56 protein-coding genes (2 of these 56 cut by a window edge) are annotated in these 55,916 nt (G+C 61.1%); 20 read left to right on the top strand and 36 right to left on the bottom strand.

What is annotated here, in order from left to right:
* The 5 genes in view from HMPREF2896_RS11950 to HMPREF2896_RS11930 are tightly spaced (at most 32 nt apart) and all read right to left on the bottom strand, a layout consistent with a single transcriptional unit that may run on beyond the window.
* On the bottom strand, positions 1-1,831 hold the 5' portion of the coding sequence (locus HMPREF2896_RS11950; RefSeq protein WP_070719627.1) for an ATP-dependent helicase. 1,382 nt of this gene lie to the left of the window's left edge; only the first 1,831 of its 3,213 coding nucleotides appear in the window; it begins with the start codon at positions 1,829-1,831; the stop codon falls past the left edge of the window.
* On the bottom strand, positions 1,824-5,000 hold the full coding sequence (locus HMPREF2896_RS11945; RefSeq protein ID WP_371325893.1) for a PD-(D/E)XK nuclease family protein: 3,177 nt from the start codon (positions 4,998-5,000) through the stop codon (positions 1,824-1,826). The genes HMPREF2896_RS11950 and HMPREF2896_RS11945 overlap by 8 nt, the downstream gene beginning before the upstream one ends.
* A gap of 3 nt (positions 5,001-5,003) precedes the next feature.
* Positions 5,004-5,777: a hypothetical protein gene (locus HMPREF2896_RS11940; protein ID WP_070719625.1), complete on the bottom strand. Its 774-nt coding sequence runs from the start codon at positions 5,775-5,777 to the stop codon at positions 5,004-5,006.
* Positions 5,778-5,806: 29 nt separating this feature from the next.
* Positions 5,807-6,748 carry a DUF3152 domain-containing protein gene (locus HMPREF2896_RS11935; RefSeq protein ID WP_070719624.1) on the bottom strand — a complete coding sequence of 314 codons (942 nt, stop codon included), beginning with the start codon at positions 6,746-6,748 and terminating at the stop codon, positions 5,807-5,809.
* A 32-nt stretch (positions 6,749-6,780) separates the two neighbouring features.
* Complete coding sequence (locus HMPREF2896_RS11930) at positions 6,781-7,002, bottom strand: DUF3107 domain-containing protein (protein ID WP_012714903.1); 222 nt, start codon at positions 7,000-7,002, stop codon at positions 6,781-6,783.
* Positions 7,003-7,104: 102 nt separating this feature from the next.
* Here HMPREF2896_RS11930 and HMPREF2896_RS11925 point away from each other — a divergent pair, with 102 nt between their 5' ends.
* Both HMPREF2896_RS11925 and HMPREF2896_RS11920 read left to right on the top strand, forming a co-directional pair.
* On the top strand, positions 7,105-8,493 hold the full coding sequence (locus tag HMPREF2896_RS11925) for a DEAD/DEAH box helicase (RefSeq protein WP_070719623.1): 1,389 nt from the start codon (positions 7,105-7,107) through the stop codon (positions 8,491-8,493).
* Positions 8,490-9,776, top strand: a complete 1,287-nt coding sequence (locus tag HMPREF2896_RS11920) for an Rv3212 family protein (RefSeq protein ID WP_070719622.1) — start codon at positions 8,490-8,492, stop codon at positions 9,774-9,776. The genes HMPREF2896_RS11925 and HMPREF2896_RS11920 overlap by 4 nt, the downstream gene beginning before the upstream one ends.
* Positions 9,777-9,804: 28 nt before the next feature.
* Here the strand turns inward: HMPREF2896_RS11920 and HMPREF2896_RS11915 are convergent, their stop codons facing one another.
* Positions 9,805-10,263, bottom strand: coding sequence for a hypothetical protein (locus tag HMPREF2896_RS11915; protein ID WP_070446134.1), 459 nt, complete (start codon positions 10,261-10,263; stop codon positions 9,805-9,807).
* A 573-nt stretch (positions 10,264-10,836) separates the two neighbouring features.
* Here HMPREF2896_RS11915 and HMPREF2896_RS11910 point away from each other — a divergent pair.
* Both HMPREF2896_RS11910 and HMPREF2896_RS13215 read left to right on the top strand, forming a co-directional pair.
* Positions 10,837-11,094 carry a WhiB family transcriptional regulator gene (locus HMPREF2896_RS11910; protein ID WP_042529827.1) on the top strand — a complete coding sequence of 86 codons (258 nt, stop codon included), beginning with the start codon at positions 10,837-10,839 and terminating at the stop codon, positions 11,092-11,094.
* Positions 11,095-11,189: 95 nt separating this feature from the next.
* Positions 11,190-11,264 carry a 50S ribosomal protein bL37 gene (locus HMPREF2896_RS13215; protein ID WP_371325741.1) on the top strand — a complete coding sequence of 25 codons (75 nt, stop codon included), beginning with the start codon at positions 11,190-11,192 and terminating at the stop codon, positions 11,262-11,264.
* Positions 11,265-11,359: 95 nt separating this feature from the next.
* On the opposite strand, the gene rsrA is transcribed toward HMPREF2896_RS13215, so the two are convergent.
* Both rsrA and HMPREF2896_RS11900 read right to left on the bottom strand, forming a co-directional pair.
* Positions 11,360-11,632, bottom strand: a complete 273-nt coding sequence (gene rsrA, locus HMPREF2896_RS11905; protein ID WP_070711157.1) for a mycothiol system anti-sigma-R factor — start codon at positions 11,630-11,632, stop codon at positions 11,360-11,362.
* Positions 11,632-12,237 carry a sigma-70 family RNA polymerase sigma factor gene (locus HMPREF2896_RS11900; protein ID WP_070446138.1) on the bottom strand — a complete coding sequence of 202 codons (606 nt, stop codon included), beginning with the start codon at positions 12,235-12,237 and terminating at the stop codon, positions 11,632-11,634. The genes rsrA and HMPREF2896_RS11900 overlap by 1 nt, the downstream gene beginning before the upstream one ends.
* A 37-nt stretch (positions 12,238-12,274) precedes the next feature.
* On the opposite strand from HMPREF2896_RS11900, the gene ybaK reads away from it, so the two are divergent.
* On the top strand, positions 12,275-12,778 hold the full coding sequence (gene ybaK, locus HMPREF2896_RS11895; RefSeq protein ID WP_070719621.1) for a Cys-tRNA(Pro) deacylase: 504 nt from the start codon (positions 12,275-12,277) through the stop codon (positions 12,776-12,778).
* A gap of 10 nt (positions 12,779-12,788) precedes the next feature.
* Here ybaK and HMPREF2896_RS11890 read toward each other — a convergent pair whose 3' ends face one another.
* A complete protein-coding gene (locus tag HMPREF2896_RS11890; protein ID WP_070719620.1) occupies positions 12,789-13,451 on the bottom strand; it encodes an SOS response-associated peptidase in 663 nt (220 codons plus the stop codon).
* Between HMPREF2896_RS11890 and aroA the strand changes: the two genes are divergently transcribed.
* A complete protein-coding gene (gene aroA, locus HMPREF2896_RS11885) occupies positions 13,450-14,754 on the top strand; it encodes a 3-phosphoshikimate 1-carboxyvinyltransferase (protein ID WP_070719619.1) in 1,305 nt (434 codons plus the stop codon). The genes HMPREF2896_RS11890 and aroA overlap by 2 nt on opposite strands.
* Positions 14,747-15,769, top strand: coding sequence for a ribosome small subunit-dependent GTPase A (gene rsgA, locus HMPREF2896_RS11880; RefSeq protein ID WP_070719618.1), 1,023 nt, complete (start codon positions 14,747-14,749; stop codon positions 15,767-15,769). The genes aroA and rsgA overlap by 8 nt, the downstream gene beginning before the upstream one ends.
* A gap of 60 nt (positions 15,770-15,829) precedes the next feature.
* Here rsgA and HMPREF2896_RS11875 read toward each other — a convergent pair whose 3' ends face one another.
* The 4 genes from HMPREF2896_RS11875 to HMPREF2896_RS11860 all read right to left on the bottom strand — a co-directional run bounded on the left by HMPREF2896_RS11875 (position 15,830) and on the right by HMPREF2896_RS11860 (position 17,816).
* A complete protein-coding gene (locus HMPREF2896_RS11875; protein ID WP_070719617.1) occupies positions 15,830-16,435 on the bottom strand; it encodes a hypothetical protein in 606 nt (201 codons plus the stop codon).
* 54 nt (positions 16,436-16,489) lie between these two features.
* Positions 16,490-16,801 carry a hypothetical protein gene (locus HMPREF2896_RS11870; RefSeq protein ID WP_070446152.1) on the bottom strand — a complete coding sequence of 104 codons (312 nt, stop codon included), beginning with the start codon at positions 16,799-16,801 and terminating at the stop codon, positions 16,490-16,492.
* 85 nt (positions 16,802-16,886) lie between these two features.
* Entirely contained in the window at positions 16,887-17,393 is a 507-nt protein-coding gene (locus HMPREF2896_RS11865; protein WP_201829629.1) for a DUF6912 family protein, read from the bottom strand.
* Between the two features lie 12 nt (positions 17,394-17,405).
* The gene (locus HMPREF2896_RS11860) at positions 17,406-17,816 is read right to left on the bottom strand and encodes an HAD-IA family hydrolase (protein ID WP_010189184.1); all 411 of its coding nucleotides are present in this window, start codon (positions 17,814-17,816) and stop codon (positions 17,406-17,408) included.
* 220 nt (positions 17,817-18,036) lie between these two features.
* Here HMPREF2896_RS11860 and HMPREF2896_RS12555 point away from each other — a divergent pair, with 220 nt between their 5' ends.
* Entirely contained in the window at positions 18,037-18,441 is a 405-nt protein-coding gene (locus HMPREF2896_RS12555; RefSeq protein WP_083276453.1) for a hypothetical protein, read from the top strand.
* A gap of 81 nt (positions 18,442-18,522) precedes the next feature.
* Here the strand turns inward: HMPREF2896_RS12555 and HMPREF2896_RS11855 are convergent, their stop codons facing one another.
* The 9 genes from HMPREF2896_RS11855 to HMPREF2896_RS11815 form a co-directional block, all read right to left on the bottom strand.
* Positions 18,523-18,882 carry a hypothetical protein gene (locus HMPREF2896_RS11855; protein ID WP_070446156.1) on the bottom strand — a complete coding sequence of 120 codons (360 nt, stop codon included), beginning with the start codon at positions 18,880-18,882 and terminating at the stop codon, positions 18,523-18,525.
* A 133-nt stretch (positions 18,883-19,015) separates the two neighbouring features.
* A complete protein-coding gene (gene secA, locus HMPREF2896_RS11850) occupies positions 19,016-21,568 on the bottom strand; it encodes a preprotein translocase subunit SecA (protein ID WP_070719616.1) in 2,553 nt (850 codons plus the stop codon).
* A 272-nt stretch (positions 21,569-21,840) separates the two neighbouring features.
* The gene (gene hpf, locus HMPREF2896_RS11845) at positions 21,841-22,485 is read right to left on the bottom strand and encodes a ribosome hibernation-promoting factor, HPF/YfiA family (RefSeq protein WP_010189188.1); all 645 of its coding nucleotides are present in this window, start codon (positions 22,483-22,485) and stop codon (positions 21,841-21,843) included.
* A gap of 170 nt (positions 22,486-22,655) precedes the next feature.
* On the bottom strand, positions 22,656-23,336 hold the full coding sequence (locus tag HMPREF2896_RS11840; protein ID WP_070719615.1) for a ComF family protein: 681 nt from the start codon (positions 23,334-23,336) through the stop codon (positions 22,656-22,658).
* Between the two features lie 21 nt (positions 23,337-23,357).
* A complete protein-coding gene (gene lpqB / locus HMPREF2896_RS11835; protein WP_070719614.1) occupies positions 23,358-25,067 on the bottom strand; it encodes an MtrAB system accessory lipoprotein LpqB in 1,710 nt (569 codons plus the stop codon).
* Complete coding sequence (mtrB, locus tag HMPREF2896_RS11830) at positions 25,064-26,737, bottom strand: MtrAB system histidine kinase MtrB (protein WP_284762979.1); 1,674 nt, start codon at positions 26,735-26,737, stop codon at positions 25,064-25,066. Before mtrB ends, lpqB begins: the two co-directional genes overlap by 4 nt.
* A gap of 69 nt (positions 26,738-26,806) precedes the next feature.
* Positions 26,807-27,493 carry an MtrAB system response regulator MtrA gene (mtrA, locus tag HMPREF2896_RS11825; protein WP_070446165.1) on the bottom strand — a complete coding sequence of 229 codons (687 nt, stop codon included), beginning with the start codon at positions 27,491-27,493 and terminating at the stop codon, positions 26,807-26,809.
* A gap of 1 nt (position 27,494) precedes the next feature.
* Positions 27,495-28,115, bottom strand: a complete 621-nt coding sequence (locus HMPREF2896_RS11820; protein WP_070644122.1) for a dTMP kinase — start codon at positions 28,113-28,115, stop codon at positions 27,495-27,497.
* 44 nt (positions 28,116-28,159) lie between these two features.
* Positions 28,160-28,513, bottom strand: coding sequence for a DUF4259 domain-containing protein (locus HMPREF2896_RS11815; protein ID WP_070446169.1), 354 nt, complete (start codon positions 28,511-28,513; stop codon positions 28,160-28,162).
* 372 nt (positions 28,514-28,885) lie between these two features.
* Between HMPREF2896_RS11815 and HMPREF2896_RS11805 the strand changes: the two genes are divergently transcribed.
* A complete protein-coding gene (locus HMPREF2896_RS11805; RefSeq protein WP_070719613.1) occupies positions 28,886-29,800 on the top strand; it encodes a DNA-directed RNA polymerase II in 915 nt (304 codons plus the stop codon).
* A 92-nt stretch (positions 29,801-29,892) separates the two neighbouring features.
* On the opposite strand, the gene manA is transcribed toward HMPREF2896_RS11805, so the two are convergent.
* Both manA and HMPREF2896_RS11795 read right to left on the bottom strand, forming a co-directional pair.
* On the bottom strand, positions 29,893-31,122 hold the full coding sequence (manA, locus tag HMPREF2896_RS11800; protein WP_070719612.1) for a mannose-6-phosphate isomerase, class I: 1,230 nt from the start codon (positions 31,120-31,122) through the stop codon (positions 29,893-29,895).
* A gap of 9 nt (positions 31,123-31,131) precedes the next feature.
* Entirely contained in the window at positions 31,132-32,085 is a 954-nt protein-coding gene (locus HMPREF2896_RS11795; protein WP_236659312.1) for an exopolyphosphatase, read from the bottom strand.
* A 29-nt stretch (positions 32,086-32,114) separates the two neighbouring features.
* Between HMPREF2896_RS11795 and cobA the strand changes: the two genes are divergently transcribed.
* Positions 32,115-32,843, top strand: coding sequence for a uroporphyrinogen-III C-methyltransferase (cobA, locus tag HMPREF2896_RS11790; RefSeq protein ID WP_070719610.1), 729 nt, complete (start codon positions 32,115-32,117; stop codon positions 32,841-32,843).
* 9 nt (positions 32,844-32,852) lie between these two features.
* On the opposite strand, the gene HMPREF2896_RS11785 is transcribed toward cobA, so the two are convergent.
* From HMPREF2896_RS11785 to HMPREF2896_RS11770, 4 genes are read right to left on the bottom strand one after another with little or no spacing between them, the layout of a single operon-like run.
* Complete coding sequence (locus tag HMPREF2896_RS11785) at positions 32,853-33,848, bottom strand: sulfite exporter TauE/SafE family protein (protein ID WP_070719609.1); 996 nt, start codon at positions 33,846-33,848, stop codon at positions 32,853-32,855.
* Entirely contained in the window at positions 33,841-34,533 is a 693-nt protein-coding gene (locus HMPREF2896_RS11780; RefSeq protein WP_070719608.1) for a sirohydrochlorin chelatase, read from the bottom strand. The genes HMPREF2896_RS11785 and HMPREF2896_RS11780 overlap by 8 nt, the downstream gene beginning before the upstream one ends.
* A gap of 11 nt (positions 34,534-34,544) precedes the next feature.
* Positions 34,545-34,799, bottom strand: a complete 255-nt coding sequence (locus tag HMPREF2896_RS11775) for a hypothetical protein (RefSeq protein ID WP_070644136.1) — start codon at positions 34,797-34,799, stop codon at positions 34,545-34,547.
* On the bottom strand, positions 34,796-36,466 hold the full coding sequence (locus HMPREF2896_RS11770) for a nitrite/sulfite reductase (RefSeq protein WP_070719607.1): 1,671 nt from the start codon (positions 36,464-36,466) through the stop codon (positions 34,796-34,798). Before HMPREF2896_RS11770 ends, HMPREF2896_RS11775 begins: the two co-directional genes overlap by 4 nt.
* A gap of 229 nt (positions 36,467-36,695) precedes the next feature.
* Here HMPREF2896_RS11770 and HMPREF2896_RS11765 point away from each other — a divergent pair, with 229 nt between their 5' ends.
* The gene (locus HMPREF2896_RS11765; protein WP_070644138.1) at positions 36,696-38,048 is read left to right on the top strand and encodes an FAD-dependent oxidoreductase; all 1,353 of its coding nucleotides are present in this window, start codon (positions 36,696-36,698) and stop codon (positions 38,046-38,048) included.
* 139 nt (positions 38,049-38,187) lie between these two features.
* Here HMPREF2896_RS11765 and HMPREF2896_RS11760 read toward each other — a convergent pair whose 3' ends face one another.
* Both HMPREF2896_RS11760 and HMPREF2896_RS11755 read right to left on the bottom strand, forming a co-directional pair.
* Positions 38,188-39,555: a phosphomannomutase/phosphoglucomutase gene (locus HMPREF2896_RS11760; protein ID WP_070644141.1), complete on the bottom strand. Its 1,368-nt coding sequence runs from the start codon at positions 39,553-39,555 to the stop codon at positions 38,188-38,190.
* A 67-nt stretch (positions 39,556-39,622) separates the two neighbouring features.
* Complete coding sequence (locus HMPREF2896_RS11755) at positions 39,623-40,066, bottom strand: DUF3499 domain-containing protein (RefSeq protein WP_012714896.1); 444 nt, start codon at positions 40,064-40,066, stop codon at positions 39,623-39,625.
* A 93-nt stretch (positions 40,067-40,159) separates the two neighbouring features.
* Here HMPREF2896_RS11755 and HMPREF2896_RS11750 point away from each other — a divergent pair, with 93 nt between their 5' ends.
* Positions 40,160-40,630, top strand: a complete 471-nt coding sequence (locus HMPREF2896_RS11750; protein WP_070644146.1) for a metallopeptidase family protein — start codon at positions 40,160-40,162, stop codon at positions 40,628-40,630.
* An 83-nt stretch (positions 40,631-40,713) separates the two neighbouring features.
* Here the strand turns inward: HMPREF2896_RS11750 and HMPREF2896_RS11745 are convergent, their stop codons facing one another.
* From HMPREF2896_RS11745 to HMPREF2896_RS11735, 3 genes are all read right to left on the bottom strand, one after another.
* Positions 40,714-40,962, bottom strand: a complete 249-nt coding sequence (locus HMPREF2896_RS11745) for a WhiB family transcriptional regulator (RefSeq protein ID WP_005528147.1) — start codon at positions 40,960-40,962, stop codon at positions 40,714-40,716.
* Between the two features lie 534 nt (positions 40,963-41,496).
* Positions 41,497-42,591: a mannose-1-phosphate guanylyltransferase gene (locus HMPREF2896_RS11740; RefSeq protein ID WP_070446197.1), complete on the bottom strand. Its 1,095-nt coding sequence runs from the start codon at positions 42,589-42,591 to the stop codon at positions 41,497-41,499.
* Between the two features lie 56 nt (positions 42,592-42,647).
* Positions 42,648-43,523 carry a glycosyltransferase family 2 protein gene (locus tag HMPREF2896_RS11735; protein ID WP_070446586.1) on the bottom strand — a complete coding sequence of 292 codons (876 nt, stop codon included), beginning with the start codon at positions 43,521-43,523 and terminating at the stop codon, positions 42,648-42,650.
* Positions 43,524-43,612: 89 nt separating this feature from the next.
* On the opposite strand from HMPREF2896_RS11735, the gene HMPREF2896_RS11730 reads away from it, so the two are divergent.
* The 3 genes from HMPREF2896_RS11730 to HMPREF2896_RS11720 all read left to right on the top strand — a co-directional run bounded on the left by HMPREF2896_RS11730 (position 43,613) and on the right by HMPREF2896_RS11720 (position 46,808).
* A complete protein-coding gene (locus tag HMPREF2896_RS11730; RefSeq protein WP_210385991.1) occupies positions 43,613-45,265 on the top strand; it encodes an LCP family protein in 1,653 nt (550 codons plus the stop codon).
* Between the two features lie 91 nt (positions 45,266-45,356).
* The gene (locus tag HMPREF2896_RS11725; RefSeq protein WP_070446201.1) at positions 45,357-46,061 is read left to right on the top strand and encodes a TIGR03089 family protein; all 705 of its coding nucleotides are present in this window, start codon (positions 45,357-45,359) and stop codon (positions 46,059-46,061) included.
* A gap of 24 nt (positions 46,062-46,085) precedes the next feature.
* Positions 46,086-46,808, top strand: coding sequence for a sulfite exporter TauE/SafE family protein (locus tag HMPREF2896_RS11720; protein WP_070711172.1), 723 nt, complete (start codon positions 46,086-46,088; stop codon positions 46,806-46,808).
* A 101-nt stretch (positions 46,809-46,909) separates the two neighbouring features.
* On the opposite strand, the gene HMPREF2896_RS11715 is transcribed toward HMPREF2896_RS11720, so the two are convergent.
* Both HMPREF2896_RS11715 and HMPREF2896_RS11710 read right to left on the bottom strand, forming a co-directional pair.
* Positions 46,910-47,860: a type IV toxin-antitoxin system AbiEi family antitoxin domain-containing protein gene (locus HMPREF2896_RS11715; RefSeq protein ID WP_070644155.1), complete on the bottom strand. Its 951-nt coding sequence runs from the start codon at positions 47,858-47,860 to the stop codon at positions 46,910-46,912.
* A 181-nt stretch (positions 47,861-48,041) separates the two neighbouring features.
* Positions 48,042-48,923 (bottom strand): LysR family transcriptional regulator, encoded by an 882-nt coding sequence (locus HMPREF2896_RS11710; protein WP_246824029.1) that lies wholly within the window; start codon positions 48,921-48,923, stop codon positions 48,042-48,044.
* Between the two features lie 129 nt (positions 48,924-49,052).
* Between HMPREF2896_RS11710 and HMPREF2896_RS11705 the strand changes: the two genes are divergently transcribed.
* The 5 genes from HMPREF2896_RS11705 (at position 49,053) to HMPREF2896_RS11685 (ending at position 55,411) form a co-directional block, all read left to right on the top strand.
* Complete coding sequence (locus HMPREF2896_RS11705; protein ID WP_070719605.1) at positions 49,053-50,699, top strand: thiamine pyrophosphate-dependent enzyme; 1,647 nt, start codon at positions 49,053-49,055, stop codon at positions 50,697-50,699.
* Positions 50,700-50,711: 12 nt separating this feature from the next.
* A complete protein-coding gene (locus HMPREF2896_RS11700; RefSeq protein WP_070719604.1) occupies positions 50,712-52,049 on the top strand; it encodes an aromatic amino acid transport family protein in 1,338 nt (445 codons plus the stop codon).
* A gap of 13 nt (positions 52,050-52,062) precedes the next feature.
* On the top strand, positions 52,063-53,103 hold the full coding sequence (locus tag HMPREF2896_RS11695) for a histidinol-phosphate transaminase (RefSeq protein ID WP_070719603.1): 1,041 nt from the start codon (positions 52,063-52,065) through the stop codon (positions 53,101-53,103).
* 148 nt (positions 53,104-53,251) lie between these two features.
* On the top strand, positions 53,252-54,628 hold the full coding sequence (locus tag HMPREF2896_RS11690; RefSeq protein WP_070719602.1) for an NAD-dependent succinate-semialdehyde dehydrogenase: 1,377 nt from the start codon (positions 53,252-53,254) through the stop codon (positions 54,626-54,628).
* A 9-nt stretch (positions 54,629-54,637) separates the two neighbouring features.
* Positions 54,638-55,411 carry a nuclear transport factor 2 family protein gene (locus HMPREF2896_RS11685; protein WP_070719601.1) on the top strand — a complete coding sequence of 258 codons (774 nt, stop codon included), beginning with the start codon at positions 54,638-54,640 and terminating at the stop codon, positions 55,409-55,411.
* Positions 55,412-55,605: 194 nt separating this feature from the next.
* On the opposite strand, the gene HMPREF2896_RS11680 is transcribed toward HMPREF2896_RS11685, so the two are convergent.
* A protein-coding gene (locus HMPREF2896_RS11680) for an aromatic amino acid transport family protein (protein WP_070719600.1) crosses the window boundary here: on the bottom strand, positions 55,606-55,916 show its final stretch. The gene runs 919 nt beyond the window's last position; the window shows 311 of its 1,230 coding nt (coding positions 920-1,230); its start codon lies off the right edge, out of view; its stop codon occupies positions 55,606-55,608.

Here is a 55,916-nt window from a genome sequence, read left to right as displayed (position 1 = left end):
CGAGGACTTCGGTGCGCAAGCCGAAGAGAAGCTCAATATCGGCCACGATGTCGTTGAGAGTCTTGCCCAAAGAATAGGTACGGAGGTAGCGCAGCTTAGAGGAGACCTCCTCCATGCGCTCCAAGCCTTCGGTGCTGTAGCGATCGCGTTCGCCGAGGTCTGCGAGGGCGTCGGCAAGCCCCAGCACCTGGTCCGGCCCCTCCGCGGTAATCTCCTCAACCTGGGCGGCTAGGTGCGCCAGGGGATCACCGCCTTCCCACCGCGTGCGGCCTTCGGTGGCGCCGGCGAGATTACGCTGACGCGAATGCAGCACCTGGATATCGGCGATGCCCAGACCGCACATCGGTCCGGTCAGCACACGCAGCGCCGCGGCGGTGTCTTGTGGACGCACCAAAAGCGTGGCTACCGCCACAAGATCTTGGATCTCCGGCTGCCAGAGAAGTCCACCGAGGCCGAAGATCTCGTTGGGCACACCGACCTCATCCAAGGCAGCGGCGATCAACGGCGATTGCTTATTGGTGCGCACGAGTACGGCGGCATTGAAATCCTCGCCTTCCGGCGTGGACTCATAAAGCTGGCGGAGATGCTCAGCGATGAAAGCGCGCTCCTCGTCCTCAGAAGCGAAATAGCCCAGCTCTACCTTGCCGGCCGGCGCGGTGGGCTTGGGCGACAGCTCATCTACTGGGCGCTCGCCGGGGCTTGAGGAGAAGAGCTTCGACGCCACGTCATTAGCCAAGCTGAGTACCGTCGAGGGATTACGCCAGGAGGTGGTGAGTTGATCCTTCGGGGCCGGGGTGCCGTCCGGCTGCGGAAAGTCCGTGACAAAAGCTTCCAGGTTTTCCGCCGTCGCGCCACGCCAGCCATAGATGGACTGCATGGGGTCACCCACCGCAGTAACTGATAGACCCTCACGCTCGCCACCGAAGAGCGAGCGCAGCAAGATGCGCTGCGCATGGGAGGTGTCTTGGTACTCATCCAGCATGATGACGCGGTAGCGCGCGCTTTGTTGCTCGCCTAAGAGCGGGAAGTTCTTGGCCAGCGTGGCGGCGATGGACATCTGCTCACCGAAAGTGATGACCCCGCGCTCCGCTTGTTCCTTCTTGAGAGCTTCCACCAAGGGCAGGTACTCCAGGCGCAGGCGTTGGGTATCCAGGTATTTCTGCAAGTCCTTGCCGAACTCGCCTTTGGTCCTCTTGCTCTTTTCTAGGTCCTCAGCGGTCTTGCGGAAGATGTCCTCGTGCTCATAGAGATCCTGCGGATTCTTAAGCTCTCCGTCCATCGTTTCCGCGAGCTTGAGCAAGATAGCGGTGACCGTGGCCACCGCATTATCTGTGCTGAGCGAACCCGAGTAATTGCTGACCACCTCGTGGGCGATGGCATAGCGTTCCGCCTCGGTGATGATGCGGGCATTCGGCTCGACCGGCATGAGCAGGCCGTACTCGCGGACAAGATCGCCCGCATAAGAGTCATAGGTGGACACGTTTGGCGCGATATTTTCCACTGCTTCTGCCGCTGGGCTGCCCGGGGCAAGGATTCCAGAGGAACGCAGGGTTAGCAGCTGGCGGCGGATGCGCTGCTCTAGTTGCTGGGCTGCCTTGCGGGTAAAGGTTAGGCCAAGGACTTGCTCAGGCCGCACGAGCCCATTGGCCACGAGCGATACAACACGCGAGGCCATCGTCTCCGTCTTACCAGCGCCTGCGCCGGCCACGACGAGCTTCGGTCCAAGCGGGCCATCAATAACGGCGGCCTGTTCCGGGGTGGGCGGAAAGGGCTTGCCCAGCGCGGCAGCCAGCTCCTCAGGGCTGAAGTGTTGAGCGGGATTCTTAGGCATCGGTCACCAGACCTCCTTCATTCATCACAGGGCAGATAGAGCGGATCGGGCAGCGATCACAATCAGCGTTTTCACGTGCGGTCAGGTCCGGACCACGCAGCTCAGCCACGAGTGCGGGCAGCGACTGCGCAAATTCTTCGAGCTCTTCAGGAGGCTTGGTGGCTTGCTCCCGGGTGGACACGGCGGCAGTACTGGAGCGCGGATACACCAGAACACCTCCGCCACGCGGCAGGCCATCACCGGTCCGGATAGACACAGCCTGCGACTCGCCGCCAGGTTCCGCGGGTGCTGTAACAAGCGCGCCGTGTGCTAGCGCCAACTGATATGTCATGAGCTGGGTATTGTCTTGGGCGCGGGCCGCCGACGGGACTTTTGTCCCCGTCTTGAGATCCACCACGACATAGTCTTCCCCGGCCTTCGCCAACCGGTCAATGAACCCGCGAATGGTGACATCGGAGCCGATGTCCACGCTGACGGGAACCTCAACACCAACGGGTTCAAGTGATGTCGCGCTCGAGAGCACCCAACTATGAGTGCGGTCGATAAGGCGCTCGAAGTCCGCATGCTCAGCCTCGCGATGCCACGCTGGCCCCTCCACAAGCGCATCGAAGGCATCGAGCACAAGCCGCTTCGCAGGCTCGGCGGCAGCACCGCGCCCCAGCGCTTCCAAAAAAGCATGCGCCAAATTACCACGTAGCAGGTTGATGTTCGCAGAATCATCCTCCACGAGCTGCCCGAGCACCGCGTTGAGCGGACACGTGAGCAAGGCATCGACCCGGGATGGCGACACCGTGCTCGAACCACGCAGCGGCAATTCCGAAGCCACGCCGCGCGCGGCCCACCACTGATCCGGATGCGCCCCAGGGACCCCAGCCTCCGCCAAACGGGCCAACTGCCGGACCGCCTGGGAACGTTCCGCCTCATTGGTCTCCGGATCAGTTGCACAACGGCGCAGTTGCGCCACAAACGCGGGCACCGAGAGTACGGAGACATCGAGAGGATCGAGCTCTTCCTCCCCACTAGCAGCACTGGGCAGCGTCACCGGATTCGGCTCCGGCACCTCGAGGCCCAACTCACGTGGCCAGGCCTGGCGTGCGAGGCGCTTGCCCGCCTCCCGGCGCGCTTGTGCGCCGGGAACATCAACGCCGCGAGCGGAAAGGAACTCGTCGATGAAACGCGAGGGTTCTTCCACGACATCGCTCTCCGGTGAGTCCACCGCCACGATGAGCAGCCGTTGCCGGTGACGGGTAGTGGCCACGTGGAAGAGACGGCGCTCCTCCGCCAAGCGCCCCGACACGTGGCTGACTGGGGTGCCGGGAGTGATGCCGCGATCCAGCACATCGATGAGATCTTCTTGCCCAAAAAGAGAGCCGGTCTCCCCTACCGAGGGCCATGTTCCTTCCTGAACGCCCGCCACGATGACGGTGTCCCACTCGCGCCCCACTGCGCCGTGCGCGGTGAGGATTTCTACTGCATTGGGCAAGGCCGAGCGGCGATCCCGCACGCCGGTGGGCAGTTCTTGCTCCGTGATGTGCAGAATGAAGGACTCCAACGACGCCGCCGGACGACGCTCGGCGTAATCGCCGGCGGCGTCGAACAAGGCCATCATCGCGTCCAAGTCACGGTCCGCCTGCGAACCCGCGGCACCGCCGCGCAGGGCTGCTGCCTGCAGGCGCGTATCCAAACCGGTGGCTTGCCACACTTCCCACAGGACTTCCTCAACGGCAGCGCCTTGCTGCAAGGCCACGCGCCCGGCAGACAGCACCCCGCGAATACGCGCCAAAATCGCTTCCTCGCGCTCGGTGAGGAGGTTATTGAAGTCCGGCAACTCACCGTCCAGCAACTCCCGCAGTGTATTCATTCCGCGCTGCTCCGGCTTCCAACGGCGCAGGCCGCGGATGAGCCTCCGCAGAGTCACCGGATCAGCGCCGCCCACGGGACCTGTAATCAGGTCCTCGAGCTCCACGGGCTCAAGCTCATTTTCCAGAGCACGCAAAGCCAGAAGTACTGCTTTGACCAAGCGCTGCTCAGCGAGCACCACGTCCGTGGGGTTGATGTGCACCGGCACGCCAGCAGAAAGCAGCGTGCGACGGGCAGATCCAATATCCCCGGTAGAGCGCACGATCACTGCGATATCACGCCAGTCCACGCCGTCTTCTAAGTGCCGGCGGCGAACCGTATTGGCCAGGACATCACGCAAGGTGCCGCGGGAATCCACGACGCTCACGCACGCCGGGGACGGCCTGCGGTACGTAGAACTCAGGCGAAGTTCGTTCTCTGCTTTCCAGGTGGTGAGGAATTCCGAATTAGCACCACGGAAGGCGAAAACCGCTTGGTCGGGGTCACCGCCGATCACGGTGAGGCGTGCAGTTTTCGCCAGCTCCGCGATCAGCTGGCCGGAGGTCGGGTCCAGCAACTGCGCGTCATCGACCACGATGGTGTGCCACGGGTGCTCGCGCAACAGCTCTGGGCGCAAAAGCACTTGGCTGACCAGCTCCGCAGCGGAATAGGAATGCGAACCCGCCAGCGCTTGAGTGCGCTCGTACTCGCGCAGGAAGTCTCCGGCAGCCACCCACATGGGCCGGCCGTAGCGTTGTCCCAGCTCCTCCAAGTCCGTCGGTCCCAGCCCCCGTTCGATGGCACGCAGCAACAAATCACGCAATTGGCGCGCAAAGCCCACATACTCCAGGGCCGGGCGCATCTCCTCTGGCCACGCGCCCCGGCGATCGGCCGCATGGCCCTGCAGCAGCTCACGGATCACTGCATCCTGTTCCGCACCAGTGATGAGACGCAGCTCCTCCTCGCTACTGTGGCGCAGAAGCGCAAAAGCCAATGAGTGCACCGAGCGCACCATCGAAGTCTGTGCGGCGTAGTCATCGAGGTTTTCTGCTAACTCCCGGCGCAGCAACGAGCCGGATTCCTTGGATGGGGCGACGACGAGGATGCCGGAGGCATCGGCTCCAGCATTGAGTTGGGCCAAGACAACGTCGATCAGCAGGCTCGACACCCCTGACCCTGCCGCACCCAGCACCCGCCAGGTACCTTGCTGTGGCAAAGGAACATCCCACTCGCGCGACGTGGCGCGGCGGCTTCGGGGAATGAGGCGGACTTCCGGCGAGGGAGGAAGCGTGACGCCGGTACGTATGGGGGATTCGCTGCTGTACTTCACGCCCTATAGTGTGTCAGATGCTGCGGACACGAGGGCCTCTTCGACCCTTTCAATATTCGAACGCACGGTTGCTTTGGAGCGCGGGTGCAGGCTATTGACGTAACGGCGATACGCCACTGCACGCAAGAGCAGCTGCTGTATGCCGGGAACCGACGCAAAGCGGGCAGAAATATCATCATCCACTGCGCCTGCGATGAGGCCATCCACTATGACCAGCGCGGCGGACCAGCCAACCGGGCGCGGTGCCGCGGAAGGTACGATATCGGTCAGCGCTGGCGGGTTCGCCCCAGAGAAAACCGTGGTACCCAGCACGTCCATGTGGGCGGTGACAAGTGGGAGCTGCGCAAGCTCAGCATCGGAATAGGCCTCGCCGCTCTCCTCCCACGCTGCCCGTTCTGCCCGTGCGAACACATCATCGCGCCGGTCCACCGTCGGCAACGGCGCCAACTCGAGCGCTTCATCAAGGCGCAGTGCCATCTGCGCAGTCTCATCGATTCGCCCGCGCAACTGCCCCTCCACGAACTGCGTGGCTTTCCACCCGGCAGCAGTGTAGCGCCCATCCGCCGTCAGCACCGGCCGGGCAATACGTGCTCCCGGCAGGCTGAGCTTCTCGCGGACCTTGGCGGACCAGCCAGTCCACGGCCGAGCCTCGGCGAAGACAATATCGCCCACGCGGATCCCGTTATCCCACGCAGGGCCCACAAGCTCACCCTGTGTTCGGCGCGGGTGAAACTCGGCGTTGAAAGCGGCAAGAACGGGCTCAGGTGGCAATGGCATGGGAAAACAATCCTTAGGTTTGGGGCGACCTACTCGGGCTTAGCGTGATCAGAATTAGCCGGGTTCGGGTAGGGCCACGGGTTCGGCTCGCACGTGACATCCTCGTCCGGATAAACCTCGTTGGGTTCCTTCTCAAAAAGCTTGGCGTTGTTCAAGCTCAGCGTTTGCTGCATCATGACCGGCGCGAGTTTACCGTCACCGCCGCAGGGTTGATGGGCCGCAAAACCGATAGCGTGGCCAAACTCATGGTTGATCAGGTACTGACGGTAGTTGCCCAAGTCTCCTTCAAAGGGCGTCGCGCCACGCACCCACCGAGACTCGTTGAGGTTGACCGCGGATTCCCCCGTAATGGTCGTGTGACAGGAGGTTTCTGATTCCAACTGCGCGCCGCACAACTTCGCCGTGGTTCCCAATGACGTCAGACGGATGTGCGTATCAGGGTTGTCATCGGCTTTGACGTGGATGAATTCAAAGTCACCGTTGGCCGTCCACCCGCGAGGGTCGGCCAGAGTGGCGTCAACAAGCGCAACGACAGCACCGTCCCCACCATATGCGGAGGTGTCGATGCCGTTTTCAATCTCAACGGAAAAGCGGATGGTTTGCTTGCCGCCCTTGCCCGCGTGCATGGTAGACGGCCCTGCATCGCGGTAGGTTTCCTCACCTTGCTCGGTGAAGTCACCGCCGGCGGGCAAACCATCCTTGGCGGCGGCCACCGCGCTGGCATTGGCAGGGTCCGGCCCCTTACGCGAGGAGGCGGATGCGGCAGTGCTGCTTGCCGACGTCTCCCCTGCCGCCGTCACCTCCGCCTCCTGGGACGGGGAGCGGAAAACATCAACCAGCACCCACACAGTGATGACGACCATGACGGGGATCGCCACCACGCGCCACCAGCCGTACTCGCGCGCGAAGCGCTCCACCGCTGAAAGGCGCTGTGGGTGCTGCTTAAAATCCGCGGGATTCTCCATGGCCATTTAGGCTACCCGCTGAGCCAGCGCGCGCGTACTTAGCCCGCAAATCCGACGGTGTGTGCGCGCGCAGTGCCGATCTCTACGTAAACAACTCGCTCAGTGCGCACGATGTAGGAGCGGCCCTTGGTGTCCTTCAATTCGAGGGTGGAGTTGTCTGCCAAGGCGTTGTTGATGGTCTGGGTCAGTTCTTCGCGCTCACCTTCCGCGTGAATAACCAGCTCACGGGCGGTATCGGCAAAACCAAACTTGATATCCATGTGGTGTGTCTCCCTTAAATCGTGTTCTTTAATCGGTGCCGCGAGAACTGCGCCCCGGCGCTCTAATGGCCCCACTATAGCCACGTCCTCTACTATCAAGGTGTGCTTGCCCCGAAATCATCCCGCGAATCCCGCGAATCCCCTACCTTTGCCGAACTCGGCGTCGCTGTAGAGATCTGCGATGCCCTCGCTGACAACGGGATTACGCACACCTTTGCCATCCAGGAGCTCACCCTGCCCATCGCTTTGAATGGCCAGGACCTCATCGGCCAAGCGCGCACCGGCATGGGTAAGACCTATGGCTTCGGTGTCCCGCTACTGGATCGCGTGTTCGATGACGCCGACATCCCGGAACTCGACGGAACTCCCCGCGCACTGGTCATTGCACCGACGCGCGAGCTGGCCATCCAGGTCAGCGGGGACCTGGAGCTCGCCGCCGCAAACCTTCCGCTCAGAGTGGTCACTCTGTGTGGCGGGCGCCCCTATGAAGAACAGATCAAGGAGATTGAGTCTGGTGCGGACGTCGTCGTCGGCACCCCAGGCCGTCTGCTCGATCTCTGCCAGAAGAAGCATCTCTCTTTCGACCACGTCAGCGTTTTAGTTCTGGATGAAGCCGACGAGATGCTGGACTTGGGCTTCTTGCCGGATATCGAGAAGATCCTCTCGCTCCTGCACGGCAACCCACACCAGACCATGCTCTTTTCCGCCACCATGCCTGGGCCCATCGTGACCTTGGCACGTACCTTCCTGGAAAAGCCGGTCCATATCCGCGCCGAGTCTGGTGACGCCCAGCAGACGCATGCCTCCACGCGCAAGGTCACCTTCCAGGCACACCGTATGGATAAGATCGCGGTCTTGGGAAAGGTCCTGCAGGCAGAAGGCCGCGGACGCACCATCATCTTCACGCGTACGAAACGCTCGGCCGCCGCCGTCGCGGACGAGCTGGCACAGCGCGGCTTTCGCGTGGGCGCGGTCCACGGCGATTTGGATCAAAAAGCACGCGAACGCTCGCTCGATGCCTTCCGGAAAGGCACCGTGGAGATTCTCGTGGCCACAGACGTCGCCGCTCGCGGCATCGACATTGACGATGTCACCCACGTCATCAACTACCAGGTGCCCGATGACCCGATGACATTTGTCCACCGCATCGGACGCACTGGTCGCGCGGGGCACACGGGCACGGCCATCACTCTCGTCGGCTACGACGAGCTGGGCAAATGGCAAGTCATCAACGATGAGCTCGATTTGGGCCAGCCAGAGCCACCGCAGTGGTTCAGCACCTCCCCGGAGCTTGCGGAAGCCCTCGATATCCCAAAGACGGTTGCTGACACCGTCGGCCCACCCACGAAAGTGCTGGGTGCACCGCGGCGCTCTCACTCACGCGGGGAGTCGCCGCGTGGAGGCTCACCACGTTCCTCCACGGCATCTGCCCGTGCCTCCCGCCGCACCCGTTCCCGCACGCGCAAGCCCCGCCAAGGAGGACGCCGATGAGCACCGAGCAGGGCTCGGAGTCCGCGAAGAAGCCAAGCTCTGCGAAGAAGGCTCCCATCTTGCGTTCCACCAAGGCAGACTGGCTTGCAGTGGGCGCGATCAGCGCGGTCTGTGCCATTGCTATTGGCGGCGCGGTGATTACGGCACCGATCCACAAATCGGAGCTCACTCCCACTGTCGATGCCGCGTCTGATGCCAAGACTCAGACTCTCGATACCGTCCCCAACTCCCTCACTGAAACCTTCAGCCTCCCCAATACTGTGGTGCCGGGACAGTCCCGCGCGATATCCACGAAGGGGATGCTGATAACCCATGACGGCGATACCCTCCGCGCTTCGGATACCTCCGGCGATACGGTCTGGACTTACCAGCGCCGCGATGCCGACCTCTGTTCGCTCGGCACGGCGTGGAACAAAGTCGTTGCCACCTATGACGCGGGAAATGGCTGCGGCGATGTGGTAGCCATCGATGCGGTGTCCGGCCAGTACTCAGATACCCGCAGCGCCCGTAATTCCGAGCAGGTGGTCCCCATTATGTCGAATGACCGCGTGGGGACCGTTTCCGCCGAGCGCGTAGAACTATGGCGCTCTGACCTGGTGCGCACTGTTGAATATGGCGATGTCGAAGCCAAGCAAGAACCAAACCTCCAGCCCCACGAAGACTGCGCCATCTCCTCAGCACTGACCCGCACCGAAACGATGGCCGTCACCGAATCCTGTCCGGATTCTCCAGACTCCACGTGGTTGCGCATCCACAACGCCACACCAGAGGATGCGCGTTCGCCTGAAATCTCCAAGGATATCGAGATTGATAACCCAGGCGCGCGTCTCATTGCCTACGGTCAGGAGGCCGCTGCGGTCTTTCTGCCGGGCGATGCGCCACGTATCGTCTCCTATAACTTTGAGGGCGAAACGCTCTCCTCCACGGACGTGGAGCCATCAAAGGCCATCACGAATTCCGCTTCCCCCTTCGCCCCTGCGGTCGCTGATCTGCCCCACCACATGACGTGGTTCGACGGCGAACGTCTTTATCTCTTTACCCCAACCGAGCTCAAAGTGGACCATGTTCTGGAGCAGGCAGTTGGCACCGGCATCGCCGTCGGCAAGCGGTTACTGGTGCCCACGGAGGAAGGGATCGACGTGGTGGACTGGGCTACCGGAAAGACCGAGCACAGCATTCCCGTCGACCGTGACGGCTATAACGGTCCAGTTTCGCTGACTCTTGCGGGCACTGTCATCATCGAGCAGCGTGGAAACACCGCCGTGGCGCTCACTGCCTCTTAACTTCTTAGTTGTTTAAGAAACAGCTTGCCTAGAAGTGGCTTTCAGCCCATTGCGCTGCCTCAGGGCGCACCATGAGCAGGTAGAGCACCAACGCTGCGCTGGCCAGCGTCACGGCGCCGAGCGCTGCTGAGCCTCCGCTGAACATCTGGAAGGCGATGGCACCCAAAATAAACTCCACGAGCACGATAGCTCCGCGGCCCCAGCGCTTGCCCTTAACAAAGGCCCACGAGGCGACGATGACAAAGCCGAAGACGATAAAAATGAAGATGGCCGTCCCTAGGCCGACGAAGCCCGTCGCCCCAGAATCGGACACCATGGAGTCGTTCTCAGCACCGGTTAGCTCACGGACGATGAGGAAGATTCCGAAGATAATTACCACGATGGACTGGAGCACGGCGATGCCGGCAGCCGCTACCACCGTTCCCGGGGGACGGCCTCCCTCAGTTTGGGCAGGCGTGGTCGAGGACTGTTTCTGCTTCTTATTCACGGAGATTTAGTTTACTTCTCAGCCCTGTACTTAGGACGACTCCACGCCATAACCCGCGCGCACCCACATGCTTCAGCCTAATCCTCCTCCGCCGCGGTGTTCCTCGGCTTCCTCCATCCGTAATTTCGGGGGCAGAGGGATGAACCCGGATTTGACGCGATCCAGGTCACCACACTCACTACCTTACCCTCATCACCGCAGGTGGAAGCGTTTCTGACAGGGTTCTTACAGGAGCCAACCCATAACAATCATATGAATTGGCCGAATTTATTTAGTGACTTTGGACACTTTTTAGCCTCTATCCCTAGCGGAGTTTGAGTAAACGTGTCATTATTCTCAGGTAGCAAAAACAACGAGCTGTTAAATCAGTTCTTAACTCGGAGAAAACTCCAAGTTAACCAAAAGTGAACCATGGCGGCGGCGACGCTGGCCCCAACTCGAGACAGGGCCCCACTGACCGCAGACCAGTTCACTTAAACCCCGTAGCACTCGGAACAGTTCACTGCCGTGAACTGCCCTTGGTGCGCCTGCTTTCAACTACTGCTGTCAAAAATTTGTTAGGAGATATCAATCATGGATTGGCGCCACGAAGCTGTTTGCCGCGACGAAGACCCGGAGCTCTTCTTCCCTGTCGGTAATTCCGGCCCTGCACTCACCCAGATCGCTAAGGCCAAGCTGGTCTGCAACCGCTGCCCGGTCGCTTCCTCTTGCCTCAAGTGGGCCCTCGAGTCCGGCCAGGATGCCGGCGTGTGGGGCGGCCTCTCTGAGGAGGAGCGCCGCGCTATCAAGCGCCGTAACCGCAGCCGCGCTCGCGCCCGCGTTTCCGCTTAAGAAACCCACAGTAGGCGCACCCCCGATTAACACCTCGGCATACCCTGCCGCTACAGTTGAATAAGTTCATTTCCCTTTAACAGAAGGAGCATACGATGAGCAAGCGTGGCCGCAAGCGCAAGGATCGCCGTAAGAAGCCCGCTAACCACGGCAAGCGTCCTGGCGCATAACGTCAGTAATTTAGGGCTCGTTTCTTCCCCTCACGAATCGAGGGAGGGAACGAGCCCTTTTGCATATCCTGAGCCGGTTTTAGGCGCTCGAGGCCCTATCCCCAGGTAATCTCAGTCCGCGTAATCTGCACGCTAATGCGCTGGCGCAGTGACTGCGGTGCGACCTGCCCCCCACAGCATTTGCGCACGAGTGCGCGGACTACTTCCTCGCTCTCGACGCGCTGCTGACAGGCATCGCACTGCGCGAGGTGCTCGCGGATTTCCAGTGCTCGCGCATAGCTCGTTGATTCATCGAATAGCTCCCGAAAGAGCGCTTCAACCTCGGGAGAGTTACACGCACCGCAATTGCGTCCTGTTGCGCGTTCCATTACTTCTCCTCCATCTCTGGGTGGTTGCGACCAATGCCTTTGTCTCGTGCTACGTCCTTCAACGCCGCACGAAGCAATTTTCTTCCGCGGTGAAGGCGGCTCATGACCGTCCCCAACGGAGTGCCCATCACTTCCGCGATTTCCTTATAGGCCAAACCCACCACATCCGAGTAGTACACCACCATGCGGTAATCCTCCGGCAGGTCATTCATGGCCTCGGAAATCTCCGAATCCGGCATCTGCTTGAGCGCTTCGACCTCCGCTGATTCCAGGCCCGTGGAGTCATGTCCGGACGTGGTATACAGCTGAAAGTCACTAAGCTCATCCGCTGAGGATTCCACTGGGCGGCGCTTGGCCTTCCGGTAGGAGTTGATGTAGGTATTCGTCATGATGCGGTACAGCCACGCCTTCAAGTTCGTCCCCTGTTTGAAGGAATCGAAGTTGCTGAAGGCCTTGAGGTAGGTCTCTTGGATCAAATCCTCCGCGTCTTGCGGGTTGCGCGTCAGACGCATCGCTCCGCCGTAAAGCTGGTCCAGCAAGGGCAAGGCTTGCTCCTCAAACAACCGCTGTTTCTGAAGCGTCTCGCTCGTCGTTTCTGTGGCCATACCGACCATCCTAGCGCTCAGGACTAGGGTGGTTTATATGTCCAAGAAGACCCCGCGTGCCGCTACCCCCGCTCTCAAACTCCTCGAAGAGGCAGGTATTGACCACCACGTCTCCACCTTTGATGGCGGTCGCGAAAACTTCGGCGAGGCAGCCGCTGCGGCCCTCGACGTTACTCCTGAGCGTATCTTCAAAACCCTCGTCATTGATCTGAGCGCCGGCAAAGGCCCCAAACGCCAACTCGCCGTCTGCGTCCTTCCGGTCACACACCAGCTCAGTCTCAAGAAGGCCGCCGCCGCTTTCGGTGCGTCCAAGGCCACAATGGCCGCGCCTGCCGACGCCTCCAAGTCCTCCGGCTACATCCCCGGCGGCATCTCCCCGTTAGGGCACAAACACGTCCTGCCCACTGTCGTTGACGAGACCGCGCTGCTCTTCGACACCATCTTTTTCTCCGGCGGCAAGCGTGGCCTCGACATTGAGATGAATCCGGAGGATCTCCCCCGCGTGCTGGAGCTCTCCTTCGCCGACGTGCTCGCCGACTAGCTCTCGCGCACTAGAACAAGGTGGTGGCCGGTGGTTCGTCGATAAGCTCTGCGTAGTCGTTGCGCACGTTGCCCACTGCGGGGTCGGCCGGGCGTGCCTGAAAGCCGCGCACAGAGCTCGGCTCCCGCAGCGCCTCCCCCGCCAGCCAGGGCGCGATTTCATCTGCAGTTAGAAACTTGGGCAAGCGGTGGTGCAGCCACGCCATCTCCTCCGTGGCATCCGTGGTCACCATCGTGGCCGAGAGCCTCTCCAACCCCGTGGCCCACAAACCAGCCGCCCACAGCAGGCCATCGGGCCCGGTCACATAATAGGGCTGCTTCTTGGCCTTCTTATCCCCACCGGCTTTCCACTCGTAGTAACCATCCAGCGGGATAACGCAGCGCTGTGCTTTGAAGGCATCCCGGAAGGAAGGTTTCTGCGCCACAGTCTCCGCGCGGGCATTAAACAGCGGCGGGCCGTCGAGGTCCTTCTTCCAGTGCGGGATAAGCCCCCAGCGCGCTGGCTCCACGCGGACGGTCTCCTCCGCAACCCGCACGATGGCGATGGGCTGGGTTGGAGCAATGTTATAGCGTGCCGGCGGCAGGCCTTCCGGCGCATGAACTTCCGTAATGGATTCCCACGCTCCGACTTCCTCCAGTAGGGACTCGGTGAACAGAACAAATCTTCCGCACATGCCCTTTATTATGGACTACATGTCTGCTTTCTGGTGTGCTCCCCAACCCGCCGGCCCGTTGTCCTGGACTCAGGAAGTTCCCGGGTCAAAGTCGATGACCAACCGCGCCCTCATCCTCGCTGCGTTGGCCGACTCACCTTCTATCATCTACAACCCGCTGGTCTCCCGCGATACTGACCTGATGAAAGAAGCTTTGAAGGCCATGGGCGTAGGTATCTCCGAGTGGGGACCGCACCTGCGCGTGAGCCCGGGGACGCTGCATGGCGCGACCGTCGATTGTGGCCTGGCTGGCACGATCATGCGCTTCTTGCCTCCGGTGGCAGCGCTGGCCGATGGGCCCGTTGTCATCGACGGTGACCCTTATGCCCGCAAGCGCCCCATGTCCACGATGACCATGGCCTTGCGTGAGTTGGGCGTCGACATCGAAGGCGATAGCCTGCCACTTAGCATCACGCCCCATGGCATTCCGGAGGGCGCCGAAGTCACCATTGATGCCTCCGCTTCTTCCCAGTTCGTCTCCGGCTTGCTCCTGGCCGGGGCGCGCTACCGCAACGGTATCAGCGTGCGCCACGAAGGCGGCACCGTCCCTTCCCAACCACATATTCTCATGACCGTTAGTATGCTGCGTGAGGCCGGCGTGCATGTGCTCGCGGGCGAGGATAATTGGGTCGTGCGTCCTGGAAAGATTGACGGCCGCGAGTGGTACATCGAACCAGATCTGTCTAACGCCACGCCCTTCCTGGCTGCAGCGGCAGTCGCCGGCGGCAGCGTGAGCATTCTGAATTGGCCGGAGGAAACGACCCAACCAGGTGATGCTTTCCGCGACATCCTGGAGCACATGGGGGCACAGGTTGAGTACGTCCCGCAGGCACCTCGCCAAGATCCCTACCTGCAGGTCACTGGCCCACAGGAGGGTCTAGCATGCCTGCGCGGCATCGATCTCGATATGGGAGATATCGGCGAGCTCACCCCGACCGTAGCCGCGCTGTGTGCTCTGGCCTCAACGCCGTCAACCCTGACCGGCATCGCGCACCTGCGCGGCCATGAGACGGACCGTCTGGCGGCCCTCGCTACAGAGATTAACGGCTTGGGCGGCAACGTCACTGAGCTTGACGACGGCCTCCGCATCACCCCTGCCCCACTCCACGGCGGCCAGTGGCACTCCTACGCCGACCACCGCATGGCCACCGCTGGCGCCATCATTGGCCTGGCAGTCGACGGTGTCGAGGTCGAGGACATCGATACCACGTCCAAGACTCTGCCCGGCTTCGCCAAGATGTGGGAGGCCATGATCCATGGCTAGGCGCGCGAGCAGCTACGACGAATCTGATGTCCGTATCCGGCCGGGCAAAGGGTCGCGCCCCCGCACGAAGGACCGTCCGAAGCACAAGGATGCCAAGTTCGGCATGGTCATCACCAAGGACCGCGGGCGCTGGGGAGTTGCCCTTGATAATGATGGCCCAGTCGTCACCGCTATGCGCGCCCGCGAGATGGGCCGCACGCCCGTCGAGGTCGGTGATCGGGTCGGCGTCGTGGGCGATACTTCTGGTAAGAAGGACACCCTCGCGCGCATCGTGAAACTAGAGGAGCGCACTTCCGTCCTTCGGCGCACCGCGGATGACACAGACGCTTATGAGCGAATCGTGGTGGCGAATGCGGACCGCCTGCTGATCGTGAGTGCTGTGGCGGATCCACCGCCGCGCTCCGGATTCGTGGAGCGTGCCCTCATCGCGGCCTTCGCCGGCAATATCCAACCGGTCCTGTGTCTGACGAAGACCGACCTCACCGATCCCACTCCGTTCGCCCAAGAGTTTGCGGACTTGGATGTCACCGTGGTGGAAGCTGGCGTGGACGATGGACTGGAGCAGGTCTGTGCCGCAATTGATGGACATGTCACGGCCCTCATCGGCCACTCCGGTGTGGGTAAATCAACCTTGGTCAACCGGCTCGTCCCGGATGCCAACCGCGAAACCGGCGAAGTCTCCGCCGTGGGCAAAGGCCGCCATACATCGACGCAGTCGGTGGCGCTGCGACTGCCGGCGGAAGGAAGCACCCCGCATGGCGGGTGGATCATTGATACCCCAGGCATCCGCTCCTTCGGCCTAGCCCACATTGATGCGGAAAACGTCATTGAGGTCTTCGATGATCTTGCCGAAGCGATTGAGGATTGCCCGCGTGGCTGCACGCATGCCGGGCCACCCGCGGACCCCGAATGCGGGTTGGACCTCAGCATAGAGGAAGGGACAGCTTCTGCACGCCGCCGTGATGCGGTTCGCAACCTGCTGGCTTCCCTGCGCACCAACGTCGATTGGGCCTAAGGCCTAAGGGCCTTACTCCTAGCGCAGGAAAGGCCTTAGGCGCCCTAACGGGGCCTAGTTTTAAAGCGGAAGCATTGCTGCCAGCTGCGGCGGCAGGACGGTCTTAAGGAAGGGGCCAGCCGCGCGGAGGACCATCAGGATCACGGCCAAGCCGCCGGTAACACCGAGGATGATAGCGCCGCCGGTATCGATATTGGAGGAAGTGTTGGCACCGCTCGCCTCCCTCTTATTGAACTCTTCCTTCTTCGCACAGGCGTTGAGCGCCTTGATGTACTCCGGCGCGATGCCACGGAAGGCCTTTACCACCGCAATGTTGTTCTTGGCGCGCTTGACCGCGTTCTCATCACCGAGCTCGACCTCCGCCTCGTAACCTGCCAGTGCACGGTAGAGCTCTTCCGACTGGTCCTCTACGGCGCGAGCACGCTTCTCCGCGTCCTTGGGCGAAATCTTAAGGCCATTCTTTAGCAAGCTGCTGTCGACATCATTGGCCTTCGACTCCGCATTCTTCAGGTCGCTGGCTTCCTCCTCGCTCAAGGTGATGGTGCACTTCTCATCCTTGATGGTGGTGCTTACCGCGCCCGCCGTGGGGGCTGCGACACCACCGGCAAGAACCGCAACCGACAAGCTGGAAGCAGCAACTACGCGGCGAAGGCGAGAGGAAGACATACTGAGGAAACCTTTCGATCGAGCTAAAGTTTTACCCCCGCAGATTATCAATAATTAGCCCAACTTGGGCAGGTAATCACCAAACTCCTTGTAGGCGGCGAAGCCAATGCTGATGATGCCGAAGAGGACGGAGATAATGACGGCCGCTGGACCCTGGGATGAACCTTCCAGGATGCGCAGCCACGGGGTCGTGGGCTTCACGGCCATATCAGGGTCTGGGTTCCCAGGTTCCGGCTTGCTGCGATCCGCGTGCACCTGCGCGATCGGTGCTGCAGGCTCCTCTGCGCCGGCAACTGGTGCAGCGACAAGCGCAGCGGTGCTCAGGGCAGCGGCGGTGACAAGGCTAGCAAGACGGGATCTCTTCATGGTGGTGCTCCTTCTAAAGCGATGGCGTTAGAGGCTTAGACTAGCACCACGCGTGAGGCACCGGTGATTATTTCCCAGTAGATCCTTAGAGAAGCTCCACGAGGATGGGTAGTTCGGTGGGGTCATAAAATGCCATGAAATTGTCCAAAGCATCACCCACTGCGAGCTCAGCGTCCTCATCTCCGAGGTCAGCGTTGTCGATAGCGTCTATAGCCTTGGCCGTAGCGGCTTCGGATTCCTCGATATCCACGTGGATAGCCTGCAGGTTAGCCTTCGTGATCGTGGCAGGGTTGAGGGCCACGACGGGCTCACCCATGTCTGGCTTCGGAGTCACCACGGACTCATCCACGTCGACGGAGATGACCACGCGTCGGTGGGGAAACTTTTCTTCGTCCCCGATAGCCAGCAGGCGCAATGAAGCCATGGAAGCTTCAAGGAAGGCAGAGTACTCAATTTCTTCCTCGTCGCCTTCGGTATAGAACTCACGCAGCGCGGGTGTTAGCGCAAAACCCCAACCACTGCGTGCGGCGAGCTGGCCGGTCTCCTCAAGCTCAGCCAGCATGCCGAAGGTAGCCGGCAGGAAGACGCGCACATCCTTCGACACTTAGAACTCACCTTCAATGTCGAAGACTGCCTGAACCTCAACGCTCGTGCGGTCGAAGACCGTGTAGAGCATGCCCACCATGCCGTTCTCCACAGCAGCGCGCACGTTAACGATGGAATCATCCACCATGACGCAATCATTAATCGGCAGGTCAATAGCATCTGCCGCGGCTTGGAAGGCAGCACGGTCCGGCTTCTCAGCGCCAACCTCGCCAGAAAGCACCACGGCATCCACGATGCCGCGGTATTCCCACTCTCGAATGTGCTCCGCACCTGGGCCGCCCGGATCGTTGGAAAGGATAGCGGTGGCAACTCCGTTGGATTTCGCGGCGGCGAATAGTTCCCGCCAGCGCTTGACGTCCTCTTCGGTGCCGTCAAGCACGCCTACAAAATCGACGATGAGTCCACGCATATTATCTACCCTTCGCATTGAACTGTGTTTATCGTCCGAAAGTATAGCGAACATACCGCCCGCCTGCTCTCACCGGCCAATGCGCTGCAAAGCTCTAGCCGCAGACGGGGCTGCCATGGCACAATGAACGTACATCCAGCTTCCTTCTCTGTGCCATCCCCCGATCCTTGCTTCAGCGCTTTCCTCCGTACCGCGCACTGCGGAAGAGGACGCTATTCACATGTACACCCCCATCCCCGGCATGAGCCACCTACAACTGTATGTTGCCCCGCAACGTATCCGCTATGAGCGCGAGCCCACAGCTCGCGACCTGGCCACGCGGGAAGAGATCCGTGGTCTCGTTGTCATAGTTCTCGAAGTCGCCGCCGCCTTGCGGCCTTTGAGTCATCTCAATAACCCACGCTTCGCCCCAGAAATCACTAAGCATGTGCGCGCCTGGAGGAAAGCCCAGGCAGCTGCAGAATCGCACGGAGGAATGACGCTGCGCAGCTTGCACGCGCGCTCAAATGGTGAGTTCTTCGGTTCGGTGCTCTTAGGCTCAACACGGCGCGCTTTTACCGGCGCTGCAACCGGCCGACACCTGCGGTCTTTCCGCTTACTTTCGGGCGGCCTGCAAACCCACTGACGCAAGAGACAGAGGTTCTGAAAAGATGAGTTTGCGGCCTTGAGGAGCCCTAGAAATCACGCCTATGACTTAGCGCTGGTCTTAAAACATCGATCCCAGCTTGATCAGGATGGGTGTCCAATCGATTCCGGCGAAGGCTGCAGAAGCGCTCACCAAAGCTAGGCTGATGCCGCCAAACATGGTGGCCCCCACCACGGGAAGCTTCGCAGTAGCTTCATCAAGACTTTCCGGTTCAGACACCGCGCCACACTGAGTGGAGACAACATCCTGCGAGCTGAGTGCAGCGCCCTTCAGGGAGTCATCGCTTTGAGAGCCCAATACGGAGGCCAGCTGGCACTGCTCTTCTGGGGCTAGTTCCACAGCCGAAGCAGCTGCGCCGCCACCCAGCAGGGTGGCAGATGCGAACACGGATAGACCTACTCGCAGAGACAAGCGGCGCATACTGACTCAACCTCCGAAGAACAATAATTAATGTTCTGACAGTATATACCTAACTACTTCCAATAAAAAGACGCCGTGGGGAATGATTCCCACGGCGTCCTGCGTTGACTAGCGCTGGCGCATCAAGGTTGCCCTAGGCTTCCGCTTCATCCACTGCGTTTGCCTCTTCCTGCGCCTTGAACTGCTTGCGCAGCATAAACAGCTGGCGCACGGTTTCTTCCTTGACCGCGTCGTTCATGGCATTGAACATGTCGCCGCCTTCCTTCTGGTACTCCACCAGAGGATCTCGCTGCGCCATGGCACGCAGACCGATGCCTTCCTTGAGGTAATCCATCTCATAGAGGTGCTCGCGCCACTTCTGGTCAATAACCGGCAGGATGATCATGCGCTCGGTATTGCGCATCTGGCTCTCACCACCGATAGCGCTCACAGCTTCTTCGAGTTGGTCATACTCGGAATTCGCATCAGCCAACAGTGCATCGCGCAGCTGCTCCGCAGAAATCTCGCCGGCGGAGCCGTACTCGGTACCGGCGACAAGCTCCTCGTGCGTCATGGTCGGCCCGTAGAGGGATTCCAGCGCATTCCACAGCTCGTCTAGGTTCCAGTCCTCCACGTAGCCGGTAGCCGTCGCACCCGCCACGTAAGCAGACACGGTGTCGTTGATCATCTCGCGGATGTTGTCCTTGATGTCGCTGGCCTCGAGGATGTCGTGGCGGGTGGCGTATACCACCTTGCGCTGCTCATTGAGTACCTCATCGTACTTGAGCACGTTTTTACGCATCTCAAAGTTCTGGTTTTCCACCTGTGCCTGTGCACCCTTGATGGAGTTAGAGACCATCTTGGCCTCGATCGGCACATCATCTGGCACGTTGAGGCGGTTCATCATATTCTCCATGGACTGGCCCACGAAGCGCACCATGAGCTCATCACGCATGGACAGGTAGAAACGGGTCTCACCCGGGTCACCCTGACGGCCGGAACGGCCGCGCAACTGGTTATCAATACGGCGCGACTCGTGGCGCTCGGTGCCCAATACGTACAGGCCGCCGGCCTCGCGGACCTCGTCGCCCAGGCGCTTGGAGCGTTCCCTCTCCTGATCAATCTCGGCGTCCCAGGCCTCCTGGTACTTCTCTTCATCCTCAAAGGGATCGAGGCCGCGCTCGCGCAGCTTCTCATCCAGGATGACCTCGGGGTTACCGCCGAGCACGATATCGGTACCGCGGCCGGCCATGTTGGTGGCGACGGTTACGGCGCCCGGGCGGCCGGCACGGGCGACGATCTGTCCCTCTTCCTCATGGTGCTTCGCATTGAGTACCGAGTGCTTGATTCCGCGCTTGCTCAACAGTTGCGAGAGGTACTCGGAGCGCTCCACGGAGGTGGTACCCACCAACACCGGCTGGCCGTCGGCAACGTGTTCCTCGATGTCATCCACCACCGCAGCGAACTTGGCTTCCTGGGTCTTGTAGATGCGGTCGGAGTGATCGGTACGCTGGTTCGGCTTATTCGTCGGAATCGGCACCACATCTAGCCCATAGATGGAGTGCAACTCAGCAGCCTCGGTTTCTGCGGTACCGGTCATGCCGGAAATCTTGTCGTAGAGGCGGAAATAGTTCTGGAGCGTAACGGTGGCGAGAGTCTGGTTCTCGTTCTTGATCTCCACCTCTTCCTTTGCCTCAATAGCCTGGTGCATACCTTCGTTGTAGCGGCGGCCAGCCAGAACACGGCCGGTGAAGCTATCCACGATCAGCACTTCGCCATTGCGGACAATGTAGTCCTTATCGCGGGTGAAGAGCTCCTTCGCCTTCAAGGCATTGTTGAGGTAGGACACCAACTGGGAGTGCTCTGGGGCGTAGAGGTTTTCAATGCCCAGCTGATCCTCGACGAATTCGACGCCCTCCTCCAGCACACCAATGGTGCGCTTCTTGTGGTCCACCTCGTAGTGGATGCCCTCGCGCATCTTCGGCGCTAGCTTGGAGAAAACGCCGTAGAACTGGGAGGAGCCGTCGACCGGTCCGGAAATAATGAGCGGGGTACGAGCCTCGTCGATCAGGATGGAGTCAACCTCATCCACAATGCAGTAATTGTGGCCACGCTGGACCGTGTCATTGAGCGAGCGGACCATGTTGTCGCGCAGGTAGTCAAAGCCCAGCTCATTGTTGGTGCCGTACGTGATGTCGCAAGCATAAGCTTCCTTACGCTCCGCAGGGCGCATTTCGGAGAGGATGACGCCAACGGTGAGGCCCAGCCAGCGGTGGACACGGCCCATCATCTCGGCGTCACGCTTGGCCAAGTAATCGTTGACCGTCACGATGTGTACGCCCTTGCCCTCCAGCGCATTGAGGTAGGCCGGCAGCAGCGAGGTCAGGGTCTTGCCCTCACCGGTGCGCATCTCAGCGACGTTGCCGAAGTGCAGGGCGGCACCGCCCATAACCTGCACCTTGTAGTGCTTCTGGTCAAGCACGCGCCAGGCAGCCTCACGCACGGTGGCGAAGGCTTCGAGAAGGATGTCATTCATCTTTTCGCCATCCGCCAGACGCTTCTTAAACTCGTCAGTCTTAGCCTTGAGCTCGTCGTCCGACAGCGCCGCGAATTTATCTTCTAAGGCAATAACATCATCTGCAATTTTGGCCAGGCGCTTGACGGTGCGCCCCTCACCGGCACGGAGCAGCTTGGAAAGTCCAAACACGTCTAGATAGTCCTTCTTGTCGCGACAAATAAGTTAACTCGTCGCCATTGTACTCACTAGCTTTTCTCTCACGATTCGCCACCCAACCCAAAGCGCAATTCTGCCCCCACCCCGACGTTTGCAGGACGCTCCCCTCGGCCGTCACGAAAAAAGATGATCGAAGATTAACAATGCCTAATAGGGACATAAGAAGGCCCCCTGTCTCGCTGCGCGTGTGCGCTGCGGGGCAGGGAGCCTGTGTGTTAGGCCCTACGGCCTTTAAGGCTCAGGCCTTAAGCATCAGCATCCGTCAGGGAAATAAGACCGTAGTCGAATGCGTGGCGGCGGTAAACCACAGAAGGCTTGTTGTTCTCCTCGTTGATGAAGAGGTAGAAGTCGTGGCCGACCAGCTCCATCTCGCTGAGCGCATCATCAACAGACATCGGGGTTGCTGGGTGCTCCTTGAAGCGGACAACCTGGCCCGGGCGAACATCCTCGACAGTCTCGGCGTAGGGATCGATGTAGCGCTCTTCCTTAGCGGGCTTAGCTGCCTCAGCTTCAGCGACCAGCTCAGCGGCGATCTGACCAGTACCCTTCTGGGCGCGGTGGCCGGACTTCACGTTCTCACGGCGCACCTTAACCTTGCGCAGGGAGCGTTCCATCTTGCCCAGAGCGGTCTCGAGTGCCGCATAGAAAGAATCTTCCTTCGCCTCGGCGCGAGCGATGTGCCCCTTACCGGTAGCGGTGATCTGCAGACGCTCTGCCTCGGACTCGCGGCGCGGGTTCGGCTCGTGCTGCAGCTCCACGTGGAAGAAGGTCAGGGTCGGATCAAGGCGCTCGATCTTGGCTAGTTTTTCAGTGACACGTTCCTGGAAGTGCTCCGGAACCTCCACGTTACGGCCGGTGATGGTGACCTGAGCGTTGGTCTGCTGGGACATGAAATGCCTCCCTATACTCGTGGGGACTGAATGACTGCACATTCTGCGGACTTCTACAAGCCTGTGATAAGGAGCCGGAAGCCCGCTTCCCTGTGACACCCCTCATGTTACCACTGGTCATAACCTACACGATGACTGGCCCCTACACTCATGCATGATGATGGCCCGCCCTACGCATCTGCCAGCACAATTGCGCCCGCGACGTCACCCCCGATAGCCCATACACGCGCGGCGCTAGCACGCAGAGTTGCGCCGGTGGTGATGACGTCGTCGACAAGCATCACGTTCTTCCCCACTAGTTCGCGGGCGGCGGGACGCAACAGCACGGCTGTCCGCATGTTATCGGCGCGCTCCACGGCGCTGAGCTCTGATTGATCCGCACTGCTTTTAGCCGTGCTCAGGGCATTAACCACAGCCCAGCCTGGAAGCCTGGCAGCCGCTGCCTGGCACAGCGCGGCAACAGGATCGCCACCGCGGCGACGAGCCGAGGACACGCGCGTCGGCGCCGGCACGAGCAACCCAGTCTCCGGGATATCACCGCGGGCGCGCAAGTAATCGATGCCGGCAGCGAACACCGCCCCGAGGTGAGCACGCACTGCGTGGTGCCCGTGTTCCTTCATGGCGATGATGACACCACGGCGAGTATCGGAATAGGGACCAAGAGCCCATGCCGGAAACCCCAGGGGCCGCGGCCGTTCCACCCGGCGTGGAACCTGCCGCAAGTGTTCCTGGCAGGAAGCGCACAACACCCCGCCCGCAGCTGTTTCTCCCCCGCACCCAGCGCAGGGGCGTGGCAAGAAAAGCTCCACGAGAGCGGCCGTGACCTCCCCTATCCCCCGATTCTTCGGCATGCGCCCCACTTTAGCGCGACTCTAGCGCGCGATGATGGGTGAGGATCGCACTCCCTGCAGGCCTTCGACTTCACGCCAATACGAGCGTTCAGATCCGCCTGCGGGAAGCTGCAGTAGAGCATGCGCATCGGTGACGTAGTGCGTCGACGGTGAGGAAGCCACCGCCACCACCGGCGCGGTGATATTTCCGGTGGGTAAGGTGGTAGCAGAGGAACCGTCTTGCTCAATACGCCACACGGGCGAATTCGACGCCGAGGTACCCACGAGCAAAGAACCATCCGTCTGCCACTCCACGGACAAGGCCGAGCCGGTCAGCTCTGGACCAACTTGGTGGATGTTGACGATACGCCGCTCGCCCGAGGTCGCGCGGGCCACCACGCCGGTGTAAATGCTGCCGTCGATGATCATGGCGATACGGGCTCCCGTGAGGGACAGTCGAATGACCGAGATCTCTCCCTCCATGTTCTCCAGTGCAGAGGTGTCCACCTCCGCGGTGCTCAGTTCGCCAGTCGCCGGCGAACGCGTCACACGGACTACATGTTTGCCGTCAACAACGGTCCACGCCACCTGGCCGCCCACCTCAAAGGTGGGGCGGGCTAGGGTTTCGCCTTTGACCGAGCCCTTGAGTCCGTGGCCGAGCTCGCCCATCGCCAGCTGCGATTCCTTCTCAGAACGCTTACGCACCGCGGCCACCATCCCCTCATCCGAGATATCGGCGGACTGGATGTCATGGATCTGGCCGGCCATGCCCTGTACCTCGGTGCTACCTTCGCCCTTGACTTCCAGCAGGGAGCCGTCGTTGACGGCGTAGAGCTTGGGCACGGATTGGGCAGCTACCTCTGGGTTAAGCTCGGCGAAATCATCGATGGTCATCTCCTCCATGTTGTCAACCAAGGGGCTGCCATCGATGGTGGCGCGAACTGAATTAGTGATCTCCGCATTGTTGAGAGTCCAGACCAACTGGGAGGCAAATTTAAGGCGCTCCTCCTGGCTCATTGCTGACATCCCACTGAATTCATACACACCATCGTTGATGCCTAAGAAAGTGGCATCCTTCGGGATCAAGGTGGAGGTCGCCGGAGCGATATCAGAAGACGGACCCTGTAGCAGGAGGGTGACCAACTCTGAAGCGATCGAGCCCTTTCCCGAGTAGAGCCACCGACGGTCCGCCACCAGTAGGCGCTGGGTTGTACCGAAGAAGTACAGCGACTGCGGGCGGTAGCGGTTGCGCAGTTCCGTGCGCTCGATCACCGCACCAGTAGGCAGGTCGGTAATGCGCCATTGCCCATTGAACTGGCGCAGGCGGACAGTCGCCTCAAGACGCGAGTTATCCGGGACATAGGCCCCACCATTCGCCAGACGGCCGATGATGTTGCCGCGCACCGAATACTCGAGGGCACCGTCTTCCATGTTTGAGGTCACAAGGTCGATGGAATCCACGACGAGCACGGTATCCGTGGGATCCCAGGTATTAGCGATTTCGGAGGAAAGGAAGGTGCGCGCAGCAGCGTAGTTGCCAGTGGGAATCGCCACGGCCGAATAGAAGTCACGGACTAAGAGGTCCGGTTCGCTATCGGTGCGGGGCTCCACGACGGCATCGTCTGCCCGCTCATGAGGTTCAAAGGTGCCGATCACCTGGGGATCAGTGTTATGCGGCAAAGTCGAGCACCCGACGAGGGTAGTAAGCGCGACGCAGCTGAGCACTGCGAGTGAGCGGCGGGCCGGAATCATCGCTGGGCCTCCTCGTCGAAATCGGGGACGATGTCTTGATTGAACGGCGCTTCCGCGCCACGCGCTTCGCGCTCCGAGGGCCACACTATCCCGTTATCCGGCTCTGCCTTTACTGCAGGGGCTCCTAGTTCAGTGCTCACGTCGAGCGCGGACTGTTCCTCCGCTTCGACGGGCTTCGGAGCGCCCGGGACCTCGAGGGCAATGGGCTCAGATTCCACCGCTTCCCCCGGGGTGCGTGGCAGGATTAGACGGAAGCGCGAGCCGGTGCCGAAGTAGCCGATGGCATCCAGAGTGCCTCCATGGAGCACGGCATCCTCGCGAGCGATGGCCAAGCCTAAGCCGGTTCCGCCTGAGTGGCGCTTGCGCGAGGAATCCGCGCGCCAGAAGCGGTTGAAAACCAGCTCCTCCTGACCTTCCTTGAGTCCCACGCCAGAATCGGTGACGGCGATGCCAACGGCATCCTCAGTCGCGCCGATATCCACGGTGACGGGGTTGCCTTCAGAGTGATCAATGGCGTTCGCGAGCAGGTTACGCAAGATGCGCTCGACGCGGCGCGAATCGCATTCCACAGCCACGGGTTCCTCTGGGGCATGAACGATAACCTCCACCCCCAACTCGGCGGCGAGGTGTTCCACCTGGCTCAGTGCGGAGTCCAGGCAGGAGCGAATGTCAAGGGAGGCTGTGGACAAATCAGCCACGCCTGCATCGTGGCGAGAGATCTCCAAAAGGTCCGCGAGCAAGTCCTCGAAACGGTCCAGCTCCTTGATGAGCAACTCCGCCGAACGTTTGGTGTAGGGGTTGAACTCTTCTGCGTCTTCCGCGATGACATCCGCCGCCATGCGCACCGTCGTCAGCGGCGTGCGCAACTCGTGAGAGACATCGGAAGTGAACTGCCGCTGGAGGTCGCCATATTCCTCCAGCTGGGTAATCTGCTTTGACAGCTTGTCTGCCATGTCATTGAAAGAGGAAGCAAGGCGGCCCATCTCATCATCCGAGTTGACCACCATGCGCTCGCGCAGGTGGCCGGCGGCAAATCGTTGTGCAATGCGGGATGCGGAGCGAATCGGGACGATCACCTGCTGGGTAGCCAGCCAGGCAATGCCCACGAGGAGGACCACGACCACCACTCCGGCAGCCGAGAGCAGACCACGCATAAGCGCCATCGTGGACTCCTCGGACTCCATGGACAATACGAGGTAGACCTGGGTATTCGGGATATCACTTTCGATGGGTGTGCCCACCATCAACGCGTTATAGGTCGCCCCCGACTGCTGGTCCACCGTGGCATATTGCTGGACAACCTGACCGCGGCCGACGAGCTCGCGCATGCCATCGGGAATACGGTAGCCCTCCGGCGAGGTCGTGGCCGTGCCGTCTGAGTTTTCCACGACGATGACCGGCTCATACACGGCTTGGGCATCGGGCTGTTGCGCCGACATTTGGCCCAAGGCGGCGCGCGCAGAGTTGATGCGCACCTGCGTTGAATTTGCTGTGCCGGTGGCATCGATCTGCTGCTCCACGGCCACACGGGCGCGGTCGAGCTCCTGCAGTGCGGTGTCTTCCTTCTGGCTCACGAGCTGTTGTGTCAACACCGACACCAGTGCATACGCCAGGATGATCATGACCACCGTGGAGGCGACCAGCATCATGCCCAAGACACGTGTCTGCAGGGACGTGCGCCAGCGCTCGACGACGCCATCCCGGGCTCGCCTTAACCAACCAAAAATAGCGGTAGTCCTTTACTCGGCGATTTTTCCAGTCTTGTATCCCACACCGCGCACCGTGAGCACGATGTGTGGATCTTCTGGGTCGTGCTCGATCTTTGCGCGCAGGCGCTGAACATGCACGTTGACCAAGCGAGTATCGGAAGCGTGGCGGTAACCCCAGACGGATTCGAGCAACGCCTCGCGGGTGTGCACCTGTCCGGGCTTTCGAGCCATCTCCAGCAGGAGGTCGAACTCTAGCGGGGTCAGCGAGATCTCCTCGCCGCCCTTACGGGTGACGGTGTGCTCGGGGACGTCGATAAGCAGGTCCCCTACCTCAATTATTTCGCTCGTACCCCCGTCAATCCGGCGCAGGCGCGCACGGATACGGGCGATGAGCTCTTTCGGCTTGAAGGGTTTGGTGATGTAGTCATCCGCCCCCGATTCGAGGCCAAGGACCACATCGACGGTATCGGTCTTTGCGGTGAGCATCACGATAGGCACCGAGGACTCGGTACGGATGGCACGGCAGATATCAACGCCGTTCATGCCCGGAAGCATGAGATCCAACAGGATCAGATCGGGGTCATGCTCGCGGAAGGCCGGGATGGCCTCATTACCATCGTTGACGGCAATAGGTTCCAGCCCTTCCGCCTCGAGCACGATGGTAAGCATTTCGGCAATCGCCGGATCATCATCCACGACCAAGATTTTCGGTGCCACGTTATTGTTCTCCTACAAGCTCCTTGACAGCTTGGATAATCATATCGGCATCCGCGGTGGCGATCCACCGCCCTGCCCACTGCTGCTCCGCCAACCGACGGTAGGCAGCCGCCGTGCGTGACTGCAGAGCGGCATCGCGTTCATAGCGGTCGCGGTTGCGTCCCTCATCCTCTGCTGCACGGGCCACGGCACGCTGGCCGGCAAGGGCTACGTCGGTATCCAAAAAGACCTGCAGTTGCGGCACCGGCAGGCCGAAGCGCTCGAATTCGAGCTCATAAATCCAATCAACAATGAGCTCCCCTCCCACCCGCGCGGAAGAGTACGCGGCGTTGGAGGCCACATAGCGGTCCAGAATGAGCAGAGAGTCCGAGGACGCAGCGGCGGTGAGGAGCTGTTCCTTGGCGCCCCGCCGATCCAGCGCAAAGAGCGTGGCCATCCCGTAGATCGAATCGGTGAGGTCACCCATACGCCCGTAGAGCGCCTCCTGCGCGAGCTGGGCATGGATGGAGTCTTCGTAGCGCGGGAAGCTTAAGACTTCGACATCGCAGGCTAGTTCTTCCCGCAAGCGCTGGGTGATGGTGTTCTTACCCGCGCCGTCAATTCCTTCAATACTGATCAGCATGCTTGGTGTATCTGGTGCTCGAGCTGTTTCTAGGAAAGCTGGCTCTACGACAGAGCCTCAATGAAGGGCTCAAGGTCATAGTCCTCTTCCACACCTTCGATCAGCTCGAGCGCGTTTTCGTTCAGGTTCTCGCTGCCGGAGCCGGCGAGATCCCGGATGAAGGGGTAGTCCTCAACGACCTCCCCGGCACTGAACGGAGCACCTGCCCAGATGGCAGCAATCGTGGCCGCCGCTAGGGCGTTGCGCTGCTCCTCTTCAGTCTGCGCCTCACCTGAAGCCGCAAGCGCGCAGGCATCATCGACCGCAGCAACGATCTCTTCATCCTCTAGATCAGCCAGTTCATCCAAGAAGTCGACGTTGGCCTCGTCAGCGAAGATGTCTTCATCCCATGAGCTCATTGTTTTCTCCTTTATGCTCTGGTGAATTAGGGGTCTGTGTTCTTATATCCACGGTGGGCCGGTGCGGATTCGCAGGCGGGGCACGCCGCGCAGCCGCTATCTAATCCAAGTTCTACCATTCTTTAGGCGCACGTATGCAAGGCTTGCTCCCGCGGGCCCGTTTTATTACGGCACTAGCTATCTACCTTTCCTTCCTCTTTCACATTTCTCTCTCCTTCTACAGCGCACCGAAGACCGGCTCGCATAAGAAGCGCGTGGGGATTATTGCCCAGCCCATTTACTATCCTCAGTTTCGTGTTATCGTTGTTACCGTCTTGTGACATTTGAGCAGGCTTTTGCGCAGCAATTTAAGTAGGAAGGAGAGCGCCCCGCATGACGAGCACCCCTCGCCGCATTGTGGCTTTCGTCGTGGCAGGCCTCCTGTGCGCCGTCGCCGTTGGCATCGCAGTTTGGCGCATGAGCGCGCCGGATTCCGTGGTATCCAAGCCCTCCGCCGCCACCGCTGCCTCAAGTGCTCCGGCCACGTCATCTTCGGCAACGCACTCCTACACCACCACGGCCTCCCCGACCTCGACGCGCTCCAAGCAGTCCCAGACTCAGGTTGCCGCACCCGCGGAGGATCCGTACTTGGCACCGAATGCCGTGGTGAACCGCACGGAACCGGCTGCGCCCACGGCTGTCTACCGCCCTGATAATGTCTCCTCGCTGCAGAACCAGCAGCCGCAGGTAACGCCGAACACGCAGTACCCGCAGGCGCCGCTCAGCACGGCGCCCACTGCGCCGCCATCTGAAGGTTCCGCTACGACGGCCCCTGGGTCGCCAGTACCGGGCTCTCCTCAGCCGAGCTCAGAACCGACGCAGCCGCCGACCACACCGGAGTCACCGACGATCGTTCCACAAGAGAGCCCAACGGAGGACCACCACGCTGGCCCGCAGTCCTCCGGGCAGCCACAGCCTGAAGAACCTTCTGACTGCCCTGAGTCCTTCAATCCGCGGCCAGCTGGGTTCACCCACGAAGCTCCCGCACCTGATGCTGAGACCCCCGCAGAACCCCGCGAAGCAGGCAAGAAACCGTGGGAAGGAACCGCCCCACTAGTCGGCGATGGCGCGAAAGCTCCGGGGCGTGACGCCGAGACTCATCGAAGCAACGAGGCTCCCACCCCAGCGGCACCGACGGATGATACCCCCGTCGCCGAGGAACCTTCTGCAGCAACCCCCACCGCCACTGCTCCAGCTGAAAGCTCCCCCGAGCCAACTCCCGGACCGGCGATCACAGAGTCGGCTTAAATTCTCTCACACTTAAATCCCCTCACAGCTGCCCAGGCGCACACAAAGCCTGGGCAGCTGCGCAGTTTTAAGGCTGGCCGCACGCCATGGGCTTAGACGCGGGCGATGAATACCTCAGCACCCTCGGCGCCGGCAGCGCGGACGGTAGCAACAGGGTCGTTGGCAGGGAGCCACGCAGCGTGGCCCGCGCTTAAGTTGAGGCTCTCTGCCTCCGCGTTGCTCAACGCAGCTGCGCCGGAGGTACACAGCAGAATCATCGGGCCATCGCTGTCGACATCGACGCTCTCCTCGCCGGAAAGCTCTACACGGTCCAGCAGGAATTCCTCAATCGGTACCGGATAGGACCATGCCTTCGCGCCCTTCACGTTTCCGGTTTCGGAGGCATCCACTAACTCCACTCGCGGGTCTTCAGCCGCCTCGTAGGTGAGGACCTTGACCAGTTCAGGAACGTCAACGAACTTCGGGGTCAATCCGCCGCGTAGCACGTTATCGGAGTTGGCCATGATCTCTACGCCTAAGCCGGAGACATAGGCATGCAGCTGCCCGGCGTCGAGGTAAATCGCCTCCCCCGGCTGCAGGACAATGTGGTTGAGCAGAAGCGCTCCCAGAACGCCGATATCACCTGGGTACTGTTCATTGAGCTTGGCCACGGTACCCATCACGGTGGTCATCCACGGCTCACTTGCCTGGGTGCTGCACAGTCGCTCACCAGCAGCCACCACCGCATTGATCAGTTCCTTGCGCTTGGGGCCAGGGATCGTAATCCAGGTGGTAAACAGCGCGCGGAGACTATCGCCTTCGGCGGCTGGATCCGCATCAAGCATGCCTTCATAGTGCGCTAGTTCTTCGCATTCCAAAGCCGCGAAGAGGCTGCGGGTCTGCGCAAGGGGGCGGAATCCCGCCATGGCGTAAAACTCGGTGAGCGCCACGATGAGTTCCGGCTTGTGGTTGTCATCCTTGTAGTTGCGATTAGCTGCCGTGAGATCGATTCCCGCCGCGTTCTCGCGGGCAAAGCCTTCCTCGGCCTGCTGTTTCGAAGGATGCGCCTGCAGCGATAGCGGTTCGGCGGCTGCCAGAATCTTCAGCAAGAAGGGCAGGCCGGCACCATACTTGTCAGCCACCCGCTGTCCCAGCTGTCCATGGGGGTCGGCCGCGATGATCTCATCCAGCTTCTCCTCCCCAATCGTTGAAGGGTCAGCCGGATGCGCACCGAACCACAGCTCTGCTACCGGGCTGTGGGCTTCCGGCTCGCCGAGCAGCGTCGGGATAAGCGTGCGCGAACCCCACGAATAATTGCGGGCAGCGCTGGTGAGCAACTTCATTGAAATCCTTTATTTCACGTCGTAGGCGGTCGCGGCATAACTGCGCGTAATCAACTGCAGCGAGCGGGCCAATTCCCCACAGGAGGTGTCGGCGCTCGCTGCTGCAAAAGAGTGGGGAAGGTTCGCCTCTTCCTGTCCCCATAAAACAATTTTCAAGGGTACCAAAGGCTCTTCCGCTTCAAACGGGTCGTAGAAGATGTCAGTCGGGTCTGTCTGCAGAATCGGCCCTAAGCCTTCCGCATCAACAACGGTCCCTCCCAGCCCGTGGGCTGCCCACAGCGCACCAGCCATACGGGCAACAAGCGCGTCAAGGTGCACGCGCGTACGCTCCTCCGACAGCGCATAAGGATCGGGCCCACAGCTGTGGATGACTCGCCCGCCCTCTACGAATTCACGCAACGCGCGCCCAGGGTTCGTCGTGGAGTCACGTTGCGGGGATAGTGCTTCCAGCTCACGGTCCACTGCATCGGCGACGTCCTCCACACGGCGGGAAACGAGAACTGGGTCTTCGCTCAGCACCGCGTACACCGCGTGCACAGCTGTAATCACGCGCACCGGGGAGATCCCTTCGGCGGTGGGTAGGTTGTCAATGACGATGGTGTCCTCGGGGGCGTCGTCGATCTCATTGAGAAGGACTGTCGTAGCACCCCGGCGCGCAGCAGTATGCAGCGCGCGCTCCGCCCACGGGCTATCCCCCGCCACCACCACGACATCGAGGGCACCGGTAAAGCGCGGTAGTGACTCGCTGACCATGATGGGGACTTCAGCGGGCTCAGCTAGGCCCACAGCAACGTGAGCGGCAGCGCGGGAAACTTGGTCGGCGGCAAGGATGACGACGCTGCGCGGGCGGAGTCCGCCCAGCACGCGAGCAAGCTCCGGCACGGATGCAGCCACCACGCGCGCCTGGGCGCCTTCGTGGGCAATGTCAAAGAAGCCCACGGTTTCGGGGTCATAGGAAGTCATAGGCCCGAGCATAGCTAGGATTAGTGGCCATGAGCATTCATCCGGTAGTCCTTGTCGGCGGCGGCCCTGGCGCGTGGGATCTCATCACCGTGCGTGGCATGCGGGCGCTGCAGGAGGCCGAGGTCATCGTGGCAGATCACCTCGGTCCTACCGCCCAGCTGGATAAGCTGTGCGATATAGGCACCAAGGAACTTATCGACGTCTCCAAGATCCCCTACCGCGCCCAGGTGGCCCAGGAGCGCATCAACGAGATTCTGGTTGACAACGCCCGCCAGGGGCGCCGCGTGGTCCGCCTCAAGGGTGGGGATCCTTATGTGTTTGGGCGTGGTTTCGAAGAACTCACTGCGCTTACGGAAGCGGGCATCCCGGCGGAAGTGATCCCCGGGGTGACCTCGGCGGTCGCGGTGCCCGCACTGGCGGGAACGCCGGTGACGCACCGTGGCGTCGTCCATGCCTTCACGGTGGTCTCCGGGCACCTGCCGCCAGGCCATCCCAAGTCTTTGGTGGATTGGGCAGCCCTGGCGCAATCTGGGGCTACGTTGTCCGTCATCATGGGTGTCAAGAACGCGGCTGCCATCGCTGCTGCGCTGATCGACGCCTCCCTGTCGCCCCACACCCCCGTGCGCATCATTCAGGAAGGCTCCCTCGATGGCGAACGAGCATTCCAGTGCGAGTTGGCTGAGCTAGGGGCCACGATGGAAGAGAACTCGGTGGCTCCCCCGGCGGTCATCGTCATCGGTGAGGTTGCCGGGCTCTAGCGCCAAGTTCTACTCAACTCCGACGCGCTCGTCCTCCGAATCCGCGGAGCTTCCCGCATGGGCGCCCTCGCGGCCGGTCGGCTCCGTCGTTTCAACGACACGGCTGCCGGTGCGCTGCTGCGAAGCGCTATCCCCCTCCGCGCCCTGCGCGGATCGAGCCCGGCGTTGATTCGCCCAGACCGTCAGAGCAACTCCGAGGACCAGCGCAGCGACCTGCAGCAGAAGGATCTGCTGATGCGCCAGCGCCCACCCTAGTGCTCTAGGAATGTTGAGCGTCACGATAGCCGTGCCCACGAATCCCCCAAGGAGCGTGGGGTTGATGCGCGAGATGAGCCAGGCTGCAATCGGTGCGGTAATCACCCCGCCGATAAGCAACGCTACAACCGCGGCAGCGTTAGCCACGATCTCCTCCCAGAGGCCAACGATGAAGCCCGCCGTGGCACCAAAAGTAACGAGGAATTCTGCAGTGTTGACCGTGCCGACGATGCGCCGCGGCTGCTCACGGCCGACCGCCATGAGCGTCGAGGTGGAAATCGGGCCCCAGCCACCGCCGCCTGAAGCATCGACAAAGCCTCCCACCACGCCGAGCCCCGCGAGAAGAGGAGTGGAGTGCTGTCGAGTTTCCTGCGATGTGCGGCTCCGTGGGCGCGAGAAGCGCCAGACGAGGTTGATGCCTAGGACCACGAGAATCGCAGACGTTACGGGCGCGGCAGCTTCGAGAGAGAGGTTAGACAGAACCGTCGCTCCAATGAAGGCTGACAGGCCTCCCGGCACACCGAGCTTGAGCACCGTAGGCCAATGCACGTTGCCAAAACGCCAGTGGCTAATTCCGGAGACCAAGGTGGTACCCAGCTCCGAGGCGTGCACCACGGCGGAGGCCGTCGCGGGTCCCAAGCCAGCTAGCAGCAGGATGGTGGTGGAGGTGACGCCGAAGCCCATGCCGATGCCACCGTCGACAAGCTGCGCGGCGGCACCCGCAATCGCGATAAGAATGAGGCTACGCATGGGCCATCTCCGCATAACGGTGGGAAACAATTCCGGCGAGTGCCTCACCCAGCGGAGGGAGAATCTGCCGAGTCTCCCCATCGCTGCGCCCTGCATCCTCGTCGAGGCGATCTAAAAGCAGGCCAGGGCTCACAAAGAGTGGCACGACGACCTCCTGTTCTCCGCCCGAGTCAACGGGCTGGCGCGCACCGCGCGTGGCATAGGCAACCTTCGCTGTGCAACCGGCAAGCTCACCGACACGACGCGCTAGACCAGCAACGGCGGCGTTGGCACGCTCATCGGAGGAGCCGACAGAATAGAGCACAACGGTATCTGTTCCCGCTGGAACTCGCTCTGCCAGCAGACGCGCCATGTCCTCACCGGTACCGAGTCCACGGGCTTGGTGAAGGCGCACCCCAGATGCCGCAGAAGCCTGGGCCACAGCTTCAGGAACGTCGATGCGCTGGTGGTAGCCCTCGGTAAAGAGCAATGGCACAACGACCGCCTCGCGTATTCCTTGCGCTGCTAGGCAGCGCGCCGCCTCATCAAGTGGCGGGTTATTGAATTCTAAGTGTGCGGCGGTGGCCGGCACACCGGCCAATTCGCCAGCGGCGTGGGTCAGGGCCATAACGTTCGCTGCAGCCTCAGGGTGGCGTGAGCCGTGTGACAAGGTTAGTAATGCCGTGGTAGCGGTCGGGGCGGTCATGGTGGGTTTCCTTAATTCTGAGTTTTCGCGGTGGAATGGCCGCGGCGAGCGAGAGAGCGCTGCAGCGCCTCCGCGGAGGAGACCGCCGGCGCGGGCGCTACGGGGGCATCGTCTTGGCCGTGGAAGCGTACAGAAAAGATGCGGAGGCACTCTTCGCACTTCCAGGCAAAATCATCTTCCTCATCTGGGAAAAGGTTTGTCCCAGCGCAATAAGGGCAAAAGGCTGGGTGATTGCGGTTGGGGTTAGGCTGACGGCGAAAATTCACTGCAGGTCCTCCTCGTCCGCGCGCAAGACCCAGTGGCGGAACTGTTCGCCGTCTTCGCGCTGTTCCTTGTACTTGTTGACCAAGCGAATGACATAGTCCGGAACCTCATCCGCCACCACCTTGTGCCCACGCAGCTTTCTGCCCCAGTCCGGAGATAGCCCGAGGGCGCCGCCAAGGTGGACCTGGAAACCTTCAACGCGGTTGCCATCGGCATCCGTCACGATCTGTCCCTTGAGCCCGATATCCGCTACCTGCGAACGCGCACAGGCGTTGGGGCAGCCGTTGAGGGCGACAGATAGCGGGACGTCGAGGTCACCGAGGGTATCTTCCAAGATGTCGACGAGCTCGATGGCGCGGGCCTTGGTGGTCACGTGCGCGAGCTTACAAAACTCCAGGCCGGTGCAGGAGATGACGCCGCGGCGGAACTCCGAGGGCTGGGAGTATAGGCCCGTCTCATCCAAGGCGCGCGAAAGCGCGGGAATGTCCTCTTCTTCCACGTCGAGGAAAAGCAGCTCCTTCATCGGTGTCGTGCGAATGCGGCTGATGCCGAATTTCTCGGCCACGTCGGCGATGGCAATGAGCTGCTCGCCAGTGGCATGCCCCACGGTGGGTTTCACGCCGACGTAGAACTTGCCGTCCTGCTGGCGGTGCACGCCCACGTGATCGCGGTTGCCGGGAGCGACGGGGAGCGGGAGGCCATCGAGAAGCGGCGCGTCGAGGTATTCCTCCTCCAGTACCTTGCGAAACTTCTCAATGCCCCACTGCGCCACCAGGAACTTCAGACGCGCGCGGTTGCGGTTGCGACGGAAGCCATAGTCGCGGAAGATGCGCGCCACACCGGCCCATACCTCCGGCACGCGCTCGAGCGGAATCCACGCGCCGAGGGATTGCGAGAGCATTGGGTTCGTGGACAAGCCCCCGCCCACGAAGCAATCGAAGCCCGGGCCGTACTCCGGATGCTGCGTCCCCACGAAGGCAACGTCCTGGATCTCGTGGGTCACGTCCTGACGCACGTTGCCGGAGATGGCGGACTTGAATTTACGCGGAAGGTTATGGAATTCATCGCGCAAGAGGTAATCATTCTTAATCTCCTCGATGGCTGGGGTGGCGTCGATAATTTCGTCGGCAGCCACCCCCGCTACCGGTGAGCCAAGAATGACACGGGGCACGTCGCCGCAGCCCAACAAGGTATCCAGCCCCACAGAGCGCAGTTTCTCCCAAATGGCGGGGACATCTTCAATCTGAATCCAATGCAGCTGGATGTTCTGGCGGTCCGTAAAGTCCGCGGTGGAGCGCGCATAATCGCGCGAAATCTCTCCCACCGCCCGCAGCTTGGCGGGATCCGCGCGGCCGCCATCGAAGCGCACGCGCATCATGAAGTACTCATCCTGTAGCTCGGCGTTGCTGAGCTTGGACGTCATTTCCCCGCCCAGGTTCTGGTTGCGCTGGGTATATAGGCCCAACCACTTAAAACGGGGGGCGAGATCCTCGGCAGGAATGGAAGCAAATCCTTGCTTGGAGTAGATATCGATAACGCGCTGACGCACTGCTAGGGCATCGTCGGCCTGCTTGATCTCCTCGTCGGAGTTCAGCGGTGCAGTGCCATCAATCTTCCACTGGCCTTCCGGTTTCTTCGCGCGTGGCTTTCGCTTTGTGGCGGTGGTCATAATCTGCTGCCTTTCGTCGGTTAGTGAAAACCTACCGGTCTAGCAATAACAGACAAAGCGGTCTTTTTTATTTTCTCCCGAATATGCAAAGCACGCTGGGTTTATGCCACAATGTTCTCCGAATGTAATTAGGCCCAGTTGCCCTACAGCAGACAAGCCGGTTCAATGAAACCCACGCTTGTTTAGACCTAAGCTTTCGTTAGTTACTACAACATTCCGAAAGGCCATCATGACCCAGCAGCCCCTGAAAGTAGCCGTCATCGGCGCCGGCCCAGCCGGCATCTACGCCTCCGACATCCTGGTGAAGAAAACCGGCGGCAACGTTCAGATCGATCTCATCGAGCAGATGCCCGCCCCCTTCGGGCTCATCCGCTACGGCGTAGCTCCGGACCACCCGCGCATTAAGGGCATCGTCAACTCCCTGCACCGAGTGCTCGACACCGAACAGATCCGCCTTCTGTCCAACATCAACGTGGGCCGCGATGTCACCGTCTCCGAACTCGAGGAGTACTACGACGCCATCGTCTTCGCCACCGGCGCCGTCGGCGACTTGGGCATGCAGATCCCCGGCTCCGATCTCGAGGGCGTCCACGGCGCCGGCGAATTCGTTGGCTTCTACGACGGCAACCCACGCTTCGAGCGCTCCTGGGATCTCTCCGCTACCGACGTCGCCGTGATCGGCGTGGGCAACGTGGGCCTCGACGTCGCCCGCATCCTGGCCAAGACCGGCGATGAGCTCAAGGAATCCACCGAGATTCCCGACAACGTCTATGAGTCCCTGGCCAAGAACCAGGCCACCACCGTCCGCGTCTTCGGCCGCCGCGGCCCGGCGCAGGCCAAGTTCACCCCGCTGGAGCTCAAGGAGCTCGACCACTCCCCGACCATCAACGTGGTGGTGGACCCGGAGGATATCGACTACGACGAAGCCTCCCTCAAGGCCCGCGAAGAGGCCAAGTCCTGCGACCTGGTGTGCCAGACTCTGGAAGGCTACGCCATCCGTGAGCCGAAGGATGCCCCGCACACCCTGCAGATCCACCTCTTCGAGCAGCCGGTGGAGTTCATCGGTGAAAACGGCAAGGTTACCGCTGTGAAGACCGAGCGCACCGCACTCAACGGCGATGGTTCTGTCTCCGGCACCGGCAAGTTCACCGAGTGGCCGGTACAGGCCGTGTACCTGGCCGTGGGCTACCGCTCCGATGCCATCGAGGGCGTTCCCTTCAATAAGCAGAAGAACGTCATCAACAACGACGGCGGCCACGTGGTTGACCTCGACGGCGATATCGTCCCGGGCCTCTACACCACCGGCTGGATCAAGCGCGGCCCGGTGGGGCTCATCGGCAACACCAAGTCCGATGCCACGGAGACCATCGGCATGCTGCTTGCCGACGCCGAAGCAGGCAACCTCTCCCACTCCCGTGACGAGGACATCGTCGAGCTCTTCAAGTCCAAGGGCCTGGAGCACCTGACCTGGGAGGGCTGGAAGAAGCTTGACGCCGCCGAGCGCGCCCTGGGTGAGGCCGAGGGTCGCGAGCGCAAGAAGTTTGTCGAGTGGGAAGAGATGGTCAACCACTCGCGCGACTAAGCCGGCTCGTCCCAATTAAAACTGCCCTATCTGACGAAGTTATCGCTCCCGCCGCAATGAACGCGGGGAAAATCGTCAGATAGGGCAGTTTTCGTCTCAAGGCTCGAGGCCTTCGTGTGAAGGCACGTGCCTTCACACGCTAGGCGCGGATGATGCCGAGGACCTCGTCGACGATGGCCTGCACCTCGTCTTCAGTCTTAGCCTCAACGTTGAGGCGCAGCAGCGGCTCGGTGTTGGAGGCGCGGACGTTGAACCAGGCCTCGGTGCCCTTCAACTGTACGGTCACGCCATCGAGCTCGTCGACGGACTCAATCTTGTCCGCCAGCTCATCCAGCACGCGCTGGGTCGTTGCCTTCTGATCCTCCACGGTGGAGTTAATCTCTCCCGAGGCCTCGTAGCGCGAATACTGGGCCATCAGCTCGCTCAGCGGCTTGTCCTGCTCACCCAGGGCTGCCAGCACGTGCATGGCCGCGAGCATGCCGGAGTCCGCATTCCAGAATTCCTGGAAGTAGTAGTGAGCGGAGTGCTCACCACCAAAGACCGCCTTCTCCTTGGCCATCTGGGCCTTAATGAAGGAGTGGCCCACGCGGGTGCGCACGGCCTTGCCGCCCTTCTCCGCGATGAGCTCCGGAACCGTCTTCGACGTAATCAGGTTGTGGATGACCGTGGAGCCTGGGAACTTGTCCAAGTAGCGCTCCGCCACCAGTGCACAAATAGCAGACGGCGGCACCGGCTGGCCCTTCTCATCCACCACGAAGCAGCGATCCGCATCGCCATCAAAAGCCAGGCCGATATCCGCCTTCTGCTCAACGGTGAACTTCTGCAGGTCCACCAGGTTCTTCGGATCTAGCGGGTTCGCCTCGTGGTTGGGGAAGGTGCCGTCCAGCTCGAAGTAGAGGTCACGCACGTCGAAAGGCAGCCCCTCAAAGACCGCCGGGACGGTGTGTCCACCCATGCCGTTCGCGGCGTCGACAGCCACGACCAGTGGGCGGGAGTTCTCCAGCGGCACCAAGCCGCGAAGGAATGCCGCGTAGTCCGGCAGAACCTCACGCTCAGTGACGGTGCCCGGCTCGCCGTCGAAGGCCGGGATGCCGTCGATCAGCATGTCCTTGATCTGCTCCAGACCTGTCTCCTGGCCCACCGGAACAGCACCCGCGCGGCACAGCTTGATGCCGTTGTACTTCGCCGGGTTGTGGGAGGCGGTAAACATAGCGCCCGCGCAGTTCAGGTGGCCGGCGGCAAAGTACAGCTCATCGGTAGACGTCAGACCGAGATGGATAACATCGAGGCCCTGCGCAGCAGCGCCCTCCGCGAAAGCAGCGGCCAGCTGCGGGGAGGAAGGACGCATGTCATGGCCCACCGCCACGGTGCTCTCCCCTTCCCCACGGAGAATCGCGGCAAAGGCCGCACCAGTATCACGCACGAGGTTCTCATCGATGTCCTCGCCCACGACACCACGGACGTCATAGGCCTTGATCACTGCATTGAGCTGTTCACGAGTTCGCATAGCCCACAAGCATACCCCCGTCGGACGCGGTGATCTGCGTCCGACGGGCTAGAAAGCGCCCGAATGGCTACTCTGCGTCCGGCACCACAGTCAGGTGAGCGCGGCGGCGCTGGCGGGCATCGTGCACTCGGCGGGTGCGGAACACAGGGTGGTTGGAGTTACGCGGATCGGCGCCGTCGAAGGTGGCGGAATAGTCAATGGGATCGGCACCGGAACCAGCAGTGGAATCATCCACCAAGCCTGTGGTCACGCGCCCGGCCTCGCGGACAGCTTCCGCGAGCGCGGTGAGGTCATCATCCTCATCGAGTTCGATGCGGTCAACGCGCACCATCTCCCAACCTTGCGGGGCGGTGATGCGGGCGCTGTGCTTTTCGCACAGGTCCCAGGCGTGGGGATCGGTTTCTTCAGACAGTGGGCCCACGACGGCGGTTTGCTGCGCGTAAGCATAGGTCAACGTCGCCACGGCGGGACGGCCGCAGCCGGGGCGGGAGCAATGGCGAGAGCTATTCACGGGCCCAAGTCTAAACCCTAACTTGAGATTTAGATAGTCCAGCGCGGCGCGTCTCGCCGCAAGCCCTGTTCCGGGCGGCTTAAACTAAGCCGCATGAGCACGCCCCGCCCGCATATTCGCCCGGCCCGCCACCGCCATGGCCGCGGTGCACGCGGACCCCTGCTCCCCCACAACACACCGCGCTATCGCAGCAGCGCTGAGCGCTTCGACATGGCCGTGCTGGAGGCCTACGCACCCATCCACAATGCTTTCGCGGAACAGCTCACCGGGCTCGATCTCGCGGTCGATACCGTGCCCCGAATGCGCCTATCCGTGGATATGACCGTGATGCCGGATGAAATCATCGCCGATGGCCCGGTTCCGCTCGGACGCATTGTCCCCGCAGGGGTCGATTCCGATGGGCAGCCCACACGCGCACGGTTGGTCATCTTCCGCATGCCCGTGGAGGAGCGTGTGCATTCTGCCCAGGAGCGCGAAGAACTACTGTCCACAGTGCTCACCGCGCTGGTGGCACATTATCTCAATGTCGATCCAGGAGATATTGATCCGCGCTTTACCTGGTAAAACCACTATTCCCCCTTACTGTTGAACTCTAAGCCCAACAACAAAGGGGAAGTAAGGTTGTTCGCTCGCGGTTGCGCTACGCTCTAACCAATTTCACGCTTGAGGCGGCGACGCTCACGGTCTGACAGTCCACCCCAGATTCCGAAGCGCTCATCATGCTCCAGGGCATACTCGAGGCATTCATCACGCACCGCACAGGCCTGGCAGATACGCTTAGCCTCGCGGGTAGATCCTCCCTTTTCGGGAAAGAATGCTTCCGGGTCCGTTTGGGCGCACAGCGCCTGGTCTTGCCACTCCTGCTCGACGGCACCAAAGAGTTCATCGAGCGACATCTCTGCAGCAGCACCGCCACGGAGAATAGCGCCGTTATTCGTTGTATTGTCCACGCTGCTTCCTTTCTCCGAGGTCGTTTCTCTCTTAATTCGGTGGCACCGACCCTACACCGAAAAGATTTTTCGGTGCCGCGCCCGCCGTGCCGTTTATTACACTGATGTCATTTCACACCGAATCACTAAATATCGTCAACCTGTCGCGGAAGATTTTTGCGCAGCTCCAGCGAAAACGCTGTACAGAGTCCCCAACTTTCACATCAGTCACAGATCTCCTAGCCGGGGGGTAATCGTCGGGGGTACTACATGTAGTACCCTCCCCCTATCCTGTGAACAATTCCAAGGTTTCTTCGGCGTGTCGCCACCCAGTCCGGCAAAACACATGGATCTCATTCGCACCACGAAAACCACGAGTCACGGCCACGTGTATCGCTTAGCCTTCGGTGCCGTTACTAATACACAAGAAAAGGAAAGCGCCGAGAGACACCCCCTGCTCTCCGCGCTTTCCTATCGCTTTATTCCACTGCGCGGCAGCACTTAGGCGTCGGAACTAAAACGCACGCCCGCGTCCGGAATGCTCACACCAGGGAAGACGCGCATGCCGCCCTGCAGTTCGCAGCGCGCGCCAATAGTGGCGCCTTCACCGATAACGCAGCCATCGATATGCGCGTTGGCGCCGATGTGCGCACCCGAGGCAATGATGGAGTTATTGATGATGGCACCCGGCTCAATGGTCACGCCATCAAAGACCACCGTGCCATCCAAACGCGAACCCGCCCCAATGACGGAACCGCGGCCCACCGCCGTACCAGACAGAAGGAGCACGCCACCGGCAATACCCGCGGACTCATCCACCACGGACTCACCCGTGCGGCCCACCAACAACGGCGAATGCGCAATACCGCGCACCAGATCAGAGGAACCGCGGACGAAATCATCCGGACGGCCCATATCGCGCCAGTAGGAGTTGTCCACGTGTCCAACCACCAAGCGGCCGGACTCTAGCAGCTGCGGGAAGGTCTCACGCTCTACAGAAACCACGCGGCCTGCCGGGATAGTCTCGATAACATCCTTCTTGAACACGTAGCAGCCAGCATTAATCTGGTTCGTCGGCGGATCCTCAGTCTTCTCCAAAAAGGCCGTCACCCGGCCCTCAGAATCCGTCGGAACACAACCAAAAGCGCGAGGATCAGCAACGTTGAGCAGGTGCATCGTCACATCCGCATCCTTGGAGTGATGCGTATCGAGGATGCCGTTCAGATCCATTCCGGACAAAACGTCACCGTTGAACACCATGACCGTATCCTGGCGCAACTTGTCATAGACATTGCGGATACCGCCACCAGTGCCCAGAGCGGTCTCCTCCACCACGTACTCAATCTCCAAGCCCAACTCGGAGCCGTCCCCGAAGTACTCCTCAAAGACCTCCGCCTTATAGGAAGTAGAAAGCACCACGTGCTCGATTCCTGCTTCCTTGATACGAGCAAGCAAGTGCTGAAGGAATGGGTAGTTGGCCGTGGGCAACATCGGCTTCGGCGTGCCAATCGTCAGCGGGCGCAGACGGGTGCCGCGACCTCCCACCAGAATGACGGCATCGGCCGTCGATCCCCACTGGGGCGCTGATTCAGTCATATCGTTCCTTAATCTCTTTTCAGATAAGCCACCGTTAGTGTATAAGCGCCCCAGCCCTAGGAGCCGTCGCGGCACGCGCTTAAAACCAGCCCGCGCACCCGCAACCCCAGCCACAAAGCCGCGCGCAGTGGCGCTTGGTACCAGTACGGGTGCCTATCCGCTTGGAAGCGATAGGCGGAGTCATGGTGGGCACGCAGCATCGCGCCGCGATGGGCCTGCGTCGAATGGCCCTTGGCGTGGGTAATCACCGCCGTGGGGCAGAAGATATTGCGCCAGCCGGCGCGGACAAAGCGGTCACCTAAGTCCACGTCCTCCAAATACATGAAGTAACGCTCATCAAAGCCGCCAATCTGCTCAAAAGCCTCCCAGCGCACCAACAGACAGGAGCCGGATAGCCAGCCGGCCGGGCGCTCGCTGTCCATGTCGGCATCATCGCGGTAGGCGCGCGACCACGGATTGGAAGGCCAGATTGTGCCAAAGAGCGCATGGCCAACACCCGTCAGCAACGTCGGCACCGCGCGAGCAGAGGGATAGTTGCTACCATCCGGCTCCACGATGCGCGGCCCCACCGCCGCGGCATCTGGGTGGCGGCGCGCACACGCGATCAGCTCATCCAGAGAACCTTCGCTAAACGTCACGTCCGGGTTAGCAATGAGAAAGAACTCTTCATCGACGCCCTTCGCCCGAGCGAAACGCGCGCCGGCATTCATTCCGGCGCCATAACCGAGGTTTCCCCCGGTATCGAGGAATTCCACGTCCGCGTGCTCCCGCGCGGCAGCTTCCGGCACCCCATCGGTCGAGCCGTTATCGGCGAGGATGGTGAGGGTTGGACGGGACGTCGCCAAGCGCAGCGAGGACAAGAAATCGCTGAGGTAACGGCCAGGAGAAAAGGTCACGGTGACCACGGCCAGGGGTTTCTGTATATTCTTCACGATAAATTTGAGCGTACCCAACGCCAGTGCGCGCACGCGCCCGCGACACTGCTTCACGTTTTTGCAGCGAGCTCACCTAAACTAGTCCCGTGACTTCCCCGAACTCCCCGCGCGCCGCCCGCCATATCCAGGCCGCGCCCTCGCAGTCCGCGCCCACCGCCCAACGAGGATCGACGCCGGTGAAAGCCGTCGTCGCGTTCCTGTCTGCTGTCGTCCTGGTGCTCTCCGGCGTGGGCTACTTCACCGTGGGAAAGCTGGGAAATGATATTTCCTCCGCCTCCAACCTGGCGCTGGGTAACCAGGGTGGTTTCAAGGACAGCAGTCTCGATGGCGCGGTCGATATCTTGCTCGTGGGCAAGGACTCCCGCACCGATGCCAAGGGGAATCCGCTTTCCGAACAGGAGCTGGCAGATCTGCATGCCGGCGTGGACGAAGGTGAGGAAAACACGGACACCATCATGGTGATCCGTATTCCCAACGATGGCTCGCGCGCCACGGCAGTATCCATTCCGCGCGATACCTATGTCCACGACGAAGACTTCGGAAACACGAAGATCAACGCAGTCTTTGCGCAACACAAGGTAGCCAAGATGGAGGAGCTGCAGCAGGACAACGCGGAGGCTGAAGCAGCGGGCAAAAAGGCACCTCATACGGACAAGGAGATTGAGAAGGAAAGCACGGAGGCCGGCCGTTCTGGCCTCATTTCGATGGTGCACCAACTCACTGATGTCAGCGTTGATCACTATGCTGAGGTGGGGTTGCTAGGCTTCGTGCTGCTTACCGACGCCGTCGGGGGCGTCGACGTCTGCCTCAACGACGCCGTCGATGATCCGATGTCGGGCGCCAAGTTCCCGGCCGGGCGCCAAACCTTGCAGGGATCCGAGGGCCTCTCCTTCGTGCGCCAGCGCTATGATCTCCCGCGCGGTGACCTTGACCGCATCGTGCGCCAGCAGGCCTACATGGCATCGCTGACCTCGAAGGTACTGGACTCGGGCACGCTGACCTCCCCTGGCAAACTCAACAAGATTGCCGATGCCGTGGAGCGCTCCGTGGTCATCGATGACGGTTGGGACATCATGGGCTTCGTCACCCAGCTGGCCGGGCTGGCCGGCGGCAACGTGACCTTTACGACGATCCCGGTGACCTCAATTACCGGCGTGGGTGACTATGGCGAATCGGTGGTGACCATCGATACCGCAGAGGTCCACCGCTTCATGGAAGATTTGGCCAAGTCCCAAGAAGAAGCCGAGGAAGAAGAAAAGTCTGAGGATGCCGCCTCGGACGAGGGCGGCGACAACGGCGAGAAGCCCGTGGCTGAAAACCTCAACCTGCACGTCTTGAACGCCGGCAACGTCGACGGAATGGCCGGCGGAATCGGCGCGTGGCTGAAGAACGTGGGCTACACAGTTGAGCGCACGGCCAATGCGCAGTCGGGCCTGTATACCGAGTCCCAGATTGTGGCCGCGGATGCTAACGATGAGCGCGCCCGGGCCCTGGCTGAGCAGCTCGGCGGACTGCCAGTCACGGCCAACGAAGAGCTCGAGCCGGATACCTTCATCGTGGTGGCTACTGATGATTACTCCGGCCCGAAGGATGACTCCGCGCAGGAAGAAGAGGCTGCTGCGGAGCCCAGCCAGGGTGGCGACACTCAGCAGGTTGGTACCCCGGGCGATGATTTCGGTACCGCGGAGGTTTCGCCTGAGATCGACGCTGGCGGCGATGGCCCGCGCTGCGTGAACTAGTCTGCTGCGAGGTGAACTCGCAGTAGACTCAAGGGCCTAGTCACCGGTCGTTCGTGGCGGGCTGAGCGCCTGCCACCTACGATGGGCGGACATGGAACTCCTACAGCATCTCCTGTCCGCCGATGCCTCTGCTCCCCGGCTCAGTGTTTATAACGAAACTGACGGCACCCGCATGGACTTCTCGGCGCAAACGCTGGAGAACTGGACCTCCAAGATTGCCAACATGCTGTTGGAAGAGCTCGACCTCGAACCAGACACGGATTCTCGCATCCTCATTGACCTTCCGGTGTCCTGGCAGGCTGCCGTCATTGCGCTTGGGGCGCTCGCCGCCGGAGTCCCCTTCGACATTAAGAATGGTGCGGTTGCTACAGAACCGCACGCCGACGATATCGCCGTGGTTTTCACCTCCCCGGAGACCTATCTCAAGGCTGCGGCGGGCGCCGACTCTGCGTCAGCCCCACTGGTCGATACGGTGCTAGTCACGCAGGATCCTTTTGGCCGCGGCGTTGTCGAAAGCGGCGGCGAGCTGCCGCTGGGCACCATCGACTTCGGCCCCACCGTGCGCTTCTATGGTGATCACTTCTATGGCACCACGACCCCACTGCCGGAGCTTTTCCCCACGGATTTGGGCGCTGAGCGCGTGCTTTCACAGGGCTGGACGGACACCGCTTCCTTCCAGCGTGCAGTGCTCGAACCGCTGGCCGCGGGCGGCTCCGCCGTCATCGTGGCGGGCCTGTGCTCAGCCGACCGTTTGCAGGAAATCGCAGACAACGAGAAGGTCACCGTCCGCTCCTAAAAGCCTTCATGAGATAGTAGAGCAATGTTCAGCTGGCTCTACATCTTTATCGGCGTGCTCATCCTCGTGGGGACAATCTGCCAGGGCACCATCGGATTTGGGCTGGGCACCATCGCCACCCCCATCTTGGCGCTGATCAAACCGGAGCTGGTTCCCACGCTCATTCTCTTGCTGGCCTTCGTCATTTCCACCACGACGATGCTCAAAGCGCGCTCGGCGGTGTCCTGGGACATCGTGGCCATCTCCTCCATCGCGCGAATACCCGGATCCCTGCTCGGCGCGTGGGCCATTGCTTCCCTCTCCCACCGCGGGCTCTCCCTATTCATCGGCTGCGCGGTCATCTTTGCCATGACTTTGTCCAGCCTCGGCTGGTCCCCCAAGCGCACCACCACCAACATTGCGGTGGCAGGCGTTGCCTCTGGGTTCCTGGGAACATCCACCTCCATCGGCGGCCCGCCCATGGCGCTGGTACTCAAGGGCTATGACCCAGCCCGCATACGCGGCACCCTGTCGGGTACCTTCATCATCGGCTGCACCATCTCGCTGGCGATCTTGGGCTTAAGCGGGCAAATCACCAGCCTGCAGCTCACCGCTGCCGCGGCTTACCTGCCGGTAGCCATCGTGGGCCTCATCGCCGCCAGCTACCTCAACCGTTTCATCAACGCCAAGGTGCTCAACCGCATCGTCCTCGTCGTGGCTATCAGCGCGGCCCTGGCGCTCATCGTTGAGGGGCTGGTTGCTGCCTAGCGTCAGCCGTATGCTGCCGGGCACAACTGCCAGGAACATGCCCCACACTGCCCGTCCTGCCAAAGTTTTCGCCTCTGACTCAAGATCTGGCAATAACTTCGTCACCTAGGGCAGTCGGGTGGCTCCGGGAAGTCGGGCGGTTCTGGATAGTCGGGTGGTTCCGGCGGCACAGGCGGCACATACCCCAAGTGCTCGCTGTATTCCCACGGTTTCGGCTTGGGCGGCAACACTCCCTCGTGCCAGAAACCGATGAACTTGAAGTAACGCTTCTCAAAGTCCGGATTCCTGGCATTAGCTATCTGGTCAATGACATAGTCCAGATGATGCGCCACGCAATGACCTGTATAGCGCAGCGTTAGCCACCCAATCAGTGCGCCCTCATTGTTCTTCCAATGGTCCCGCAACCATGACTCTTGCTGGGAATGGAATTTCATCCCGTTGATTTCTACCGCAACTTTGAGCTCTGGGAGCACGATGTCCCAGGTGTAGTGGCCGATAACAACGTTGCACTCGACCTTGAGCCCACGCCTTTTCAGCCCCTTGGCTACTTTCACCTCCGCACCAGAATCCGTGAACAACGCGGCCTGCTCTAGCATTCGTTGGCTTGCAACAGGGGTGACATTGAGTGCTTCGCGGTGACTATCCAGTCGGGCGCGTCCGGCCTTCGAGGAGTAGATGGACTCAAACACGCGAATCCCCAGTTCAGGACTAACAGATTTCATGGCGACAAGAGGATTAAGGACCCGGATCCCAGACGAGGTAACGAAACTCTCGACGCTCACCCGCGAGTGCACATAAAAGGTTGATGTCGGCATTCTCTCCACACTGGCGAGCCGCAGTGGAAAAGTCACGGTCTCGCCAAGAAGCACCTGGGCAGCCGTTGTTCCTGTCGCCTTAAGGAATGGCCTGTGCTCCTGTAATAGCTTTAATAGTTCTAATGGCTCGGGCCTGCCCCAGACATAAAGCCCCTTGGCAAGTCGCGTAATCTCTCCTCGGCGCACGCGAGTTGCAAGCGCACCTTTAGATAGGCCGCACACAATGCCATGTTTCATGTCATTCCCCCCGGAAAGTTAGGCTCCAAGGTAACACGGCACGCCGCTGTGTGCTGCGCAACCGCCCTACTCGCCAAAGTTATTGTCTCCGCCTCAAGATCTGGCCAGATCTTTGGCAACTGGGGCAGTTTTGTCGACTGCGAAACTAGGCGCGCGAAGCGCCCAGCGCCAAGAAAACGCCCTAGCGAAGCGACCCCTCAATAAAACTGCGGAACCGTTGGGCAATCTGCGCAATCTCTTCCCCCGCATAGTGTCCCGGGGACCAGGCCGCGACCAGCGGTACCCCTGCCAGAGCGCGCTCACCATCGACCACGTCGAAGCCCACCAGCCGCACTGGTTGCAGCTCCGTCATGAGCGCTACGGCTCGCCCAGCACGCGCCAAGGCGCATAACGTTGCCGTATCATCGCACTCCACGTGCGAGCCTAAGGCGTAGCCAGCCGTGCCCACGAAGGAATCCACCACCCCGCGAGACACACTTCGCCGCGAGGGCAGCGCCACATTTTCCTGCAATAACCGTTTAACCTCCACGCTGGTCGAACCCGCACACTCCAGTGCTAAGGGATGCGTCGGCGGCACCCAGGCACGCACCGGAATCGTGCCCAAAGCCAGCGAGGTCACGTCATTGCCTGGCGGAATGGTAGCAATCACCACGTCGGCGGCGCCTTCCAGCGCGTCGAAAACGTCATAGTGCGTGACCGGGGTCGTGGTGAGCAGAGGGATAGTTGAGCCAGCGGCCTCAATAAAAGGGGCAAGTAGCGTCGAAATCGTCGTTGGCGTAGCCGCCACACGCAACGCCGGGACACTGCCCGCCCGAAGTGCCTCCACCGCCTGCCCGGCGCGCGCGGATTCCGCGAGGAGGCGGCGGCAAGTCGGGATGAGGGCATGCGCCGCATCGCTGAGCGCTAGCGAGGAACCAGCCCGCACGAAGAGCTCCAGGTCCAGTTCTTTCTCAAAGCGCCTAAGCTGCCGACTCAGCGCCGGCTGAGTTATTCCAAGGCGTTCCGCAGCAGCAGTCACCGTGCCGGAATCCACAACCGCAAGGAAATATTTGGCCTTCACCATGTCCATTTCCCTACTTTTACCACCAACCATGCCCTGAGGGTTTGGCTTTCCAGCTTTTTAGACATTAGACAACATGACATCACCAAAGAATAATGAGACCACCAACACAACTACTTCAGGGAGGTTTCCATGTCACACGTCGGCGCCGCCATTGCCGAATCCCTCGCCGCGCACAACGTCACCCGCGCATTCCTCGTGCCCGGCGAAAGCTTCCTTCCCGTGCTCGACGGCCTCTACGATTCCCCTGTGAAGGCCATCGTCACCCGGCACGAAGGCGGTGCCACCTACATGGCTGAAGCCCACGGCAAAGCCACCGGCCAGCCGGGCGTCGCCATGGTCACTCGCGGCCCCGGGGCGGCCAACGCCTACGTGGGTATCCACACCGCTTGGCAGGACGCCACCCCGCTCGTCCTCTTCGTGGGCCTCATCCCCACCTCCGACCGCGACCGCGAGTCCTTCCAGGAATTCGACCCTAAGGCCTGGTTCGGCACCCAGGCCAAGCAGGTCTTCGTCCTCGATGATCCGGAGCGCGCCTCCCGCGTTGTGGCCGAGGCATTCTTCCAAGCCCAGCAGGGCCGCCCCGGTCCCGTCATCGTGGGCTTGCCAGAGGATGTTCTCCACCAGGAGTTCACCGGCAGCATCCACCCACCCATCCCGGTATCGGAGGGCGCGCTTTCCGACGATCACCTGGACCTCCTCTCCCGCGAGCTGAGCCACGCAGAGCGTCCACTCATTTTTGCCGGCGGTCCGCGCTGGACCCCGGAGGCCGCAGAGAAGATCACTCGCTTCGCCGAAGAGCACCGCACCCCGATCATTCAAGACTTCCGCGCCGCTGACCGCGTGCCTTTCGACTCCCCCGCCAACGCCGGCTGGCTCGGCTATGGGCGCGACCCACGCGCGGCGCAACTTTTGGAAGCCGCCTCCCTCGTCATCGAAGTCGGTGCCGTTCTCGGTGATGTCCCCACCGACGGCTACACCCTGCGCCAGTCTCCGCAGGCACGCAACATCGCCATCAATCCCGATACCAGCCTGCGAGGCCACTCGGTGGCGCTGCTAGAACACATCGTGGCAAGCCCCGTGGCCTTCGCTAACACGCTGGACCGCCTAAACGTCGAGGGCAAGGATAAGCGCGGCGAGTGGTTTGATACCGCGCACGCGAACCACCTCGACTTCGCCACCCTCCCCGAGCCAGCGAACTACCGCCCCGGAAAAGACGGCACCGCCCACATGGAGGCCATCCTCGCAGCACTCCACGAGCAGCTGCCGCAGGATCCCATCTACACCTTCGGCGCCGGCAACCACTGCATCTGGGCCCAGCAGTTCCTGCGCTCGCAGGTCTACCCCTCCCAGTTCAGCGTGCGCAACGGGTCGATGGGCTACTCCATCCCGGCCGCGGTAGCCACCAAATTGCAGTTCCCGGAGCGCACCGTCGTCACCATTGCTGGCGACGGCGAATACCTCATGAACGGCCAAGAGCTAGCCACCGCGCTGCAGTACGGCGCGCCCTTCCTCATCATCGTCATGTCCAATGGCGAGTTCGGAACCATCCGCGATCACCAGAAGAAGCACTTCCCCGACCGCGTCTCCGGCACGCAGCTTATAAACCCGGATTTCGCGGCCGTCGCCCGCGGCTTCGGCGCGCATGGCGAGCTCGTCACCGATGACTCGCAGGCACAAGAGGCGGTAGCCCGGGCCTTGCGCGCCATCACCGAGGACGGCGTACCGGCGCTCATCAACGTCATCACCGACCAGGACCACTCCCTGCCCATCGAATAGAGGAGGCTCACCATGAGCTCTGCCAATACTCCACCAACACCATCCACGCCGCCCACCACTGAGCTGAAGAAAGGCGAGCACATTGTGGGCGAGGGGGACGCTGCCAAGCAGCGCCCCGCCGCCTCCACCGCATCGTGGATCATTACGCTCTTCGGCACCGCGGTGGGTGCGGGCATCCTCTTCCTTCCGCTCAATGCGGGCGGTTTCGGTTTCTGGCCGCTCGTCTTCGCTACGGTCTTCATCCTTCCGCTGGTGTACTTTTCACACCGCACCTATGCACGCATCGTTGCGGGCGCGCCCAAGGAGGACCATGGCAAGGACATCCTCGAGCTGGTTTCGCAGTACCTGGGCAAAGGCCAAGGAATTGGCTTCGCGGTGCTGTACTGGATCACGGTCTTTTCCACCGTCCTGATCTACGGTGTCTCCATCACCAACGCAGTGGATAGTTTCATCGTCAACCAGCTTGGCGGGCCCTCCATCGACCGCTGGCTACTCGCCACCATCTGCGTCGGAATCATGACCGGCGGTTTCGCCATCGGCCGCAAACCCATGATTTGGCTGGCCCAAGTGCTGGTCTACCCGCTCATCATCGCACTGGCAATCACCTCCATCTACCTCATTCCGCGCTGGGACCTGCACAGCTTCATCCATTTCGACGATGGTGCCGATGGCTGGGGCCAGATGCTCAAGGGCATCTTCCTCATCCTTCCGGTGCTGGTCTTCTCCTTCTCCCACATGGCGGCGCTTTCGCAGTTTGCCATCGACATGCAGCCGCAGTACGGCGAGAAGACCGAGAAGCGCGTCTCCCGCACGGAGTTCTACACCGCCATCCTGCTCGTCGTCTTCACCATGTTCTTCGTGTGGTCCTGCGTCCTCGCACTTGGCGCCGACGGCATGAATGAGGCACTCGAGCAAAATATTCCGGTGCTCTCCTACTTCGCTAACGTCACGGGCACTCCGTTCATGGCCTACATGGCCCCCATCGTGGTCATCTGCGCCATCGTTTCCTCCTACTTCGGCCACATGCTCGGTACCGAAGAGGGAACGGAATACCTGCTGAAGAACGCCGCGCCACAGCTGGCGGAAAAGGTCTCGCACCGCACGCTGCTCAACATCATCTATGTCATCGTCTTCGTGTGCACCACGCTAGTTGCCATCTTTAACCCCTCCATTATTTCGATGATTTCCGTGGTCTCCGGTGTCTTCGTGGCGTTCATCGTCTATCTGGTTCCGGTGTACATGTTCAAGAAACTGGACGTGTACAAGCAATTCCGCAATGACCCGTGGAACTACTTCGTCTTCGGCATGGGCCTGCTGATCATGGCCGTGACCATCTGGGACATGATTTAGAAAGGACGTGATTATGCTCCGTAGTGATCTCTCAAGCTTCCCCGAGTACAAGGTGGGCAAGGATTTCCCCAATGCCCTGAAACTTTCCTCCAACGAGGTCCCCTTCCCTCCCGCCGAGGACATCATTGCCGCGGTTGCCGACGCCGCCCGCACCACCAACCGCTACCAACAGCCCGGCAGCTTGGAGCTCACCAATGCCTTGTGCAATTACTTAGATGTTCCGGCGGATAATATCTTCGTCTCTGCGGGTTCCACGCCCATCCTGCAGGCCACCATCTTGGCCTCCTGCCACACCGGCGATGAGGTCATCGTGCCCTGGCGCAGCTTCGAGGCCTATCCCCTGTACGTGCGCATGGCCGGAGCGGAACCAATTCTGGTCCCGCTCACGAAGGATTACCGCGTCGATCTGGAGGCAGTGCTCGATGCACTGACAGACAAGACCAAGCTCATCATCCTGTGCAACCCCAATAACCCGACGGGCACCGTCATCACGCGCGGTGAATTCCGCACTTTCATGGAACGGGTGCCCCAAGACGTCGTCGTACTGCTCGATGAGGCCTATTGGGAGTACAACGACGCCTCCGATACCCCGGATTCGGTGGAGGAATACCAGCGCTATCCCAACCTGCTCGGCGTGCGCACCTTCTCCAAGGCGTGGGGTTTGGCTGGCATGCGCGTGGGCTACGCGGTGGCGGGCGAAGAAATCATCAATGCGCTGCGGCTACTCTCCCTACCGCTGACGGTGACCGCCATGGCAGAAACTGCCGCGGTGGAGGTGCTCAAACGCCACGACGAGCTTGACGACGCCGTCGAGATCACCAAAGCACAACGCGACCGCGTCTGCGCGGAACTGGGAGCCGAGAAGTCCTACGGTAACTTCGTCTGGCTGCCGCGCCCAGATGCCGAAGAGGTGGAAACGAAGATGCTTGATGAAGGCGTGGTCATCCGCCGCTACCTCGATAAGGGCGTGCGCGTGTCCATTACAGACGAAGCCGAGACCACCCAGTTCTTGGAGGCCTGGCGCCGCGCAGGGATTCAGCCTTGGCGGGGCTAGGTGGCCTCCTTTCACCCCCTCAGCCCAAGTACCCGATAAGCCCATACTGAGATATATGGCATAAAACGCAAACACCTTGCAATAAATCATATTCAGCCCCATAATGGGGCGCAACCCATACACACTTCAATCATTGGAGGATGAAGCAATGTCCGGATTTCGCGTAGAAAACCCCGCTACCGGTGAGGTTCTCGAGACTTTTGACCACGCCACTGACCAGGAGGTCCTGGCCGCTGTCGACTCCGCGCACGAGGCATTCCTCAGCTGGCGCGAGACCCCGATCGAGGAGCGCGCCAAGGTAGTCACGCGCGTTGCCGAGCTCTTCGAAGAGCGCAAGGATGAGCTCGCAGAGATCATCGCTACCGAAATGGGCAAGCCGGTCTCCGAGGGCCTTGAGGAGGCTGAGTTCAGCGGCGCCATCTTTGGCTACTATGCCGACAACGGCCCGAAGTTCGCCGCCGACGAGGAAATCCCCGTCGAAATGGACAGCAAGGGCTACATTCAGCGCCTTCCCATCGGTGTTCTGCTTGGCATCATGCCGTGGAACTTCCCCTACTACCAGGTTGCGCGCTTCGCTGCCCCGAACCTGATGCTGGGCAACACCATCGTCTTGAAGCACGCCACCATCTGCCCACGCTCCGCGCTTGCCATCCAGAAGATCATGGATGACGCCGGCGTACCCAAGGGCGTCTACACCAACATCTTCGCTACCCACGATCAGGCAGAGAAGATCATCGAGCACAAGGAGCTGCGCGGTGTGTCCCTCACCGGGTCCGAGCGCGCTGGTGCTGCGGTGGGCTCTCTGGCTGCGAAGAACCTCAAGAAGGCGGTACTCGAGCTCGGTGGCTCCGACCCGTACGTCATCCTCGACACCGATGACGTCAAGCAGGCAGCCAAGGATGCGTGGGAGACCCGCATGTACAACACCGGCCAGGCATGCAACTCCAACAAGCGCCTGATCGTGATGGAGGATATCTACGACGAGTTCGTCGCAGAGCTGGTCGAGCTCGCAAAGGCCATGAAGCCGGGTACCCCGCAGGAGGCTTCCGAGACCGTCTACACCCCATTGTCTTCGCGCAGCGCGGCAGAAAACCTCAAGGATCAGATCGACCGCACTGTGGCGGCCGGCGCCACCCTGCACGTCGGCGGCGAGCTCGTGGATGAGAAGTCCTCCTACTTCAGCCCCGCCGTACTGACCGATGTTCCGGTTGGCTCTGATGTCTACTACGAAGAGCTCTTCGGCCCCGTGGCCACCGTGTTCAAGGTCAGCAGCGACGAAGAGGCCCTCGAGCTGGCCAACGACACCCAGTACGGCCTGGGCGGTTGCGTCTTCTCCAAGGACGTCGAGCGCGCCGAGAAGATTGCCCAGCGCCTAGAGGTCGGCATGTCCAACGTCAACACCTACGCGGCCGAGGGCGCCGAGGTCCCCTTCGGTGGTGTGAAGAACTCCGGTTACGGCCGCGAGCTGGGCCCCTACGGCATGGATGAATTCGTCAACAAGCGCACCTACTTCGTGGCCAACTAAGGAGATTCCATGACGTCACTAGGAAACTTTGTCCTCGAGGTTCACACTGCGCTTTTCGATGGCCACGAGACCTCCGTCCTGGACAAGCACTTCGCCGACAACTTCGTGGAGCACTCTCCCCTCATCGCTGATGATGCAGAAGGGCTCAAGAAGTTTGTCGCGGATCTGGGAGAGGGCCTGAAGTACACCAACGCCCGCGTGATTGCCGATGAAGCCAACGGCCTCGTCGCTTTGCATGGCCGCTTCGACGGCATCGAGGATGAGCCCTTCGTCGGTTTCGATATCTACCGCGTCGAGGGCGACAAGATTGTCGAGCACTGGGACAACCTCGTTCCCCTAGCAGAACCGAACGCAAGCGGCCGCACGCAGCTCGATGGCGCTACCGAGATCGGAGATGAGAGCCTCACCGAGCAGAACCGAGAGTTCGTCATCGAGTTCTTCACCCGCTCGCTCATCGGCGCTGATTACTCCGGCTTCATCGACAACACCCGCGATGATCAGTTTGCCCAGCACTCCCCTGATATCGCCGATGGTGCCCAGAACTGCGTCGATTTCCTCACCAAGCTGAAGGAAGACGGCGAGGGGCTGGAGTATGAGCGCATCCACCGCACGGTTGCACAAGGACAGTTCGTTCTAACCCATTCCGAAGGCAGCATCGCTGGTGCGCGCCATTCCTATTGCGAGCTGTGGCGCGTCGAGGACGGCAAGCTCGTTGAGATGTGGGATGCCATCTCTGAGGTCCCCTCCGATGACGAGGCACTTCATGACCACGGCATCTTCTAGGCCATAGCCTAGGCCGCACGCCGAAAGGCTGGGCCGCTCCAAATTCCTGGAGCTGCCCAGCCTTTCCGTCTTTTCGGCACGATCTGCAACTAGGTCTGAGCCACAACTGCCCGATCTGCCAAAGTTGTCGCCCCAGCCTCAAGATCTGGCCAGAACTTTGGCAAGTAGGCGGGTGTCGCGTCTAAAAGCCGGTGCTACGCCCAGCCTGCCGGCACCAGCCCAAAGATGGAAATGATCGAGTAGATGAAGGCCAAGACGTAGACCACGATGATGGTGCCCTGGATTACCGGGTGTGCGAGTCCGCCCACGTTCCAGCCTGGGTCGCGGTCGCCCTTCTTTCGGGAAGCGTGCAACAGCATCACCGGAATGACGGACATGATGGCGCCCGCGAAACCACCAGCATAGGACAACGCCGCAACGAAGCCGCCGAGACCAGCAATGGAAATCACCAATGGCGGAACAACCGTCAGTGCTACTGCCACGATGCGCTGTCCCTTCACGCCTT

The sequence above is a fragment of the Corynebacterium sp. HMSC069E04 genome, from assembly GCF_001813175.1.
GTDB classification, from domain to species: Bacteria; Actinomycetota; Actinomycetes; order Mycobacteriales; family Mycobacteriaceae; genus Corynebacterium; species Corynebacterium aurimucosum.
The sequence above is the reverse complement of the archived record's forward strand: the minus strand, read 5'-3'. Positions and strand labels throughout refer to the sequence as shown.

Coding starts and splice junctions, on each gene's coding strand:
- HMPREF2896_RS11875 (WP_070719617.1), bottom strand. CDS start 16,435: ATGTCTTCCTCTCGCCTTCGCCGCGTAGTTGCTGCTTCCAGCTTGTCG.
- HMPREF2896_RS11745 (WP_005528147.1), bottom strand. CDS start 40,962: ATGTCGCTCGATGAACTCTTTGGTGCCGTCGAGCAGGAGTGGCAAGAC.
- HMPREF2896_RS11715 (WP_070644155.1), bottom strand. CDS start 47,860: ATGAAACATGGCATTGTGTGCGGCCTATCTAAAGGTGCGCTTGCAACT.
- HMPREF2896_RS11855 (WP_070446156.1), bottom strand. CDS start 18,882: ATGCGCCGCTTGTCTCTGCGAGTAGGTCTATCCGTGTTCGCATCTGCC.
- lpqB (WP_070719614.1), bottom strand. CDS start 25,067: ATGATTCCGGCCCGCCGCTCACTCGCAGTGCTCAGCTGCGTCGCGCTT.
- aroA (WP_070719619.1), top strand. CDS start 13,450: ATGCCCTTTATTATGGACTACATGTCTGCTTTCTGGTGTGCTCCCCAA.
- HMPREF2896_RS11760 (WP_070644141.1), bottom strand. CDS start 39,555: ATGCGAACTCGTGAACAGCTCAATGCAGTGATCAAGGCCTATGACGTC.
- HMPREF2896_RS11720 (WP_070711172.1), top strand. CDS start 46,086: ATGTTCAGCTGGCTCTACATCTTTATCGGCGTGCTCATCCTCGTGGGG.
- HMPREF2896_RS11930 (WP_012714903.1), bottom strand. CDS start 7,002: ATGGATATCAAGTTTGGTTTTGCCGATACCGCCCGTGAGCTGGTTATT.
- HMPREF2896_RS11935 (WP_070719624.1), bottom strand. CDS start 6,748: ATGGCCATGGAGAATCCCGCGGATTTTAAGCAGCACCCACAGCGCCTT.
- HMPREF2896_RS11795 (WP_236659312.1), bottom strand. CDS start 32,085: ATGACTTCCTATGACCCCGAAACCGTGGGCTTCTTTGACATTGCCCAC.
- HMPREF2896_RS11820 (WP_070644122.1), bottom strand. CDS start 28,115: ATGCTGATCAGTATTGAAGGAATTGACGGCGCGGGTAAGAACACCATC.
- cobA (WP_070719610.1), top strand. CDS start 32,115: ATGAGCATTCATCCGGTAGTCCTTGTCGGCGGCGGCCCTGGCGCGTGG.
- HMPREF2896_RS11900 (WP_070446138.1), bottom strand. CDS start 12,237: ATGGCCACAGAAACGACGAGCGAGACGCTTCAGAAACAGCGGTTGTTT.
- HMPREF2896_RS11710 (WP_246824029.1), bottom strand. CDS start 48,923: ATGGTGAAGGCCAAATATTTCCTTGCGGTTGTGGATTCCGGCACGGTG.
- HMPREF2896_RS11700 (WP_070719604.1), top strand. CDS start 50,712: ATGAGCTCTGCCAATACTCCACCAACACCATCCACGCCGCCCACCACT.
- HMPREF2896_RS11770 (WP_070719607.1), bottom strand. CDS start 36,466: ATGACCACCGCCACAAAGCGAAAGCCACGCGCGAAGAAACCGGAAGGC.
- HMPREF2896_RS11725 (WP_070446201.1), top strand. CDS start 45,357: ATGGAACTCCTACAGCATCTCCTGTCCGCCGATGCCTCTGCTCCCCGG.
- HMPREF2896_RS11815 (WP_070446169.1), bottom strand. CDS start 28,513: ATGAGCTCATGGGATGAAGACATCTTCGCTGACGAGGCCAACGTCGAC.
- HMPREF2896_RS11705 (WP_070719605.1), top strand. CDS start 49,053: ATGTCACACGTCGGCGCCGCCATTGCCGAATCCCTCGCCGCGCACAAC.
- HMPREF2896_RS12555 (WP_083276453.1), top strand. CDS start 18,037: ATGTACACCCCCATCCCCGGCATGAGCCACCTACAACTGTATGTTGCC.
- hpf (WP_010189188.1), bottom strand. CDS start 22,485: ATGTCCCAGCAGACCAACGCTCAGGTCACCATCACCGGCCGTAACGTG.
- HMPREF2896_RS11860 (WP_010189184.1), bottom strand. CDS start 17,816: ATGCGTGGACTCATCGTCGATTTTGTAGGCGTGCTTGACGGCACCGAA.
- HMPREF2896_RS11780 (WP_070719608.1), bottom strand. CDS start 34,533: ATGACCGCCCCGACCGCTACCACGGCATTACTAACCTTGTCACACGGC.
- HMPREF2896_RS11690 (WP_070719602.1), top strand. CDS start 53,252: ATGTCCGGATTTCGCGTAGAAAACCCCGCTACCGGTGAGGTTCTCGAG.
- HMPREF2896_RS11740 (WP_070446197.1), bottom strand. CDS start 42,591: ATGACTGAATCAGCGCCCCAGTGGGGATCGACGGCCGATGCCGTCATT.
- HMPREF2896_RS11805 (WP_070719613.1), top strand. CDS start 28,886: ATGACGAGCACCCCTCGCCGCATTGTGGCTTTCGTCGTGGCAGGCCTC.
- HMPREF2896_RS11685 (WP_070719601.1), top strand. CDS start 54,638: ATGACGTCACTAGGAAACTTTGTCCTCGAGGTTCACACTGCGCTTTTC.
- ybaK (WP_070719621.1), top strand. CDS start 12,275: ATGTCCAAGAAGACCCCGCGTGCCGCTACCCCCGCTCTCAAACTCCTC.
- HMPREF2896_RS11840 (WP_070719615.1), bottom strand. CDS start 23,336: ATGCCGAAGAATCGGGGGATAGGGGAGGTCACGGCCGCTCTCGTGGAG.
- HMPREF2896_RS11910 (WP_042529827.1), top strand. CDS start 10,837: ATGGATTGGCGCCACGAAGCTGTTTGCCGCGACGAAGACCCGGAGCTC.
- HMPREF2896_RS11785 (WP_070719609.1), bottom strand. CDS start 33,848: ATGCGTAGCCTCATTCTTATCGCGATTGCGGGTGCCGCCGCGCAGCTT.
- HMPREF2896_RS11695 (WP_070719603.1), top strand. CDS start 52,063: ATGCTCCGTAGTGATCTCTCAAGCTTCCCCGAGTACAAGGTGGGCAAG.
- manA (WP_070719612.1), bottom strand. CDS start 31,122: ATGAAGTTGCTCACCAGCGCTGCCCGCAATTATTCGTGGGGTTCGCGC.
- rsgA (WP_070719618.1), top strand. CDS start 14,747: ATGGCTAGGCGCGCGAGCAGCTACGACGAATCTGATGTCCGTATCCGG.
- HMPREF2896_RS11765 (WP_070644138.1), top strand. CDS start 36,696: ATGACCCAGCAGCCCCTGAAAGTAGCCGTCATCGGCGCCGGCCCAGCC.
- HMPREF2896_RS11870 (WP_070446152.1), bottom strand. CDS start 16,801: ATGAAGAGATCCCGTCTTGCTAGCCTTGTCACCGCCGCTGCCCTGAGC.
- HMPREF2896_RS11750 (WP_070644146.1), top strand. CDS start 40,160: ATGAGCACGCCCCGCCCGCATATTCGCCCGGCCCGCCACCGCCATGGC.
- HMPREF2896_RS11890 (WP_070719620.1), bottom strand. CDS start 13,451: ATGTGCGGAAGATTTGTTCTGTTCACCGAGTCCCTACTGGAGGAAGTC.
- HMPREF2896_RS11920 (WP_070719622.1), top strand. CDS start 8,490: ATGAGCACCGAGCAGGGCTCGGAGTCCGCGAAGAAGCCAAGCTCTGCG.
- HMPREF2896_RS11940 (WP_070719625.1), bottom strand. CDS start 5,777: ATGCCATTGCCACCTGAGCCCGTTCTTGCCGCTTTCAACGCCGAGTTT.
- rsrA (WP_070711157.1), bottom strand. CDS start 11,632: ATGGAACGCGCAACAGGACGCAATTGCGGTGCGTGTAACTCTCCCGAG.